Origin of the sequence: Microcoleus sp. BM001215392, assembly GCF_036700185.1 — a bacterium.
Lineage (GTDB): Bacteria > Cyanobacteriota > Cyanobacteriia > Cyanobacteriales > Microcoleaceae > Microcoleus.
In genome coordinates this window covers 1-55,835 of sequence record NZ_JAUBOJ010000004.1, presented here as the reverse complement: position 1 = coordinate 55,835, position 55,835 = coordinate 1, and the positions used below count along the sequence as shown (strand labels likewise).

44 protein-coding genes and 1 pseudogene are annotated in these 55,835 nt (G+C 46.8%); 15 read left to right on the top strand and 30 right to left on the bottom strand.

Features of this window, described 5'->3' with window-relative positions; translation table 11 throughout:
- Positions 1 to 246 precede the first annotated feature (246 nt).
- Positions 247 to 4,833 carry a glutamate synthase large subunit gene (gene gltB, locus QT974_RS01075; RefSeq protein WP_333466693.1) on the bottom strand — a complete coding sequence of 1,529 codons (4,587 nt, stop codon included), beginning with the start codon at positions 4,831 to 4,833 and terminating at the stop codon, positions 247 to 249.
- 500 nt (positions 4,834 to 5,333) lie between these two features.
- Between gltB and QT974_RS01070 the strand changes: the two genes are divergently transcribed.
- The 4 genes from QT974_RS01070 to QT974_RS01055 all read left to right on the top strand — a co-directional run bounded on the left by QT974_RS01070 (position 5,334) and on the right by QT974_RS01055 (position 7,706).
- The gene (locus QT974_RS01070) at positions 5,334 to 5,753 is read left to right on the top strand and encodes a phosphomannose isomerase type II C-terminal cupin domain (RefSeq protein WP_333466692.1); all 420 of its coding nucleotides are present in this window, start codon (positions 5,334 to 5,336) and stop codon (positions 5,751 to 5,753) included.
- Between the two features lie 88 nt (positions 5,754 to 5,841).
- On the top strand, positions 5,842 to 6,168 hold the full coding sequence (locus QT974_RS01065; protein ID WP_333466691.1) for a HesB/IscA family protein: 327 nt from the start codon (positions 5,842 to 5,844) through the stop codon (positions 6,166 to 6,168).
- A gap of 11 nt (positions 6,169 to 6,179) precedes the next feature.
- A complete protein-coding gene (locus QT974_RS01060) occupies positions 6,180 to 6,746 on the top strand; it encodes a Uma2 family endonuclease (protein ID WP_333466695.1) in 567 nt (188 codons plus the stop codon).
- Positions 6,747 to 6,860: 114 nt separating this feature from the next.
- Entirely contained in the window at positions 6,861 to 7,706 is an 846-nt protein-coding gene (locus tag QT974_RS01055; protein ID WP_333466690.1) for a class I SAM-dependent methyltransferase, read from the top strand.
- A 128-nt stretch (positions 7,707 to 7,834) separates the two neighbouring features.
- Here the strand turns inward: QT974_RS01055 and QT974_RS01050 are convergent, their stop codons facing one another.
- The 7 genes from QT974_RS01050 to QT974_RS01015 all read right to left on the bottom strand — a co-directional run bounded on the left by QT974_RS01050 (position 7,835) and on the right by QT974_RS01015 (position 14,682).
- Complete coding sequence (locus tag QT974_RS01050) at positions 7,835 to 8,833, bottom strand: glycosyltransferase family 2 protein (protein WP_333466689.1); 999 nt, start codon at positions 8,831 to 8,833, stop codon at positions 7,835 to 7,837.
- A gap of 297 nt (positions 8,834 to 9,130) precedes the next feature.
- Positions 9,131 to 10,345, bottom strand: coding sequence for a response regulator (locus QT974_RS01045; RefSeq protein WP_333466688.1), 1,215 nt, complete (start codon positions 10,343 to 10,345; stop codon positions 9,131 to 9,133).
- Between the two features lie 386 nt (positions 10,346 to 10,731).
- Positions 10,732 to 10,962, bottom strand: a complete 231-nt coding sequence (yidD, locus tag QT974_RS01040) for a membrane protein insertion efficiency factor YidD (RefSeq protein WP_333466687.1) — start codon at positions 10,960 to 10,962, stop codon at positions 10,732 to 10,734.
- A gap of 10 nt (positions 10,963 to 10,972) precedes the next feature.
- The gene (locus tag QT974_RS01035; protein ID WP_442933139.1) at positions 10,973 to 11,677 is read right to left on the bottom strand and encodes an NADPH-dependent F420 reductase; all 705 of its coding nucleotides are present in this window, start codon (positions 11,675 to 11,677) and stop codon (positions 10,973 to 10,975) included.
- Positions 11,632 to 12,570, bottom strand: coding sequence for a tRNA pseudouridine(55) synthase TruB (truB, locus tag QT974_RS01030; RefSeq protein WP_333466685.1), 939 nt, complete (start codon positions 12,568 to 12,570; stop codon positions 11,632 to 11,634). The genes QT974_RS01035 and truB overlap by 46 nt, the downstream gene beginning before the upstream one ends.
- A gap of 578 nt (positions 12,571 to 13,148) precedes the next feature.
- Complete coding sequence (locus QT974_RS01025; RefSeq protein ID WP_333466684.1) at positions 13,149 to 13,892, bottom strand: calcium-binding protein; 744 nt, start codon at positions 13,890 to 13,892, stop codon at positions 13,149 to 13,151.
- A 583-nt stretch (positions 13,893 to 14,475) separates the two neighbouring features.
- Positions 14,476 to 14,682, bottom strand: coding sequence for a hypothetical protein (locus QT974_RS01015; protein ID WP_333466683.1), 207 nt, complete (start codon positions 14,680 to 14,682; stop codon positions 14,476 to 14,478).
- A 200-nt stretch (positions 14,683 to 14,882) separates the two neighbouring features.
- Between QT974_RS01015 and QT974_RS01010 the strand changes: the two genes are divergently transcribed.
- Together QT974_RS01010 and QT974_RS34695 are read left to right on the top strand one after the other, a co-directional pair.
- Positions 14,883 to 15,362, top strand: a complete 480-nt coding sequence (locus QT974_RS01010) for a hypothetical protein (RefSeq protein WP_333466682.1) — start codon at positions 14,883 to 14,885, stop codon at positions 15,360 to 15,362.
- A gap of 57 nt (positions 15,363 to 15,419) precedes the next feature.
- Positions 15,420 to 15,620, top strand: coding sequence for a transposase (locus tag QT974_RS34695; protein WP_442933138.1), 201 nt, complete (start codon positions 15,420 to 15,422; stop codon positions 15,618 to 15,620).
- Between the two features lie 86 nt (positions 15,621 to 15,706).
- Here the strand turns inward: QT974_RS34695 and arsM are convergent, their stop codons facing one another.
- Together arsM and QT974_RS01000 are read right to left on the bottom strand one after the other, a co-directional pair.
- Complete coding sequence (gene arsM, locus QT974_RS01005; protein WP_333466681.1) at positions 15,707 to 16,675, bottom strand: arsenosugar biosynthesis arsenite methyltransferase ArsM; 969 nt, start codon at positions 16,673 to 16,675, stop codon at positions 15,707 to 15,709.
- 101 nt (positions 16,676 to 16,776) lie between these two features.
- Positions 16,777 to 18,381 carry a hypothetical protein gene (locus QT974_RS01000; protein WP_333466680.1) on the bottom strand — a complete coding sequence of 535 codons (1,605 nt, stop codon included), beginning with the start codon at positions 18,379 to 18,381 and terminating at the stop codon, positions 16,777 to 16,779.
- A 639-nt stretch (positions 18,382 to 19,020) separates the two neighbouring features.
- Between QT974_RS01000 and psaA the strand changes: the two genes are divergently transcribed.
- The 3 genes from psaA to QT974_RS00985 all read left to right on the top strand — a co-directional run bounded on the left by psaA (position 19,021) and on the right by QT974_RS00985 (position 26,542).
- Positions 19,021 to 21,315 (top strand): photosystem I core protein PsaA, encoded by a 2,295-nt coding sequence (psaA, locus tag QT974_RS00995; protein ID WP_333466679.1) that lies wholly within the window; start codon positions 19,021 to 19,023, stop codon positions 21,313 to 21,315.
- Between the two features lie 108 nt (positions 21,316 to 21,423).
- Complete coding sequence (psaB, locus tag QT974_RS00990) at positions 21,424 to 23,652, top strand: photosystem I core protein PsaB (RefSeq protein WP_333466678.1); 2,229 nt, start codon at positions 21,424 to 21,426, stop codon at positions 23,650 to 23,652.
- A 772-nt stretch (positions 23,653 to 24,424) separates the two neighbouring features.
- Entirely contained in the window at positions 24,425 to 26,542 is a 2,118-nt protein-coding gene (locus QT974_RS00985) for an NACHT domain-containing protein (protein ID WP_333466677.1), read from the top strand.
- A gap of 130 nt (positions 26,543 to 26,672) precedes the next feature.
- Here the strand turns inward: QT974_RS00985 and QT974_RS00980 are convergent, their stop codons facing one another.
- The 4 genes from QT974_RS00980 to QT974_RS00965 all read right to left on the bottom strand — a co-directional run bounded on the left by QT974_RS00980 (position 26,673) and on the right by QT974_RS00965 (position 27,867).
- Positions 26,673 to 26,867, bottom strand: a complete 195-nt coding sequence (locus QT974_RS00980) for a hypothetical protein (RefSeq protein ID WP_293190080.1) — start codon at positions 26,865 to 26,867, stop codon at positions 26,673 to 26,675.
- Between the two features lie 150 nt (positions 26,868 to 27,017).
- The gene (locus QT974_RS00975; protein WP_236506337.1) at positions 27,018 to 27,212 is read right to left on the bottom strand and encodes a hypothetical protein; all 195 of its coding nucleotides are present in this window, start codon (positions 27,210 to 27,212) and stop codon (positions 27,018 to 27,020) included.
- 154 nt (positions 27,213 to 27,366) lie between these two features.
- Positions 27,367 to 27,579 (bottom strand): helix-turn-helix domain-containing protein, encoded by a 213-nt coding sequence (locus QT974_RS00970; protein ID WP_333466676.1) that lies wholly within the window; start codon positions 27,577 to 27,579, stop codon positions 27,367 to 27,369.
- Between the two features lie 75 nt (positions 27,580 to 27,654).
- Positions 27,655 to 27,867, bottom strand: a complete 213-nt coding sequence (locus QT974_RS00965) for a helix-turn-helix domain-containing protein (RefSeq protein WP_106332166.1) — start codon at positions 27,865 to 27,867, stop codon at positions 27,655 to 27,657.
- A gap of 127 nt (positions 27,868 to 27,994) precedes the next feature.
- Between QT974_RS00965 and QT974_RS00960 the strand changes: the two genes are divergently transcribed.
- Both QT974_RS00960 and QT974_RS00955 read left to right on the top strand, forming a co-directional pair.
- Positions 27,995 to 28,465 carry a hypothetical protein gene (locus QT974_RS00960; protein WP_333466675.1) on the top strand — a complete coding sequence of 157 codons (471 nt, stop codon included), beginning with the start codon at positions 27,995 to 27,997 and terminating at the stop codon, positions 28,463 to 28,465.
- A 62-nt stretch (positions 28,466 to 28,527) separates the two neighbouring features.
- A pseudogene (locus tag QT974_RS00955) lies at positions 28,528 to 28,746 on the top strand (type II toxin-antitoxin system HicB family antitoxin).
- On the opposite strand, the gene QT974_RS00950 reads toward QT974_RS00955, so the two are convergent.
- From QT974_RS00950 to QT974_RS00905, 10 genes are all read right to left on the bottom strand, one after another.
- Complete coding sequence (locus QT974_RS00950; RefSeq protein WP_333466674.1) at positions 28,743 to 28,949, bottom strand: hypothetical protein; 207 nt, start codon at positions 28,947 to 28,949, stop codon at positions 28,743 to 28,745. The pseudogene QT974_RS00955 and the gene QT974_RS00950 overlap by 4 nt on opposite strands.
- A 216-nt stretch (positions 28,950 to 29,165) precedes the next feature.
- Complete coding sequence (locus QT974_RS00945; RefSeq protein WP_333466673.1) at positions 29,166 to 30,488, bottom strand: CO2 hydration protein; 1,323 nt, start codon at positions 30,486 to 30,488, stop codon at positions 29,166 to 29,168.
- Positions 30,489 to 30,590: 102 nt separating this feature from the next.
- Positions 30,591 to 31,184, bottom strand: a complete 594-nt coding sequence (locus QT974_RS00940) for a CDP-alcohol phosphatidyltransferase family protein (RefSeq protein ID WP_333466672.1) — start codon at positions 31,182 to 31,184, stop codon at positions 30,591 to 30,593.
- Positions 31,185 to 31,283: 99 nt separating this feature from the next.
- Positions 31,284 to 32,813 carry an NADH-quinone oxidoreductase subunit M gene (locus QT974_RS00935; protein ID WP_333466671.1) on the bottom strand — a complete coding sequence of 510 codons (1,530 nt, stop codon included), beginning with the start codon at positions 32,811 to 32,813 and terminating at the stop codon, positions 31,284 to 31,286.
- Between the two features lie 106 nt (positions 32,814 to 32,919).
- Entirely contained in the window at positions 32,920 to 33,639 is a 720-nt protein-coding gene (locus tag QT974_RS00930) for a carbonic anhydrase (protein WP_333466670.1), read from the bottom strand.
- A gap of 107 nt (positions 33,640 to 33,746) precedes the next feature.
- Positions 33,747 to 35,606, bottom strand: a complete 1,860-nt coding sequence (locus QT974_RS00925) for an NAD(P)H-quinone oxidoreductase subunit F (RefSeq protein ID WP_333466669.1) — start codon at positions 35,604 to 35,606, stop codon at positions 33,747 to 33,749.
- A gap of 513 nt (positions 35,607 to 36,119) precedes the next feature.
- A complete protein-coding gene (locus tag QT974_RS00920) occupies positions 36,120 to 37,082 on the bottom strand; it encodes a glycosyltransferase (RefSeq protein WP_333466668.1) in 963 nt (320 codons plus the stop codon).
- A gap of 370 nt (positions 37,083 to 37,452) precedes the next feature.
- Positions 37,453 to 38,160: a L,D-transpeptidase family protein gene (locus QT974_RS00915; protein WP_333466667.1), complete on the bottom strand. Its 708-nt coding sequence runs from the start codon at positions 38,158 to 38,160 to the stop codon at positions 37,453 to 37,455.
- 424 nt (positions 38,161 to 38,584) lie between these two features.
- Positions 38,585 to 39,700, bottom strand: coding sequence for a phospho-N-acetylmuramoyl-pentapeptide-transferase (gene mraY / locus QT974_RS00910; RefSeq protein WP_333466666.1), 1,116 nt, complete (start codon positions 39,698 to 39,700; stop codon positions 38,585 to 38,587).
- Positions 39,701 to 39,986: 286 nt separating this feature from the next.
- The gene (locus QT974_RS00905; RefSeq protein ID WP_293135461.1) at positions 39,987 to 40,226 is read right to left on the bottom strand and encodes a DUF3134 domain-containing protein; all 240 of its coding nucleotides are present in this window, start codon (positions 40,224 to 40,226) and stop codon (positions 39,987 to 39,989) included.
- Between the two features lie 390 nt (positions 40,227 to 40,616).
- On the opposite strand from QT974_RS00905, the gene QT974_RS00900 reads away from it, so the two are divergent.
- Together QT974_RS00900 and QT974_RS00895 are read left to right on the top strand one after the other, a co-directional pair.
- Positions 40,617 to 42,296, top strand: a complete 1,680-nt coding sequence (locus QT974_RS00900) for a glycosyltransferase family 4 protein (RefSeq protein WP_333466665.1) — start codon at positions 40,617 to 40,619, stop codon at positions 42,294 to 42,296.
- Positions 42,297 to 42,376: 80 nt separating this feature from the next.
- Entirely contained in the window at positions 42,377 to 42,961 is a 585-nt protein-coding gene (locus tag QT974_RS00895; RefSeq protein WP_333466664.1) for a PAP/fibrillin family protein, read from the top strand.
- 292 nt (positions 42,962 to 43,253) lie between these two features.
- On the opposite strand, the gene QT974_RS00890 is transcribed toward QT974_RS00895, so the two are convergent.
- Positions 43,254 to 45,458: a transglycosylase SLT domain-containing protein gene (locus QT974_RS00890; RefSeq protein WP_333466663.1), complete on the bottom strand. Its 2,205-nt coding sequence runs from the start codon at positions 45,456 to 45,458 to the stop codon at positions 43,254 to 43,256.
- Positions 45,459 to 45,647: 189 nt separating this feature from the next.
- Here QT974_RS00890 and QT974_RS00885 point away from each other — a divergent pair, with 189 nt between their 5' ends.
- Complete coding sequence (locus QT974_RS00885; RefSeq protein WP_333466662.1) at positions 45,648 to 47,126, top strand: leucyl aminopeptidase; 1,479 nt, start codon at positions 45,648 to 45,650, stop codon at positions 47,124 to 47,126.
- Positions 47,127 to 47,682: 556 nt separating this feature from the next.
- Entirely contained in the window at positions 47,683 to 49,920 is a 2,238-nt protein-coding gene (locus QT974_RS00880) for a PAS domain-containing sensor histidine kinase (protein ID WP_333466661.1), read from the top strand.
- A 193-nt stretch (positions 49,921 to 50,113) separates the two neighbouring features.
- On the opposite strand, the gene cydB is transcribed toward QT974_RS00880, so the two are convergent.
- The 5 genes from cydB to QT974_RS00855 all read right to left on the bottom strand — a co-directional run bounded on the left by cydB (position 50,114) and on the right by QT974_RS00855 (position 55,601).
- Positions 50,114 to 51,127: a cytochrome d ubiquinol oxidase subunit II gene (cydB, locus tag QT974_RS00875; protein WP_333466660.1), complete on the bottom strand. Its 1,014-nt coding sequence runs from the start codon at positions 51,125 to 51,127 to the stop codon at positions 50,114 to 50,116.
- A gap of 8 nt (positions 51,128 to 51,135) precedes the next feature.
- Positions 51,136 to 52,578 (bottom strand): cytochrome ubiquinol oxidase subunit I, encoded by a 1,443-nt coding sequence (locus QT974_RS00870; RefSeq protein WP_333466694.1) that lies wholly within the window; start codon positions 52,576 to 52,578, stop codon positions 51,136 to 51,138.
- Between the two features lie 527 nt (positions 52,579 to 53,105).
- On the bottom strand, positions 53,106 to 53,579 hold the full coding sequence (locus QT974_RS00865; protein WP_333466659.1) for a hypothetical protein: 474 nt from the start codon (positions 53,577 to 53,579) through the stop codon (positions 53,106 to 53,108).
- A complete protein-coding gene (locus QT974_RS00860; RefSeq protein ID WP_333466658.1) occupies positions 53,554 to 54,759 on the bottom strand; it encodes an urease accessory protein UreH domain-containing protein in 1,206 nt (401 codons plus the stop codon). Before QT974_RS00860 ends, QT974_RS00865 begins: the two co-directional genes overlap by 26 nt.
- Positions 54,760 to 54,959: 200 nt before the next feature.
- A complete protein-coding gene (locus tag QT974_RS00855; protein ID WP_333466657.1) occupies positions 54,960 to 55,601 on the bottom strand; it encodes a hypothetical protein in 642 nt (213 codons plus the stop codon).
- Positions 55,602 to 55,835: the final 234 nt, after the last annotated feature.

Below are 55,835 nucleotides of genomic sequence, written 5' to 3'. Positions count from 1 at the left end.
AAATGTCGCTTTTAGGCAAAGTCTAGATCCCCCTAAATCCCCCTTAAGAAGGGGGACTTTGAAAGAACGTTCTTGTCCCTCCGTTAAGAAGGGGGACGAAAGAGAATACTTCTTGTCCCTCCGTTAAGAAGGGGGACGCAAGAATATTTCTTGTCCCCCCCTTATTAAGGGGGGCTAGGGGGGATCTAGACTTCGCTACAAACAAGAGAAACTCTTGCTACATGAGTAGAATTCTAGCGCAGAACCCTAACTGCCGCCAATCCGGGCGACATCGCGAGCATTTTCCTCAAAAGCCGCCGTCAGCGCATCATCACCGCTTAAACCCGCAGCGATCGCCCTTTCGATTGCCTGCAACACCCGCTTATAATCCATCGGCATCACCTTCACAAACACTGGCAACATCGCATCCCAATTTGCCAAAACCTTTGATGCTTTCGCACTTCCAGTCAAATCAAAATGAGTCTGAATCAACTGCCGCAAATCGGCAATTTCCTCAGCATCCTCCAACTTTTCCAAACCTACCATTGACATATTGCAGCGAGTTGCAAAATCCCCCGCCTCATCCAAAATGTAAGCAACACCGCCACTCATTCCCGCTGCAAAATTGCGCCCGGTGGCACCCAAAACTACAACTTTGCCGCCAGTCATGTACTCGCAACCGTGATCGCCGACACCTTCGACTACTGCGTTAACGCCGGAGTTGCGCACCCCGAAACGTTCGCCGGCCAGCCCTCGGATGAAAACCTCGCCAGATGTCGCTCCGTAAAGCACTACGTTGCCGACGATCGCATTTTCTTCTGCGACAAAGGTGGAAGCTAGCGACGGGTACAGCACGATTTTGCCACCGCTGAGCCCCTTGCCCAAATAGTCGTTGGCTTCGCCTTCGAGCTCTAGGGTGACTCCTTTGGGTACGAATGCCCCAAAGCTTTGCCCAGCGCTACCTTGGAAGTGCAGGTGCACGGTATTATCGGGTAAACCTTCCCAGTGGCGTTTGGTGATTTCGTTGCCGAGAATTGTGCCGACAACGCGGTTGACATTGGTAATTGGCAAAGTCGCTTTGACTGGTGTGCCGTTTTCGATCGCACTTTTGCACAAATCCAGCAGTACACTAAGGTCGATCGACTTTTCCAAACCGTGATCCTGCGCCATCTGACAGTAGCGCCCGACATCCTCCCCAACTTCCGGCTGATACAGGATGTTCGAGAAGTCCAAACCCTTAGCCTTCCAGTGTTCCACCGCTTGTTGCGCTTCCAAAACATCGGTGCGCCCAACCATTTCATTCAGCGTGCGAAAGCCCAACTGCGCCATGATTTCGCGGACTTCTTGGGCGATGAATGTCATAAAGTTTACTGTGTGATCGGGATCTCCGGTAAAGTTTTTCCGCAACAGGGGATCTTGGGTGGCAACGCCGACGGGGCAAGTGTTTTGGTGGCAAACGCGCATCATGATGCAGCCCAAAGTCACCAGCGGCGCGGTGGCAAATCCGAATTCCTCAGCGCCAAGCAGTGCAGCAATTGCTACATCGCGGCCGGTTTTGAGTTGTCCGTCGGTTTCCACCGCAATTCGGCTGCGGAGATTGTTGAGTACCAGGGTTTGGTGAGTTTCGGCCAATCCCAACTCCCAAGGTAATCCGCAGTGTTTGATCGAAGTTTGGGGTGATGCGCCTGTACCGCCGTCGTAGCCGGAGATCAGCACCACATCGGCGTGGGCTTTAGCAACACCTGCTGCGATCGTCCCAACTCCCACTTCCGACACCAATTTGACGCTAATCCGTGCTTCCCGGTTGGCATTTTTCAAGTCGTGAATCAATTCGGCCAAATCTTCGATCGAATAAATGTCGTGGTGAGGCGGAGGCGAAATCAAGCCGACACCGGGAGTTGAGTGCCGGACTTTGGCAATCCACGGGTATACTTTTTTACCGGGTAACTGTCCGCCTTCTCCGGGTTTTGCCCCTTGCGCCATCTTGATTTGGAGTTCCTTGGCTTGGGAAAGGTACAAGCTGGTAACGCCGAAACGCCCGGAAGCAACTTGTTTGATCGCACTGTTTTTCGAGTCACCGCGATCGTTTGTCCAAGTATAGCGATCGGGATCTTCGCCACCTTCGCCAGTGTTCGATTTGCCACCGATGCGGTTCATGGCGACGGCTAGAGATTCGTGGGCTTCTTGGGAAATCGAACCATAACTCATCGCCCCAGTTTTGAAGCGTTTGATAATAGATTCGATCGGCTCAACTTCCTCAATCGGAATCGATTCCCGCTGCTTAAATTCCAGCAAACCGCGCAGGGTAAAATGCTGTTGACTTTGTTCGTTAACCAGCCCGGAATACTGTTTGAAAAGCGGGTAACTGCCTTCGCGCACCGCTTGTTGCAGGGCGTGAATGGTTTGCGGGCTGAACAAGTGGGCTTCGCCTTCCTTGCGCCATTGATATTCGCCGCCGACATCGAGGGTGTGTCCGCTGGATGGGCGATCGGGGAATGCGTGAGTATGACGTAAAATCGCTTCTTGGGCGATAATTTCGAGGTCAACTCCGGCAATTCGCGATGCTGTCCAAGTGAAGTATTTATCGACTACGGATTTGTTTAAGCCGATCGCCTCAAATATCTGGGCACCACGGTAACTTTGAATGGTGGAAATCCCAATTTTCGACGCAACCTTGGTCACGCCTTTGGTTGCGGCTTTGACGTAGTTTTTGCAAGCTGTCTTGGTATCAACATTTACCAGCAAACCTTCGCGGATCGAATCTGCGATCGTCTCAAAAGCTAAATACGGATTGATCGCACCGCAACCGTAGCCGATTAAAGTCGCAAAGTGATGCACTTCGCGCGGTTCGCCAGATTCGAGCACCAGTCCCGCCCGCGTCCGCGTACCTTGGCGGATCAAGTGGTGGTGGAGACCAGCAACTGCTAGCAATGCGGGAATTGGAGCGTTTTCGGCATCGATTCCCCGATCGCACAAAATGAGAATATTTACCCCAGAGGCGATCGCACTGTCGGCTGCTGCGAACACATCTTCTAAGGCTTGTTCCAAACCTTTCACTCCTGTTTTCGGGTCAAACAAGATCGGTATGGTAATCGACTTGAAATTACCTTGGGCAACGTGTTTGAGTTTAGCCAATTCTTCATTGCTGAGAATTGGCGTTTTCAGTTCAATTAAATGACAACTTTCCGGTTCCGGCTTGAGCAAATTGCGTTCAGAACCAATTGTCGTTTCCGCAGAAGTAACAATTTCTTCGCGGATCGAATCAATGGGCGGATTCGTAACTTGGGCAAACAGTTGTTGGAAGTATTCATAAAGTAGCTTTTGGCGATTGGAAAGCACAGCCAGCGGCGTGTCTGCACCCATCGCTCCGACAGCTTCCACACCATCTTTTGCCATCGGTGCTAACAGCAACCGCAGCTCTTCAAAGGTGTAGCCAAAAGCCATTTGACGCTGGATTAATGTTTCAGGATTGGATTCTGTCAAATCCTTAGCATCTGGCAGTTTGGCAATCTCGACCATATGCTGGTCAATCCACTCGCGATACGGATGTTCGGAGGCGATTTGATGTTTGATTTCCTCGTCCGAAATGATCCGGCCTTCGGCTGTATTTACCAGAAACATCCGGCCTGGTTGCAAACGGCCTTTTGAGAGAATTCGTTCCGGTGCGATCGGCAAAACTCCCGCTTCCGATGCCATAATTACCAAGTCGTCCTTGGTGACGCAGTAGCGGGAAGGACGCAAACCATTGCGATCGAGCACAGCGCCGATCGATGTTCCGTCAGTAAAGGCGATCGAAGCCGGGCCATCCCAAGGTTCCATCAAGCAGGAATGGTATTCGTAGAAAGCCTTTTTCTCGTCACTCATCGACTCGTGGGCTGTCCAAGGTTCAGGAATCATCATCATTACAGCGTGCGGTAAAGAACGCCCAGCCAAATAAAGCAATTCCAAAGCATTGTCAAAAATAGTTGAGTCACTACCATCGACATTGATTAAATTCGGGATTTTCTTTAAATCATCGCCGAATAGTTCCGACTCGAACATCGATTGCCGCGCGTTCATCCAATTGATGTTGCCGCGCATGGTGTTAATTTCGCCGTTGTGGGCGATGTAGCGGTAAGGGTGCGATCGTTCCCAACTTGGAAAAGTATTCGTGCTGAAGCGCGAGTGAACCAGCGCTAAAGCGCTTTCCATGTCAGGGTCGTGGAGGTCGGGATAATAGTCTCCCACTTGTACGGGCATCAACATTCCCTTGTAGACGATCGTCCGGCACGACAGAGTGGAATTATACCAGTAGGGGTCTACATTCGTCCTGCGGATGGCATTGTGGGCGCGTTTGCGGATCACGTAAAGTTTTCGCTCAAAACCCGCCTCGTCCATACCTGCGGGACGGGCTAGGAACACTTGCTGCATCAAGGGTTCGCTAGCTTTGGCGGTATCGCCCAGGGATGAGTTATCAGTGGGAACTTCGCGCCAACCGAGCACGGGACATCCTTCTTCCGCAGCGATTTCGGCAAAAATGCGTTGCCCATTTTCCCGTTGAGTCCGATCGCGCGACGAATAAATTGCCCCAACTCCGTACTCGCCAGCTTCTGGAAGTGCGATATTTAAAGCTGCGGCTGCTTTCTTAAGAAATTTGTGGGGTACCTGCATCAAAATGCCCGCCCCGTCTCCGGTGTTGGGTTCGCAGCCGCAGGCGCCGCGGTGGTCGAGGTTCAGCAGGATTGTCAAAGCCTGTTCGACGATTTCGTGTGATTTGTTACCCTTGATGTGTACAATAAAGCCGACTCCGCAAGCGTCGTGCTCGAACTGCGGATCGTATAGGCCTTGTTTTGCTGGCAGTCCGTTGCTGTTCATTTTGATATATTCCTAAAAGTGACGGAGAGATTGCGATCGATACAGTCCCAAGCTTTTTATTGTACCTAATCTGTATTTTCTAATCATGTCAACTCATGTTTTAGTGATTAATCATTACTCATTAGTCATCAGCCATTAGTCAGAACAAAAATTCTCTCCCTCTTTACCCGCTCCCGAAGCCTGATAGCCCGCTCCCGGACTGTCGCCCTCTCCCACCCCGCTTCACTCCCGTTAAGCTTATTTAAAGCACAGGCCTTTGAGAATGAAGATTTGATGTAGATTTTGCCGATCGAGCGAATCACGGATGACAACTACTGCGATCGTTTTGCTATGGTGGTCAAGGTGGGTCGATCCAGATTTCGCAGGTAAAAGTGCAAAAGTCTACAGTCCGCTAACCGGTTCGCGCGATCGAACTGCGGTTTTCAGGATAAATTAGCTAATACCAAACCCAAAGTCGTTTAACACAGGATTCAGCAAGCAATCCCCAAGGAGTGAAAATCATGGTTCAAATTCAAGAAATTTCTCAACTATCTACTCTGCACGCACCTGCTGCATCCAACGAAATAACCGCTACAGAATCGCGGCCTTGGGGCTCGTTTACGACCCTAGAAGAAGGCCCAGGATATAAAATCAAGCGAATCGAAGTTAATCCCGGACATCGCCTCAGCCTGCAAATGCACCACCACCGCAGCGAACACTGGATCGTAGTTTCTGGTACTGCAAAAGTTACTTGCGGTGAAACCGAACAAGTTTTGTTTACAAATCAGTCTACCTACGTTCCACAGTGCATCAATCACCGTCTGGAAAATCCAGGAGTTATCCCGCTGGTTTTAATTGAAGTACAGAATGGCGAATATCTCGGAGAAGATGATATTGTGCGCTTCCAAGACGATTATGCCCGTACAGAAAAGGCTAAGTAACTCACTCGTAAGGTGCGCAATGCGTACCCTACATTTCCAGTAAGGTGCGCATTGCGCACCCTACATTTCCAATTACAAATTACCAATAATGATTCATCTGAGTAAAACCGCAGCCCTAGAAATAAACCGTCTCAAATCCAAGCATTCTCATCCCAATGCTTTGTTTCGTCTGGGCGTGGAATCGAGCGGCTGTTCCGGTTTGTCCTATACAATGGCATTTGACGATGCGCCCGTCCCAGAAGACACTCTCTGCGAGTCCGAGGGAGTTCAAGTTGCGATCGACCCCCAGCACATAAAATATCTCAATGAGCTCACCTTAGATTATTCAGAAGACTTGATGGGCGGAGGTTTCCGCTTCCACAACCCCAATGCAGCCCAAAGCTGTAGCTGCGGTAACTCATTTTCTGCGAGGTAACAATCAATATGATGACACTCAAAGACTTAGAAAAAGTCCAAAAAACCTTCAAAGAAGCCGGTCAAGATTACCAACTTGAACTAGAAAGCGGGAGGATTATCATTGTGGGGCCGTCAGATATTGTATCTAGCGAAATAGGTGTAATTTTCAGTTGGCTGCTCGCCAATTGGGTTTATCCCCGCCGTTTAGGTCGAGTTTTTGACTCCGCCGGTGGCTTTATTTTACCTGATGCGAACCTCACAGCACCCGATGTTTCCTTTGTGCGCGCGGGCCGGATCAGGCAAAGTCCCCGTTATTTCGGAGAATTAGTCCCCGACTTGGTAGTAGAAATTAAATCACAGAGCGATCGTATTAAACCGCTCGAAAAAAAGATTCTCAATTTTATCCAACTCGGCGCACAAGTAGGCATTTTGATCGACCCGGATCAAGAAACTGTAACAGTTTACCGTCCCGAAGGCGAACCAATTGTGCTGGGTAATGGAGATATTTTGACGGTATCCGAACTTTTTCCTGGTTGGGAATTGCCCATTAATGAACTTTGGCCGCCAATTTTTACTGAAGCTGAAACTGAAGTATAATCTCGAATTTGAATATAAGTAGTTTGAACGAACCGCGAAGACGCAAAGGACGCGTTCGGCGAAGCCGTTCCCGAAGGGTAGGAAGATAAGAGAAGAGAAAAGGAAGATTTCAGAATGGTAAAAGAATCAGAAAAAAACCACAATTGGTCTAACGAATATATCGCCACCTACAGTTACGAACAGCGAAAAAACTGGTACAGTGAAATCGCAGGTTTCTACAACAAAACTAGACCGCGCTATCCTCAAAAACTAATTAATCGCGTTATCGAATTAGCCGAACTTCCCTCAAACGCCAACATTCTTGAAATCGGCTGCGGCCCCGGAATAGCCACTGTTCCGTTTGCAGAATTAGGTTTTGCAATGCTTTGTCTCGAACCCAGTCAGCCAGCTTGTCAGCTAGCGCTACAAAACTGTGCAACTTATCCATCTGTAGAGATTAAAAATAAAACTTTGGAAGAGTGGGAATTAGAATCTGATAAATTTAATGCTGTACTCGCCGCGACTTCTTTTCATTGGGTGTCACCGGATATTCGCTATCACAAAACGGCCGCTGCATTAAAAGATAAAGGTTCATTGATTTTGCTGTGGAATGCCGGAGTTTTGCCCCAGGATGAAGTTTACCAAGTTTTGGATGAAGTTTATCAAAATCAAGCTCCGTCTCTAGCAGAATATCATGCCAAAGAAAGAGCAAATCAAGCAGAAACTCTCAAAGAAATCGGACAAGATATCATCGACTCTGGGCTGTACGAAGATTTAATTTACGAACAGTTAGTTTGTCAAATTACCTACAGCATAGAAGATTATCTAGCACTTCTGCAAACTTACTCCAAGTACATAGCGCTCAATGATAAAAAAAGAACATCATTGTTGGTAAATTTGCGGGAAGCCCTCCAAAAAAACTGCGGAAATAACATCAAAACTTCCTATCTTTCAGCCTTTCACCTTGCCAAAAAACTTTAGCACTTTTTCTCTTCTCTTCCTTCGTGTCCTTTGCGCCTTCGCGGTTCGTTAAAAAAAACCTTATTTACCAATGCTAGAAGGTTTGTAGTGAGGAATGCAAGTCCTCTAAGAAGGACTTGCATTCCTCACTACAAACCAGTTTTATTGTGGCTGGTGAGAATTGTCCACTGCATTAACTGCTGCCATTCGGGAGATTGAGTTAATAAATCTGCATCCAATTCATCGCCCGCATCCTGCGAAAATTCGGTAAAACACTCCGCCCAATTAATTACTGTTTCCACAGGCAAATAAGGCGTATAATTCCAAGAACGCTGCAAAAACTCTGCCATCTCAGCAAAATGACCGGTGCGGTGCAAATACCAAGCAATCCAAACAAAGGTACTGTACTTGATTTGCTTTTCCAACAAACGTATTTTATCGGGCAATTCGGGGCGGGAAAAAAAAGTTTCCGTGACGGCTGCGAGGGATTTAGCCTGCGGTAAACCTTTGTACATGGCGCTTTGTTCGTGCTGGCGGTAGCAAACTGTTACTTGTCGCAACCACTCTGTTTCGCATCCCATTAAGGCTAAACGCAGCGCTAAATCTGTATCTTCCGCCGGGGGAAATCGAGGGTCGAATCCGCCTGCTCGCTCTAGCCAATGGCGGCGAAATACCATCGCACTCGGTAAGACTGGTTTCCACCGCAGCCACATTTCTAAGTCTAATTTAGGAATGTTTTCCCATGGTTTGACATCTTTGATCGGTTGACCTATACTGTTAACTTGACGCCAGCCGCTGTGGACTATTCCTAGATTTGGTTGCGCTGCAAATACAGCCATTTGTGCTGATATTTTGTCGGGTAAAAAGTAGTCATCTGCATCGAGAAAAGCGATGAATTCTCCTCTGGCTAGCTCGATGCCGCGATTTCGGGCAATAGAAACTCCTTGATTTTGTTGGTAAATGTAGCGCAGGCGATCGCCATATTGTTCTAAAATTAATCTGGTATCGTCTCGCGAACCGTCGTCTACTACAATAATTTCCCAGTCAGTATAGGTTTGGTGCAGCACGCTATCTACGGCTTGCCCGATGTAAGCCGCGCAGTTGTAAGCGGGAATTACCACGCTTACCTGCGGAGTTCGATCGCTCATAATTAATAATATCTAGTCCGATGGATTATACCATTTTTGATTGTAAATTTGAAATTAAAAAATTAAATACTTGGGAGTGACTGATGACGATCGATAAAATATTTATAGGCTGCACCATCCGACGCTGCGCCACAACGGGTACCAGCCCCGACGCCAGACCGTCAATTCCAAAATTTTAGATTAAGTTCGACAACCCGATTCACTGCGCTGCAAGTAAATCATAAATCTCAAGTCGAATATGGAGAATCGACGCTGCGCACCCAATCTACAGCGATGCTGTTTGAGCGTAATTTTGATTTAAGAATTGGCTAGGCTAAGTTGCTGCGAATTGAGTAAATCATGGCGGGGAGTTGTCAGAGGGTTGCGATCGCCTTTTACCTTCAAATACTTGTCAACTACTTGCAAAACTTCTTGCGGTTTTGCAGGCTTGGTCAAAAAATCCGAAGCACCTGTAAGTTTTGCTCGCGTGCGGTCAATTATACTATCTTGACCGGTCAAAAATACGATCGGAGTTTCCCGAAAAGTCGATGTTTTTCGCAAAAAATTGCACAAAGCAAAGCCGCTTGTCTTCGGCATCACCACGTCCATAAAAATTAAAGCAGGTCTTTGGTTGGAGAGAATGCCCACTCCTTGCATCGGGTCTTGAATTTTTAGGACTCGATACCCTGCCGGTAATAAAATTTGTTCTAAAAATTCGCATACTGTCGGACTGTCATCGATACAGGCAATCAAAGGCCGCACTGGCCCAATCATCGCCGAAGCAAGGCGCCACTGTTCTATAGGCGAGGGCAAGTCTGGTACTGTTCGGAAATTTACTAAACCCTGCTTCATGTAATTAACTAAAGCCCGAGTTGCCACTGTCACGCACTGTTTTTTCTTGAACGCAATATCCCAAAGAGTATTTTCGCCGTTAAATACGTTAGCTAAAGCGATCAAAGAATTAGAACTAAATCGATTTTCCTGCAACTGTGCCGACGCTTTTAACAGAGGTGCTTGTTCTGGTTCTACCAACCACAAACCCATTGCTTTCCACTTCTGCCAAATTTGTTCTGTAGAAAACAGAATTTGCTCTAATTCTGTTAAAGACAGCAGTAAAGAAGATGTGATTTTAGAAAAATATTTTTCCGACGGACGCCACTCCCGGCGCAAGCCAGATTGACCGATCAAAGCAAAGAACACTTCGGAAACGCCGCTGTGGACGATCGCCTTAGCTTGTTCCAAACTCATTTCGCTGGCTGCTACTCCTTGCTGAAGCAGTTGATACTCCCACAGTTCTCCAGCATCCATGTCTCTGAGATCGACTTGAAAGTTGCGACAGTGTTGCCCGATCCCCCTATACCAGCGCCTCGCCCTGTGGGCGCCTCCTGTGGCGTAAACCAAACAACCCTGGAAAAAGTAAAGTTGCCACTGTTGTTCGCCTTGCTCTAAAATCAATTTCCCTGTTGCTTGTTTCTGGCTCAGCACTGCCAGAGTATGGGACAACATTTTGTACCCGATTGCGGTAGCAGACATATCAACTCGCATCCCCTGTCCTCCCGTTTTTCCTATTATATAACTGCTGAGTTGTGGAATAAAACAGTAATATTACGGAATTTAGGTCAAAAATAACAATTAACTCTGGGAGTTTAACCCCCTCAGGTACTGATTCCCCTCAAGAGTTTTAGCCATAAAGATGCAAGGCCTATTTGCACGCATTTACTAATCTATAAAATCCAGAATCTAACTAATATACCAACTCCCAAGAGCGTGAGGAGCTTCTTCACTGCTGAATCAGGGGTCGATTGCAACTTCCTTCTGCCTGTTTGCTGAATCCTGAATTTCACCCTCCCACATAGGCAAAAAGCTAGCCCAAAGGCAGCCAAAGCAAGGCTTTGACTGCCTTTTTGTTAGTGTTGTAACTAATGCTCTGGGCTATCTTTGGGCGGTAGGGGATCGTAACCCCCAGGATGAAAAGGATGACACCGCAAAATCCGCTTAACTGCCATTGAACCGCCGCGGGCCGCCCCAAATCTTTCTATGGCTTCGATCGCGTATTGCGAACAAGTTGGTTGAAATCTACAGGCGTTAGGTAAATAAGGAGAAATCCCCATTTTGTAGCCTCGAATTAATCCGATCAGTAATATTTTCACAATTTTGACCTCAGCGCTTAATTAGATTAATCGCAAAATCTTGTCCCCTACCGCTGAAAGCTAAGTGAATCCACAGCATCCCCAGCGGTTCCAGCAATCGAGCTTGCTTGAGTTCCCCGGCATCTACAACTTCAAATCCGATGTCTTCGGCAAGATTGGTGACAATTTTCTTGGCATCTGCATCGTCTCCGCAAATAAAAGCAGTTGCTGTTTGCGAACCGAATTGCAAATTTTCAAAACAGCTCGCACCAATGTTGTTAAAAGCTTTCACAACTTGCGCCCCGATCGCCCATTTGGCAATTTCTTCGGCGGCCGAAGTTGTGTATCCGATTGTCAGCCCAGCAGCAAGTCCAGCGGGTGTCATCTCGATCGGGTTTGTCGCATCTATAATAATTTTGCCAGTCAAATCTCCCGCAGCGGCTAACGCCTCTTTCGTGCCATTCCAAGGCGTAGCTAAAATCAAAACTTGACCGTGACTTGCAGCTTCCCCAACGCTAGCCGCTCGCGCATTGCCTCCTGTAGCTTCTACAGCAGACTGCACTTTTGCACTCTGCGGAGCTCTGACGCCAAATACAATCGAATGACCTTTTTTGGTTAAAATACGTCCGAGAGTTCCGCCAACATTTCCCGCGCCAATTATACCTATTTTCATTTTTACCTCTTGGATAGCTAAAACACAATTTGAGGAGACAAGATCGTACTTGTTTCTGAGCAAGCTACTTGACCGATCCCTAACAAGTTACCGTCAGGGTCGTACACTTGCAATGGAGACGGAGGTTGGGGTATGGGATTTTTGAGGGAATTATCCTGAGTTTCCTCGGCTGCTATTGCTGTTTCGGGAATGGGGAGGCGCTGTCCTTGAAACCAGCGTTTGGTGTATTCAGGAGAAAGGACGATCGCCCCCAAGTGTCCCAAAACCGCCGATGGCAAAATTGGGGTGAATGTATTGTGCTGCAATTGCAGTTCTAATTCTGCAAAAGTGAGACTTTGGTCGATCGAGAAACCGCTGCTTTCGGTGCGAGTCAAACAAGCCAAAGTACCGCCTGCATTTAAGAGTGCGCCCAAGTCCCGGGCGATCGCCCGAATGTAAGTACCGGCCCCACAGGCGATCGACAAATCCAATTCGGGAAAATCCCCAGGCCGCCAATCCAAAATTTCCAGCCTAAATACCTCAACATTCCTAGCAGCAACTTCCACAGTTTCGCCTTTTCTAGCTAACTCATAAAGCCGTTTTCCTGCCACCTGAACCGCACTAAAACTCGGCGGAAATTGCGCAATTTTTCCGATAAAATTCGGCAGCGCAGCTTGCACTTTTTCTAAAGTCAACTCCGGCACCGGTTGACAATGCAGAATTTCTCCTTCTAAATCGTCCGTAGCGGTAGTTAAGCCAAACCGAATCGTACCTCGGTAAGCTTTGTGGTGTTGGAGGAATTGCAGCAGCCTGGTTGCTTTGCCTAGGGCGATCGGCAAAACGCCTGTCACTGCCGGATCTAGGGTTCCTCCGTGTCCGACTCGCTTCAGTTTCAGCAGTCGGCGCACTCGCCCCACGCAGTCGTGAGATGTCATGCCGGCTGGTTTGTTCAGATTCAGAAAACCGTCAATAGTCATTAGAAATAAAAAGGAAGGAAGAAGTCATCAGTCATCAGTCATCAGTCATTTTACCCGCTCGCGAAGTCGAAGGGTAGTCATCAGTCATTAGCGTTATCCAGAACTCCGTCGAAGGATCGTCAGCGTTGCCGCGTATCTCGGCTAGAGCTCGATAACCGCGACTTGTGAGCCTCCGGGAGCGGGTGCACCTGCAAGAAAATATATCTGTAGGGGGCTCTGGCATGACCTCCGGGAATATGAGATTATAACTAATAATTTATATGCGGTCATGCCAGAACCCTGTTCAAAAACCAGATGCACCCCGGGAACCCCAGCAGCTCGTTGGCTCCTTAGTCTAATCATCCGTCATTAGTCATCAGAAAGAAGGAATTTCGGCAACGGATTTAACGGATAGAAGTCAGATGGAAGTTTGGTTTACGTCGCACTGTACGAGATGCAAAAGGATATAACGAAGAAGTTAGAAGCAAGCTCAAAAATTTTGAGCTTGCTTTATTACGGGCAAAAACAAAATCGTCGATGAGTTGAAAAAATCAAAATTTACAACTTAAAATTTACAACTCAAAATTACCGATTTTCTATTAAAAAATAAAGTCCGCCCGAGGGATAGAAGCAACTCCAAATACAGTAGCCAGAGTTTCCTTATTGCTTGTAAGCTGAATAATTGTACTAGGCGAAGTTCCGGCGCCAGCGGAAAAGGTGAGTTGGTCAAATGTGAGGTTGGCACTCAAACGAATTTTATCGTTCCCAGCCACAAAATCTGTAATCAGAACCTTGTCTGTCGAAGGCCCGATCGTAAAAGTATCATTTCCCAGACCACCAGTTAAAGTATCTCGGCCGCGATCGCCCGACAAACAATCATCACCGATCCCACCAAACAGCGAGTCATCGCCGGCACCACCAAACAGCGTGTCATTGCCCGCGCCACCCAACAAAGTATCGCTGTCTTGGTTGCCAAACAGCAAATCATTACCATCATCGCCACTTACCGAGTCAGCATCTTTGCCGCCGTAGAGAGTATCGTCGCCCGCGTTGCCGAAAACGCTGTCGCGGCCGGCATTACCAAACACAAAATCATTGCCGTCGCCGCCTAGTATTGAGTCGTCGCCGTCCCCGCCGTAGAGGCTATCGTTTCCCCCCAAGCCGAAAATGCTGTCAGCGCCTCCCAAACCGAATATCAAGTCAGCGCCCGCAGTACCGCTGAGGGAGTCGGGGCCGCTGGTGCCGTTCCTGCCACCGATAGCTCCTCCGGGACTGGTACCGCCGCTCCCGGGGGTTGGGGTTGGGGTGGTGATGGTGATCCTAGCTGGTACTGCTGGTGGCATGATTTTGAACAGTGGTAGAAATTTGCCATTCTAACTTAGCTTAAAATCGGAATTTATAAAATGTCTTGAATATCTATTCGTGTAATCGTCAGCCTCAAGCCCATAAATATTTCATATTTTTTGCAGTCCCAGCAAGAGTGATTTTTATACCTTTGTCCGTTGACTTATTTGAGACTTCTGTGCTGTGGGCATGATATTTCACAAAAAAGTTCTCAAGAGGTTTTACAATAATTTATTATGACTCTTCACCCCGCGACTGGTCATCGATTCCAGAAATGACGGCCTCCGTAGCACGAACCTCCTTTCCCAAAGGAAACCCATATATGAAAATGCGCGACGAACTGGGAGTGTTGTCTCAAGATGCTGACTTTATCCTTTATCACCTTGTTTCGAGCCGACTGCGGTCAAAATGCTTGATCGCCAGGGCAATTAGCATTAATTAGCGTGATGTGATGCAATTTGCCGAGGGATTGACTGACCGACAAGCAGCAGAAGGGGTGCATCTCAATGCAAGCGAATATATCCGTAGGGGCGAAGCATGACCTCCGTAAATAGGAGATTATAACTAATAACTTATATGCGGTCATGCTTCTTCAGGCTTCCAAAACCAGATGCACCCAGCAGAAGCGGTGAGAAGTCCTATAGATTGGAAATATGCTTTGGGGCTAGAAATTACTGATAGTCGTGCGTGATTATTCAGTTTTAAGTGAAGGTCGAAGTCGGTTAATTGCTGCGGTACGTGAAAGTCAATTACTCGATCGAATGCTAGCACATTTTCAAGATAAGGCATGGCTCAAAGCCTGGTCCAAAGCCAGAACTGACTCCACCCCTGTCATCGGAGCTATTCGCAAAATGAACCGCCTAAAATGCGTTGGAAAAACTTTATGTCATGCTTTAAATCAGCTAGCCACTGTAGCCGATGAATGGTTATTAACAGTATTTGATCGCGATTTGTCTGAGCGTTAGGGAACGAAATTTCAGCAAGATCGCGTGCGGAAATCTGAAGCCGAAAAACAAAGCTTGGCATTAACTATTGGCGATGATGGTCATCACTTATTGTCAGCTTTGTATGACCCGTTAAGTCCTGAATGGTTACGTCAGCTCAAAGCGGTAGAAATTTTACGCTGTGTCTGGATACAGCAAGATGGGTGGTCGGGAGGCAAAGTTTATTGGCGAGAAACTGATAATTTACCGCCCCACAAGCAGTTAATTACTTCCGCTTACGATACCGAGGCTCGCAATCGGACAAAAAGAGATACTAATTGGACAGGTTATACAGTACATCTTACAGAAACTTGCGATCGAGATTTACCTCATTTAATTACCAATGTGGAAACGACACCCACCACCACTGGAGATGTCGAAATGACTCAGCTCATTCATCAAGCTCCTTCCGATCAACATCTGTTACCACAAGAACATATTGTCGATACTGCTTATGTTGATGCTCAACACTTGCTCAGAGCGTGAGACAGAATTAGGTATTCATACCCTGGATTTTAAGCAACGTTATGCCGGCTCGGGCTGGTGTTGAAAGTTCGCTGTCTCAAGGAATTCGTGTTTTTGGTTTACGCGCGGGCTCGTTACATGGGTCTTGCCAAAACTCGCCTACAACATATTGTGACTGCTGCGGCGATGAATCTGTCAAGGATGTGGGCATTTTGGCGTAACATTCCGATTGGCTTGACCCGTGCCTCTGGTTTTTCCGCTCTTTTTACCCCTGCCTGATCATAGTTTTTTTCCATGATTATGAGATGTTTGGTTTCACCCTTTTTTAATTCGCCAACAGTCTCTTTAAACCGCCGTTTTTTCTCCTAACAGCAACCGCCGCCGTTATAGTGCCAAGTCGAATCAGTAATCAACACCTTGTCCGGCATTAATCCCCCCAAATTTCCAGCCGTTTTATCGCACACCGCCGCCGGAACTCCCCGCTGCAAAACGTGACCAGCCCCGTCATCAAACCACTCTTCAGAACCCGCATAAATCGCCGTCTTGCCAGTAAAAATGCAAGCACCATCCAGGGGGATGTCCACTTTAAAAGACACTGTATCGAGGCTTTCTAACAGCAAATCCCCATCCAATTTGTAATTGTGTTTGTCCAGCAGCCGGTAAGGACGGCGCGCCCGGACTTCCACTTGCCCAAATCCCACGTCTACAAGGTGTTGAACGTATTCTGCGTAGGTCAGAGCCCCCGACAAACACAAGGCGCGCAGGCGTTGGTCTTCCTTCAAATGCTGCGGAATTGGTCGAGTTGCGATCGGATCGCTCATCAACAACCTGCCCCCTGGCTTCAACACGCGATAAGTCTCTTTTAATGCCTTAGCTAAATCCGCAGGTTCAAAGATATTAAACAAGCAATTTTGTGCGACAACATCGACAGAAGCATCCGGTACCGGCAACGCGAAAGCATCGCCTTCTATAATTTCGACAAAACTTGCATCAAACCATTCATTTTCGTTGGCGGCAATTTGCAAGTTGCGTGCGGCAGCTTCTCGCATTGCTGCAACCGGATCGACGGCAATTACTGCTCCTTTATGTCTAGAAAAATAAGCAAATTGCAGCGCTTCCAAACCGCCGCCGACGCCGACATATAGCACGACTGGATTGCCGATAAGTTCGGCGGCGTGAACGGTGGTGCCGCAGCCGTAGTTCATTTCTTGCATTTGTTCGGGAATTTTTAATCCTGGCAGTTGCAAGGGACTGCTTTGGACGCAGCACAGTCCGATTTGGGGGGTTTCGGCAACGTCGCTATAAAATTTGGCTGCTGTTTCGAGATAGGTCATTTTCGTTTTTCCTGTGTTTTTTGACCGCAGATGTAGGCGAATTTATGCAGGTGTAGGCGAACCCTTGCCGAAGGGTAGGCTGATGAATTCAGAAATTGTTTTTAGGTTTCAAATTCGACTTTTTGTTCTGATTTGGGGGTGTTTTCTGGTTCTGAAACTGTTGTTTCTGGAATGGCTAATTCGGCGCTTTTGGGCGTGACAACCGAGGGCGCTGGTGCTACCAGATTGGGAGATGCTTCTGGTATCGCAGGAGCGACTACTTTAGGTACAGGAGCTTTGTCTGTTATTTCTGGCAGGGTTGGCGGTAGTGAAGGATTAGCCGGTTCGGTAACTTGATTCAAAAAGTTGCGGAACCGATTGTAGTATCCTTTATATTCCTGTTTTTCTGTTTGGTTCGATTGTGTTGGTTTCGGTTCTATTATTTTAACGGGTACAACAAGTTTGGGGGTTTCTAACTGTGGGGTTGCTGTCGGTGTCGGTTCTATGACTGGAACTAATTCCACAACTTTGGGGGTTTCTAGCTGTGGGGTTGGTGTCGGGGTTGGTGTCGGTTCTACAAGTTTCGGTGCTTCGAGTTGGGGGGTTGCTGTCGGTGTCGGTTCTATGACTGGAAGGGGAGCAACTTTTGGCTCTAACCTGGGCTCGGTAGCTGGGGTTTCTGGAACCGCTGGTGAGGGTTCGGCTATTGGTGTTTTTTCTAATCCAGGTGTCAGCGCCGGTGTCGGTTCGAGTGTTGGGCTTGGTGCGGGTTCGGGCTTGGGCGGTTGGTACGTACGATCGACTGTACCGCGAGCATCTGCTACGCTGAGCTCACCTCGCACTAATTTTGAAAGAGTGTCTTGCCGCTGCGGTTCGTAATTTACCAGTCTGACTGTATTATTAAAGGCGTTTTTGACGGTATTTCCCTGTTCGTCGATTAACTCTAGCTGTACCCAGTTTTTCCCTGGTTTGAATCCTTTAAGATATATAGGTTGCCATTGGTCGATCGCAAAGCTTTGACCGTTGACTGTGGCTCGAATTTTCCAATCCAGGATCTCATCTTGGGAATTTTTTTGCGCTACTTGGTGTAAAGGCGCATTTGTCAAGTAAAAATCCAGCAGGATGGGTTCTGCCCCGTAGCTGCCTTGCGGGCTGTTGTATGTTAATAAGGGCAATGTGCGATCGGGATTGTTGTCTTGTGTTTTTGTAAAAACGTGAAAGGTGGTTTGGGCGTATGCACCTTCGTTTTTAAAGCTTTCTTGCCAAGGACGAGCAGCAAATACTCGCAGGGTATGGGTTCCGGGTTCTAAGTCAGAGAGAGTTAAAGTCTGGTTGATATCGTAAACTGCTGCATAAGGTTGGTTGTCTAATAAAACTTGCAGGTGGGGCCCCAAACCCAAGTTTGCCTCTTTGAATAGGGGCAAGTCCTTAACTTGGAACTTAACCGATACATTTATATCCTGAAGCACTTCGTCAGGTAATGGAAACAAAATACTTATTTGAGGCTGGTAGATTTCTACAGCCTGACGCAGTTGTTGAATGGCTTCTGGGGGTGAAACCTCTGTTATTCTGTTTACCTCGGCGGTAGCTGAGCCGCTCTTGTTTCCTGATTGGGGCTTTTCGGGAGTGCCCGCGCCACAACTTGCTACACCTACAATCAATACTGCTGCTGCGAACAATGCCACCAGCCTGCTTGCAACCGTTCTCTGCCAATTAATGCCAATCACGCAACTATACTCCTAGAAGCCTTCTCATAGGGAACTATAGCCCAAAACTGAATTTAGTATTGGCGATTTGCCTCTGCCTGAATTCGCACCCCTGTGCCCAGGATTCAGACGGAGCACCCAACCAATCCGATCCCACTAATAACTGCCACAGCCGTTTTCTTAAACATTTCTCTATAAATGAGTATTCCTCAATTACCATATCTTTGAGTTTTGTAAACTTAATGGCAATACCCCTTGACTTTTTAGAGGCTATGTGGAAATTAAAGCGATTATTGCATCAAGAATTGAGGGTTTTTTAAGTATTGTTAACAAGCGATTAATACTTCTCTAGCAGGCTTATAATTCATGAAACTCCCTCAAAAGGAGCAGCCGCATCAAACCCAAATCAAGGTGGCGATCGGCTGCGGATCTGGCGAGAAGAGTTGGCAGTACCCAGGGACATTGTTAGCGACACTGGGGAACTGGCTTCTTGACAAAGAAGCAAAATGCTTGGGGAGACGATCCACCTGCGTGTAACTCTCGAAAGAGTGAAATGCAAGCTGTTTCGGGGAACCGAGAATCCCCCGCCTAATTAAGCGTGGGGAGTGTCAGATACATTATTCAGTTCTCGTTCCTTGTCTTACCGAGAGGAGAGTCTTCATGACCATTAGTCCTCCAGAGCGAGAGGTAAAAGTTAGAGTAGTAGTCGATAAAGATCCGGTTCCAACTTCTTTCGAGAAGTGGTCTAAACCAGGTCATTTCGATCGCACTCTAGCTAAGGGGCCAAAAACCACCACTTGGATTTGGAACCTCCACGCTAACGCTCACGACTTCGACAGTCATACAAGTGACTTAGAAGACGTTTCGCGCAAAATCTTTAGCGCTCACTTCGGCCACTTGGCAGTAATCTTCGTTTGGTTGAGCGGCGCATATTTCCACGGCGCTAAATTCTCCAACTACGAAGCTTGGCTGACAGATCCTACAGCCATCAAGCCCAGCGCTCAAGTGGTTTGGCCGATTTTTGGTCAAGAAATTTTAAATGCAGATGTAGGCGGCGGCTTTCACGGGATTCAGATCACCTCTGGTCTGTTTCAACTGTGGCGCTCCAACGGCATCACTAACTCATACCAGCTATATTGCACTGCGATCGGCGCCTTGGTAATGGCAGCATTGATGCTATTTGCCGGTTGGTTCCACTATCACGTCCGCGCTCCGAAACTGGAATGGTTCCAGAACGTGGAATCGATGATGAACCACCACTTGGCAGGTTTGCTCGGCTGCGGATGCTTGGGCTTTGCAGGACAACAAATTCACGTTGCTCTGCCGATCAATGCTTGCATGGACGCGATCGATGCAGGCTCACCGTTGACAGTCGGCGGTAAGCTGATCAAAACAGTTACCGACATCCCTCTGCCACACGAGTGGATTTTGACGCCGGGCTTGATGGCTGACATCTACCCGAGCTTCGCAAAAGGTTTAACCCCCTTCTTCACCCTCAACTGGGGCGCATACTCAGACTTCCTGACCTTCAAAGGCGGTCTGAACCCCACCACAGGCGGTTTGTGGCTGACCGATACAGCTCACCACCACTTAGCTTTGGCAGTGCTGTTTATCGTTGCCGGTCATATGTACCGCACGAACTGGGGCATTGGTCACAGCATGAAGGAAATCCTAGAGAACCACAAAGGCCCCTTCACTGGAGAAGGCCACAAAGGACTCTACGAAATCCTGACAAATTCCTGGCACGCACAACTAGCCATTAACTTGGCAATGCTGGGTTCTGTGAGCATCATCGTGGCTCAACATATGTACGCGATGCCTCCGTATCCGTACATCGCGACCGACTACCCGACTCAGCTATCCCTGTTCACCCACCACATGTGGATTGGCGGATTCCTGATTGTTGGCGGAGCGGCTCACGCAGCAATCTTCATGGTGCGGGACTACAATCCCTCAGGAAATGTCAACAACTTGTTGGATCGCGTCATCCGTCATCGGGATGCGATTATTTCCCACCTCAACTGGGTTTGCATATTCTTAGGCTTCCACAGCTTCGGTTTGTACGTTCACAACGATACAATGCGGGCTTTCGGTCGTCCTCAAGATTTGTTCTCAGATACTGGTATCCAATTGCGTCCGATATTTGCCCAATGGGTGCAAAATATCCACGCCTTGGCTCCTGGTAGCACAGCACCTAATGCTGCCGAAATCGTCAGCCATGCTTTTGGTGGCGGTGCAGTAGCAGTCGGTGGCAAAATAGCGATGATGCCGATCGAGTTGGGTACGGCGGATTTCATGGTCCACCACATCCACGCTTTCACCATTCACGTTACAGTCCTGATTCTTTTGAAAGGCGTGTTGTTTGCACGCAGTTCTCGCTTGGTTCCTGACAAAGGCAACTTGGGCTTCCGGTTCCCTTGCGACGGCCCAGGCCGTGGCGGCACCTGCCAAGTTTCTGGTTGGGATCACGTTTTCCTCGGCTTGTTCTGGATGTACAACTGCATCTCGATCGTGATTTTCCACTTTAGCTGGAAAATGCAGTCGGACGTGTGGGGAACAGTATCGCCAGACGGCACAATCTCTCACATCACCGGTGGTAATTTCGCACAAAGTGCGATCACGATCAACGGCTGGTTGCGGGACTTCCTGTGGGCGCAAGCTTCTCAGGTAATTCAGTCCTACGGTTCGGCACTGTCGGCCTACGGTCTGATGTTCCTAGCGGGACACTTTGTGTTCGCCTTCAGCTTGATGTTCCTGTTCAGCGGCCGCGGCTACTGGCAAGAACTGATTGAGTCCATTGTTTGGGCTCACAACAAGCTCAAGGTAGCTCCCTCGATTCAGCCTCGCGCTCTGAGCATTATTCAGGGTCGGGCTGTGGGTGTAGCTCACTACCTCCTAGGAGGAATTGTCACTACGTGGGCATTCTTCCTAGCACGAATCATTTCGGTAGGGTAAACTACCTTTAGGTTTTGGATTCAGGATTTGGGATCGATCTCAAACCCAGAATCCAAACCTCGGAACCGAACCTCTTCAACGTTCAGGATTCAGGATTAATCAAGGCTTATGGCAACGAAATTTCCAAAATTTAGCCAAGACCTTGCCCAAGACCCGACCACACGGCGGATCTGGTACGGGATTGCCACAGCGCACGACTTTGAAAGCCACGATGGCATGACCGAAGAAAATCTTTACCAAAAGATTTTTGCTTCTCACTTCGGCCACCTAGCAATCATTTTCTTGTGGACTTCGGGCAGCCTGTTCCACGTAGCATGGCAAGGTAACTTTGAACAGTGGATTAAAGACCCCCTAAACGTCCGCCCGATCGCTCACGCGATTTGGGACCCGCAATTCGGCGCTCCAGCAGTAGAAGCTTTCACTCAAGGTGGCGCTTCTAACCCAGTAGACATCTCTTACTCAGGTGTTTACCACTGGTGGTTTACCCAAGGGATTCGGACGAACGCTGACCTGTATCAAGGAGCTATCTTCTTGCTACTGCTGGCTTCAGTCTTCCTGTTCGCAGGTTGGCTCCACCTCCAGCCGAAGTACCGCCCGAGCTTGTCTTGGTTCAAAAACGCTGAATCTCGCCTCAACCACCACTTGGCTGGTTTGTTCGGTGTCAGCTCTTTGGCTTGGACTGGTCACATGGTTCACGTTGCTATCCCCGAATCTCGCGGACAGCACGTAGGTTGGGAAAACTTCCTGTCTACCCCGCCTCACCCAGCAGGTTTGGCTCCGTTCTTCACTGGTAACTGGGGCGTATACGCCGAGAACCCAGATGCAGCGGGCCATGTCTTCGGTACTTCCGAAGGCGCTGGAACAGCAATTCTGACTTTCTTGGGTGGCTTCCACCCTCAAACAGAATCCCTGTGGCTCACAGACATTGCTCACCACCACTTGGCGATCGCAGTTCTGTTTATCGTTGCCGGTCATATGTACCGGACTAACTTCGGTATCGGTCACAGCATCAAAGAGATGTTGGATTCAAAAGCTGGTTTGGTAGGCGGCAAGAGTGAAGGTCAGTTCAACCTGCCTCACCAAGGCCTTTACGAAACCTACAACAACTCGCTGCACTTCCAACTGGCATTTCACCTCGCTGCTTTAGGTGTAATCACCTCCTTGGTCGCTCAGCATATGTACGCGATGCCTCCTTACGCTTTCATAGCGCAGGATCACACGACAATGGCTGCGTTGTACACGCACCACCAATACATTGCTGGTTTCATCATGGTCGGCGCTTTCGCCCACGGAGCTATCTTCTTGGTGCGGGACTACGATCCTGAATCCAATAAAGGCAACGTGCTCGATCGCGTGTTGCAGCACAAAGAAGCGATTATCTCTCACTTGAGCTGGGTGTCGCTGTTCTTGGGCTTCCACACTCTCGGCTTGTACGTTCACAACGACGTAGTAGTCGCTTTCGGAACTCCTGAAAAGCAAATCTTGATTGAACCAGTGTTCGCACAGTTCATCCAAGCTGCTCACGGGAAGGCTCTGTACGGCATGGACGTACTACTTTCTAACCCAGACAGCATTGCTGCTACAGCTTGGCCAAACTACGGCAACGTATGGCTCCCAGGCTGGTTGGAAGGAATCAACAGCAGTACAAATTCTCTGTTCTTGGCGATCGGACCTGGCGATTTCTTGGTTCACCACGCGATCGCACTCGGCTTGCACACCACCACCTTGATCTTGGTCAAAGGCGCTCTGGATGCACGCGGTTCTAAGCTGATGCCGGACAAAAAAGACTTCGGTTATGCTTTCCCTTGCGACGGCCCCGGCCGTGGCGGTACCTGCGATGTCTCTGCTTGGGACGCCATGTACCTGTCTGTCTTCTGGATGTTGAACACCCTAGCTTGGGTAACGTTCTACTGGCACTGGAAGCACCTAGGCATCTGGCAAGGTAACGTGGCTCAGTTCAATGAGTCTTCTACCTACCTGATGGGCTGGTTCCGCGATTACCTCTGGCTGTACTCTTCTCAGTTGATCAACGGTTACAACCCGTACGGTACTAACAACTTGTCAGTCTGGGCCTGGATGTTCTTATTCGGACACCTCGTTTGGGCAACTGGTTTCATGTTCCTGATCTCTTGGAGAGGTTACTGGCAAGAATTGATCGAGACTTTGGTTTGGGCTCACGAGCGCACTCCTCTGGCGAACTTGGTTCGCTGGAAAGACAAGCCAGTTGCTCTTTCTATCGTCCAAGGTCGTTTGGTTGGCTTAGTTCACTTTACCGTGGGCAACGTCCTCACTTACGCGGCCTTTGTAATTGCCTCGACAGCCGGGAAATTCGGGTAATTCTGAACTCTGGTTTCTAGGTAATTAAATTAAATCCCCTGCCTTCTGGCGGGGGATTTTTTTTTGGTATGTGTTGGTTAAGGTATTCCAAACTTAAATTACATATTTTGAGCGCTGCTCAGAGCATCGCCCCACAACAGCATAATTATTTGTTTACAGGCAATTTAAATACTAATTATGTTAATTGTTGAGATTGAAAAGTATTTTTTATGGCGAAGTTAGCGCCACAAACAATTGCTACTATCTTGAATCTACAACAGCGGCTTGGGGCAGGAATTGATGAAGCTAAAAAGCTATAATTTTCCATCTTTGAGCAGTACGCCAAGATCAAAGCAACTGCTACGGTATTGGAACAATTGCCAAAGGCTACAGAAAGATTCAAAAAATTTTATTCTCGCTTTTACACGCTGCTGCGCATTTCTCGATCGCAACGCACAACTTCTTTTGCTATGCTAAATTTTCATTCCTCAAACCATCGAGCAAGCAGAAGCAGCCGCAGATGCAGTCAAAGCCACTATCGGCGAAGCGAAAATAGATTTTAACCTGCTATGAGTCAAACACCCGAACTCCTCCAGAAATTATTGAACAGACTGCGAGAAATCTCTGAGGTGTCTGCCAAAGGGTTGACGCTTTAACTCTCTGTTTAGACAAACTAATTGCTATTAGCAACAGTCCGATTAATGTTTACCGCCGGGAAAATTTGAGCGATATGCTGATTTTGTCAAGCAAGAGTTGTATGTAGACTTATCCTCAACGTCTCATTAATACTCCCATGAGAGAAATCGAATCATTTGTTGCAACTTGTCTTACCGAAATCGCCCTCCCAATTTTTCAGTCACTCTGGGGAACAGATGGTAAGTTTGTCGGTTTTATGGGAAAAATGCTAGATGAGAACACTCAGCAGCTAATTTACACTGCATCGGGAGAATACGGCAGACGTTACTTAAATCGTCACAGCATTCTCAAAGGCTTGGGAATGCCCGAGGCTATGCCATTAGAATCAGTTTATACTGCTGTACAATTTTTGGATGAGCAACAAATCCACAGTTTTGAATCTGTCCCAAATTTACAGAAAGCTTACCGCCAAGCTCAAAAGCGAAATTTTCAGTACCCAGATTGCCAGAAGCAAGCAGGACTACAAATTGCTAATCAGAACCAATATTTGATGGTTTTAGGGCAGCCCGGAGCGGGGAAATCTACATTTTTGCGTCAAATGGGACTCGAAGCATTGAAGGGCAAAAGAGGCGGATATCAGCACGATAGTCTGCCAATTTTTATCGAACTTAAAAACTTGACATCTAGCGAAATAGAGATAGAAAAAGTTATTATCGAAGAGTTTAAATGTTGTGGATTTCCTGCTTCTGAGCAATTTATTGCTAAGGCATTAGAGCAGGGAAAAATGTTAATTTTACTGGATGGATTGGATGAGTTACCGACAGTCAAAAAAAATGAGGTGATGAGTCAAATTGATAATTTTGTGGATCGCTATCACAAAAATCGCTTTATTTTATCAGGTCGCACAGCCGCTTACCCAAACAATTTTAAACAATTTATCAATGTAAAAATTGCCGATTATGATGATAGTCAAATTCAGCAATTTATCGCTAACTGGTTTGAGTCCGAGGTCGCTCGACAACCGGAAATCGGTCAAAAATGTTGGGAGTTATTGCAAAAACCCGAATATGCAGCAGCTAAAGAGTTAGCCCGCACACCATTATTGCTAAGTTTCTTGTGTTTGACTTATCACCGATCGCAAAACCTTCCAAATAATCGCAGTCTTCTCTACAAACAGGCTTTGCGGATATTCTGGGAAGGATGGGAAACGTGCAAGGGGATTCTGCCCGATGAGCTCGATCGAGGACTGAGCGCGAAGTTACAGGAGAATTGGTTGCCCGAAATTGCTTATACTGGTTTTGACACTGATAAGCTGTTTTTTTCGCGGCCGGAACTCATCGAGCCAATCAAAACTTTTTTAGCAAGTAATTTGAATGTACCCAAGCGTTTAGACGGTGAGGCGCTGCTGAATGCGATCGCAGTTCAACAGCGGATTTTGGTAGAACGAGCCGAAAATTTGTACTCTTTTTCGCATCTGACGCTTCAGGAATATCTCGCGGCTGAATATATTGCCGATCGTAATTTAATCCAGCAGTTAGTTACCTGTCATCTTTCCGATTCACGCTGGCGAGAGGTTTTTTTGTTGGTGGCGGGGTTGGTACGTTCCAAAAACGGGGCTGATGACTTGCTGCTGTTAATGGAAAAAGAAGCTCAAAAGTACATTAACACGCCGAAGTTACAAAGGCTATTGCAATGGGCTGATGCAGCGACTAATGGTTCGGAAGGTGATTTTAAGCCGGTGGGTAAACGTGCTGCGGCGATCGCCAACGCCTGCGCCCACACCAGGGCCAACGCCAATGTCACCGCTAACGGCTGCGCCATCGCCAACGCTTACGGCATCGTCAACCCCATCGCCAGGGCGATCGCCCATACCAACGCCTACCCCTACGCCTACGCCAACCTATGCGCCTACGCCAAGGTATACGCGATCGCCCTGGCTGAAGAACTTAAAAAAATTCAAATATTTAAGGAGGTGAAATGGACTCAACTGATTGCTCAACTGAAAAAACTCCAGAAGCAATTACCTGACGCTCAGCAACCTCAACAAATACAGTTAGCATTTACTCCTCGCCTTTTACATACCTGGTGTAACGCACTCCATCTCGATCCAGAAATAGTCAAATTATCTGAGGAAGAAGCAAAGGCGCTGGGAGATTATTTATCTGCGAATCATCTGATCCTCGAATGCAAAGAAGCAGCAGTGAGAATATCAGCAAAAACCTGGGAAGAAATAGAATCGCGGATGTTGCTAGTTCCAGATAATTCTACCATTTGAGATTCTCGATTTTAGATTGGGAACGATCGCAAATCCGGGCGATCTATATCTTCGATCGGCGGTTGAAACCGCTTCTTGTCGAACGAAGTCTGCCTCCGCAGACTAAGAAATGGAGAGGTTTTTTTCAGCTTCAAATCTCGCCATTGACCTGCATTTGATGTACTTTATCGGCTAATTCTTGCAGGCGCTTTTCGTCCAACTCGTCGATCGCCAGCATCCCGACATAGATGATTTCCTTCAGCGTTAGTCTGGTTGCTAGCGCCTTTTTCTGCACTATATCCTTGATAATTGGGCTGACTCCGATCGCGGTACTGGCTCTAGTCACAAAACTAACGGGAGATTAACAACTTCGATTAAATATTAGCACCTTTAAGCTGAGTTTTTAGCTGCGATGCAAAGTGCTTCAGCGCGTCTTGACAAGACGAAGCACAAGGTTGATACTAGAGGTGTGGAAAGGCCGATCGCTCTCATGCCCTCAAATCTCGCCATTCACCTGCATCTGATGCACCTTGTCCGCCAACTCTTGGCGACTTTCCTTATCGAGTGCATCAATTGCCAGCATTCCCAAATACACGACTTCCTTCTGGGTGAGTCTGGTCGCTTGGGCTTGTTTTTGAATGACTTCCTTAATCACGGAACTGACCGCGATCGCAGTATTAGTTTTTGCCACGAAGAATAATCAACTATGAATAACTTTCCTTGATGTTAGCATCCTCGGTTAGATTAATTGCGATAATGTTTGACAATTTACAGTTAATCATGCTATAGTCTAGAAAATACAAAAAAGCGATCGCCCCCCGTCTAGACAACTAAGGCCGATCGGCCTACTCTTCCAAAACCTCAACCAAATCCTCAATCATCACATCAAAAGTTCGAGCTAACCTCCGCAGGCAAGTAAAGTCAACCATTGCCATTTCAGGACGACGAGCATAGCTTCTGACAGTGCTATAAATTACCCCAGAGCGATCGGATACTTCCTTAAGCGTCCAGCCCTTCTGGGCCGCTAGTTCCCGAATTTTTAGCCTGACTAAACCCATGCTTGACAGTTGATGCAATTCTAAGGTTGACTCACCATCATGTCAGAAAATCAGTCCAAATCGTGGTCGATCAGCCTACTCCTCCAAAACCTCAACCAAATCCTCAATCATCACATCAAAAGTCCGAGCTAATTTCCGCAACAAAGTAAAGTCCACCGTTGTCAGCCCTGGACAACGAGCATAATGCTTGACAGTGTTGTACACCACGCCAGAACGTTCTGAAACTTCTTTAAATGTCCAGCCTTTCTCGGCGGCTAGTTCTCTGACTTTAATTCTTACTAAACCCATGCTTGACAATGGGTGCTATAACACCTTACAATAAATTTATCTAAAAAGCCGATCGCCCCCGGTCTCGACAACTAAAAGGCGATCGTCTTCAAAACTTAAATAGACAGTTACTAGCTGTCTACCAGCCATGATATCAGAAACTCCGACAAAATCGCGGACGATCGCAGAATCCAAGATAATTCACAAATCTCCCATCCTGCATCCGCTGGCGAGATTTGTCACCGAAGAAACAGTCGCACTCCTGTTCAATATCGCAGTAGACGAGATTTATCGCATCGAATGCTGTCGGTATATGGTTTACGTGCACGCAAAAGGCATCAGCCGGTTTGTCAGCTACGCCGATTTTCCACCTATTTTAGAAGTAAAGCCGATCGCCCTGCAAGATTTTGGCAGATGGTACAAACGCTGGAAAAGCAAGCTAGCACCGGCATTTTGGACTAAATTCTACACGCGCAAGTTTAAACAGGCTGTGTCAGTTGACAGCTTGCTGGAGTGGGGAATGTTGGTAGCTAAACTTAAATCGGCAATTTCTGGGGCGGCGCTACAACAGCTACGAGATGTTTATGCCACAGAAAAAGATTTGATGGAAAAATTTTAAAGGGCGATCGTACCGACGAAGAACTGCGAGAATGAAGAAAGGAAAAATTAAAATAAATGCCGATGAATCAATATAGTACGATCGTCCAATGGTCTGACGAGGATCAACTTTTCCTCGTGACGATTCCAGAGTTTGCCGATCGCGTTGTCAAGCCCTGTACCCACGGAAAAACCCGCTCATAACCCATCCAACATGGCGAAGAAGTGCTCGAAATGTATCTCGAAGCTTGGGTGGAACAAAGTGAACCCATCCCTGCACCCAGCATTCTTCAAATCGCCTAAAATACTTCATCCTCGATTCCCAGCCACCATTCGCCCAGATTCATTAAAGCTTGCTGAATGTCGGCAAGTTCTGTCATATATTCTTCACTCGAAATCTCCGATCGCCTTTCTTGCAGTTTTTTCAGCCGCAGTTGCACCAACAGCCACGGTTTTGAAATGCCGTCCGTTGCTTCGATATATTTGGCTACGTCTTTGCTATTCATGGTTATTTGTTATTTGTTATTTGTTATTTGTTATTTGTTATTTGTTATTTGTTGGTAAGCGAACTTGTATTATAGCACTTTTGAAACTGCTTAAAAAAACTCTAATTTTTCCCAGTCGGTTTCAACCGACTTTAGCTTTGAGCCAGGGGTTTCAACCCCTGGCGGACTAACGAACTGGCGGACTTTTCTACTAAAATCCCCGCCCCCAAACATCGTTCACCTGTAATCAGAAGTCTGAATGTTTTTTAACTTCGCCGCATATTTCATGCCGTATTCCGGGCGACAGAAGCGATCGATCTGAGACTCGAAAAACGCCCTATTTGCCTTCAAATGTTTCGGATTTGGGTCATCCAAAGGATACAACAGCGCCGTCCGCAAAGCTTGAATAACCGCCGAAGTAACGCAGTACATCGATCGCTGGAACGTCACCCCAATCTGATTCAGGATATCATCTTCGCCGCGGCAGCGCTGTTTGTAGAAATCCATCAAATAAGGCGGCAGGAAGTGCAGCATATCTTGGGCTAGCAACGTCGGCGGGATGCCGGCAGTTCCTACAGGGAATTTGTCTGCATACAAAATACCGTAGTGGAAGTCTTTTTGGTCGTCTGGAACTTCCCGGGCTTGGGCGTTGTAAGATTTGGTTCCCCGGAACGGCGAAGTGCGGTAAAATACCGATTCTACGTATGGTAGCGCTGCCTCGTAGAGCCAAGTGAAACCTTTTGATTTCGGGATGATTTCGTAGGTTTCGCCGTCGATGAGAACGTGGTGGTAAATCGGACGACCTGCGATCGCAAATATACCATTTACCAGGAAATCCATCGCCTGGGGGACTGTGGTAACTTTGCCTTCGTCGTATAAGTCCGAAACTTCAAAAAACACGGGTGCCATTACTTCCCAGAATAAACCGAGATTGCTGTAATAAGACATCTGGCGGCACTGTTCCAAAAACATTTCGGGAAATGCTTTGTGCAGGGCCAGCATGAACGGGTCTTTTTTGAAGTAAGCTTTAATAGCGCGATCGGCATTAGCTTTGTATTCGTCGCTGTCGAGATACGGATCGAACTGATTTACAGGGACGTACATCCCCCGGTGCCACAGCATCGACCTCATGCACTCTTCGGCAAATTCCATGTTAATGCGATCGTGCCACAAATGGTGAAACAAACGCGGCTTTTTGCCAGTTTCCCCATTTTCCATGAACTCCAAAAGTTCTGGGTGTGCGCTTCCAGTCCCCCGCCAGAGTCGCAAATCTGCACCGTCGCCTGAATAGTGATTTTGCAAGTCTAAATACTCCTGGGGTAAGAAGTATTTAAAGAAGGGAAGCGGGTTTAAAAATACCCGTTCCGCGATGTAAAGTAAATCCCGCCAATAGAAATCCATCGGCACCGCGTAGGCCTTCCAAATCGCGATGATTTGCATCAAATTTTCCGGCGTATCTGGAATCATCGCGCCGCCAGCTTCCAGTCTGTGAATGACTTCCGCAAATTCGTGTTTGGAAGGAGGCAGTTTAGTTGCTGGTTTAGTAGGGGTTTGTACCATTTTCTGTTTCTCCTAATGAATAGCAATATTATTTGGACAATTTGAACCCTGAATTCTTATTTTTCTGTCCCGTAAAAGCTGCCTTTTGTTCTCAACTCGACTTTAGTCGTTACTGAGGGAATCAAAAATCAATTTTTGACGCAACCGCAGAGCATGAAAGATACTCAAAACATCATGCTTCCACTCTGGCAATACCAGTGTCATAGCAATCTCTTCTACAGTATGAATGATGCCAGAAATAATAGCTAGCCACAGGGGAATTCCAGCATAGTTAAAGCCGAAAAGAGCAAGAGTAGCAATGAACAGAGTTATTCCCCAAAATTTAGCGGAGTAGGTGTGGTAGCTGGCTGGTTTACCATATTTTAGCAAATTAACAATCCACCATGCCAACTGTACAAAAACTACAGCCAGCAGCGGGAATCGAAAGGCTATTACCAAATCTCTATGCACCAGCCACCCACTGGCAAATACACAGATATAGAAGCAGACATCAGCCCAACTATCCGCTTGACGTAATTGTGCGTTACTCACGCCAATGTGTCTGGCAATAACGCCATCGAATATATCTGATAAAAACCCAATTATGTAACCGATGATGAACCAAAAACTAATTGTGCCATCCACAGCATCCCATAGCAGGAATGGCGCGATTGCAGCACGAATGGCTACAAGAATACCAGGAATATATTTCATCATCGGTGTTGATAGTTGACAGTTGACAGTTGGCAGTTGGCAGTTGGCGAACAAATGACTGCTGACGGCAGGACTGATGACGGCAGGACTGCTGACTAATAACTAATGACTAATGACGGCAGGACTGATGACTGATGACTGCTGACTGACAGCTACTTCAGAATATCTGCCACTTGCCAGAGTTGCTGCTACCGCATTGGTAGTAGATTCGCTCCACTTCAGCAGCCATATCGGTTGCACTCCCAAGAAGAAAATGATCGCCGCTAAAACTAGGGCTGGCATATTTTCGGCAAACTTAACTGCTGGGTAATAAGCCGTGGCGTTGTCCAACTTGCCAAAACAGGTGCGGTTGAGCAGAATTACAAAGTAAACTGCTGTTAAGCCGGAGGCTAAAATGCACAGTAAAGTCGGAATTGGAAATGTTGAAAAACTGCCTTGGAATACTAAAAATTCGGCGATAAAACCGACTAAACCGGGAATGCCGGCGCTGGCCATGCCGCCTAAAACTAACAGCGAACTTGCCGTGGGTAAACCGCGCATCGGATTCATCAAGCCGTTGAGTACGTCCAAATCCCGCGTGCCGGCTTTGGTTTCGATGATGCCTACGAGATAAAACAGCAAAGCTAAAATTAAGCCGTGGCTTACCATTTGTCCGACGGCGCCGATTAAGGCGAGTTTGGTGCCGGCGGCGCAGGCGACGAGGATGTAGCCCATATGCCCGATCGAACTATAGGCTACCATGCGCTTGATATCTTTTTGGGCGATCGCGCTCAAAGCACCGTACATCACGCTCACCGTACCAATTATCGCTAAACCCGGAGCGACAATCCGCCAAGTTTCGGGGAACATCTGCAAACCAAACCGGATTAAACCGTAAGTTCCCAACTTCGCCAACACGCCTCCCAACAGAATTGCAGTTGCTGGCGAAGCTTCGACGTAGGCATCCGGGAGCCAAGTATGCAGGGGAACTAAAGGAATTTTTATTCCCAAGCCAAGCAGCACAATTGTTAGCAGGATTAATTGCGTTTTCAAGGGCAAGTCTTGAGTAGTAATCGCACTGTAATCGAAGTTTAAAGAGCCGCTCAGCCAAGCTACACCCAAAAATCCCGCTAAAACTAAAAGTCCCGAAACTGCTGTGTAAATCAGAAACTTCATCGCAGCGTATTCGCGCTGCCTGCCGCCCCAAATCGCAATTAACAGGTAAAAAGGAATTAATTCTAGCTCGTAAAACAAAACGAACAGCAGCAAGTTTTGAGACATCAAAGCTCCCGCTACCCCGGCATTTATCAGCAATATCAAAGAGTAGTAAAGCTGGGGGCGAGCAATGTTTTCTCCAGTGCCGTTGATTACTAATAGCGTCAGGAATCCGGTTAAAACTAACAGTGGCAAAGACAAGCCGTCAATGCCTAGGTTGTAGCTCAAACCCAATTGCGGAATCCAAGCCAAATATTCTTGGAATTGCAGGCTGGAATTGGTCGTGTCAAATTGAGTCAGCAGCAAGATATTCAACAGGAAAACGGCAGCAGCGAAGGCGGAGGCTACTGAGCGCACTCGCATCGCATTCATTTTTCCGGGCAAGAACCCGACTACCGCAGCGCCCAACGCGGGCAACCAGAGCAAGGCACTAAGCATAATGTGTGAACAGTGAAGAGTAAAGAATCATTTTTCTATGCTTTTGTGATTAATAATTTGAGGATGAGATGTTAAGTTTTACCCCAATTATTAATCACAAATTTCATCAGGACTCAATCAAAATATTGACTGCACCAGTGTCTAAATCGTAATATCCACCAACAACCTTCAGCTTATTCTCCTCAATTAACTTAGAGATTACTGGAGATGCTTTCAACCTTTTAGCTTGCAGCACAACATTGGCTTTTGAGGCATTTTCTAGACGGTCGCCCGCTTGATTTTTTGAGCTTTCTACAGCAGGCTTAATTGCTTCGAGCAAACTGCCAATTTGACCGGGAACTTGAGCGCCTTTGATGGTTGCATCTACCGCACCGCACCTTTTATGCCCGATTACGACAAGCACTTTTGCTCCCAACACCAGCGTGCCAAATTCCAGGCTGCCAATTTCTTCTGGAGTAGCCACATTTCCGGCTACCCGACAGACAAATAAATCCCCCAATCCCTGATCGAAGATAATCTCAGAAGGAAAACGGGAATCTGCACAGCCGAGAACAGCAGCAAATGGTTTTTGAGCTTTGGCAACTTCGGCAAGGCGGGGGAAGTTTTGGTTCGGACTTTGGCGTTTTCTGTCAACAAACCGCTTGTTCCCCTCCATTAATTTTGCCAAAGCTGCATCGGGACTCATGTCATTTTGAGCAATTGCTGGTTCGGGTGCAGCCACATCAGCACCTGCTCGTGCTGCTAGTATTCCTGTACCTATTGCTCCTGCGACAAATTTGATGGAGTTGCGCCGGGAAAGATTTACTTGTCTGTGATTGTCTTTCATGTATGATGCTGCTTTGTTGGATCGAGTTTAAAATCTTTATTCAAGACTTCATTTATTTAAGATTTTAGGTTGAAAGTGTCACCTAAAATCTTCAACGTTATATCTCTTTACCCGCCCACAATCAGCGAGAGGCGAGCCAACAGAGGCCAGCTTACTAGCAGTCCTAAAAGTGCAACTCCGAACAGAATAGTCAGGGCATAAAATTGAGTTTGACCGCTAACGTTGTACTTGAGGCTCTGCCCGCTAAAAACTGTGGCAAAGCCGACTAAGTTTGCAAATCCGTCAACAATATTGCGATCGAACCAGGAGATGATTTGGGAAACCAGACCGACTGCAAATATCACTGTAACGCGGTAAAGTTGAGCGGTGTAAAAGTCGTAGGCAAAGAAGTCTTGCACGGCTTGAGAACCAATTCGCACTGGTTTTTCCCACTTCTGGTTCAGGTAAACAAATGCTCCGGCACCGATGCCGATCGCGCTTGACAAAACTAGCAGTCCGGCGGCAGTATAATTCAAAGTTGCTAAAGGCAACAATTGCCACGCGGCGAGCAAGTGCGGGACGTGCAAGGTAAATCCCATTAACACAGTCATCGGCAAGATAAAAGGCCACGAAACTTCCGGGGAACGTTCGGTCATTTGCTTGGGTTTGCCGCCGAAGACTAAACCGAAAACGCGAACTAAGCCAAAAGCAGTGACGCCGTTGACAAACAGCACTACTACTAACAGTGAAGGATGAGTTTTAGCAAGCGCGCCCGCTAATTCTGATAAAGCCCAGAAGCAACCGAAGGGCGGTAGTCCAATCACTCCCGCTGCTCCGACCAGAAACGATATTCCCGATATCGGGCGTTTCGCCCACAAACCGCCCAGAGAGCGGACATCCTGAGTGATGCTGTTCCAAACTACCGAACCGATGCTCATCACCAACAAACCCATTGCCAAGCTGTAGGCAAAGATTAATGTCAAAGCTGTCTGGATTTGTCCGGTACCGACGGCGATAAATACTAAGCCCATGTAAGAGCTAACTATATACGAAAGCGTGCGCTTGATGTCGATTTGGGCGATCGCAATTAAGGAAGCACCCACCGCCGTAGCAGCACCAACAATAATAGTTGTCTTCAGCCCCACGGGCGACAAAGCAATCACCGGCTGCAATTTAATCAAAATCCAGGCGCCGGTTTCCACAACCACCGTGTTCCGCAAAATCGTTGCCGGCAAGGGGCCTTCCATCGCCTCATCCAGCCACAGGTGCAAGGGAAACTGAGCGCATTTGCCCATCGGGCCGGCAATCAAAGTTAAACTCAACAGCGTCGCCACTGTGGGGTCAATGTTTGCAGTCTTAGCCCACACGGCCAACTCGTCAAAATTCCAAGTTCCCGCCAGCGGCAGAATTGCAACTACTCCCATCAGCAGGAACAAGTCTCCTACCCGCTTAGTCAAGAAAGCGTCGCGGGCGCCCGTCACCACCAAAGACTGATTGAACCACAGCCCGATTAGCAGGTAAGTTCCCAGAGTCAGGACTTCCAGAATCATGTAGCTGAAAAACAGAGAGTTGGACAACACCAAGCCGCACATCCCCGCTTCAAACAGCCCCATCAGGGAAAAGAACCTAGCCCAACCCCAGTCCATCTCCATGTAACCGACTGCATAAATCTGCGCCAGAAAATTCAGTCCGGTAATCAAAACTGTCGCCCCGACTGTGACAGCAGAGATGTCTACAGGAATGGTTAAGTCTAAACCTGCTACGTTCAGCCAAGGAATTAACTGGTGTTGTGCCGGTTGGTTCCAGATAGCTGTCAGGGCGATGACGCCGTGGACGAAAGCGAAGAAAGTTAAGATGGCGTTTACATAACCGGAGGGTCTAGGCCCCGTGCGGCGAGTTACTGCTGGAAACCACAGTATCGACAGAAATGCGCCGATAAGTGGATAGCAAGGTATAAACCAAACGGTCTGGAGTAGGATTTGAGCCATTGGCACTACCTGTAATTGTTACAAAAATTTAAAAATCTGAGAATAATCTCGATCGCTAGGCTGAGGGCATTTGGCAGAAGTCAAGAAATTTTATGACCTGCCTGCGAGTATCTTGTCGTTTTCCAGCCAAGCGCTTCAGAGTAGTCTTATTAATTTTATATTAAGGATTACATTAAATTTTCATATTTCCTGATTCAGCATACTTATATACAGATAAACTGTACTTATAAAATGTCAAGCTGGGACTATGAGTATTAGTGCTGGGAAGCAGTCAGAAGTTCTGACTATCTACCACACAAGATTTGTCAATCCTACTTTTGATAGATTAGAACTGGCGGACGGGTAGCTATAAACAGGTTTTTTGACAAAAATCCTGGTAGGAGACCATAGATTAGGTAAATAACCCGGTTTTTTTGGTCAAGAGTGCATCTAGGCAATGTAGTATATCGGCTGCGGCGATTGAAAAATGCTGCCCGTGGCTAGTGCTGGCAGAAACCAGATTAAAGTCAAATATTAAAGTCGCTCAATTTCCCTAGCTAGTTCTGGAAGTTGGGCTTGTCGCTGTCCGATCGCCCTTGCCCTGACATTTATCAGACCGATCGGCGTATGGAACAAATCTACCAGATCCGATCGGGCGATCGCGCATTTGGCGGCAGCAACCGGTAATTCTTTTAACAGCCATCTAGCCAGCCGGTACAAATATTCCGCTGTGGTGAATTCTCGCATCAAATCGACACCGTGGAGTTCGTGCAAATATTTATTCGACTCACCGTAGCGATGCCATTGACTTTGCAACTGTTTTATTGTAGAACGGTGGCGGTGTCGGGCGATCGCGTTTTCGGCAAAATAGATTTTATAGGATGTTTCCCGCAAAATCCGCCAGCACAAATCCGCATCGCCGCCGCTCGTAAGGTACGGGCGAAACAAACCGACTCGTGCTAAAATCTGCCTGCGCACAGCTAAGTTTGCCGTTTGACCGTAGGGACAAAAAGGGTGAGCGAGAGTATGTTTTTGAGATAAAGTATTTTCGCGGGCGGCGTGTTGTTCTAAGAGAGTATTACCGGGGAGGGCGAGGATTTCTCCGCAGGTAATTCCGATGGATAAGTCGGCGAAGGGTTTAACTAAATTTTCCAACCATTGAGGTTCGGGGCGACAGTCTGCGTCGGTAAAGGCGATGATTTCGCCTGTTGAGGCGCGAATTCCTTTGTTTCTGGCTGCGTAGGAACTTTGAATCTTATTTTCGGTGAGATTGCGAATGGTGATTTGATTGAATCCCTCTTGCTTGGGGGATTTGGCTGCTGCTTGAAGGATAGTTGAAGTGCGATCGCGACTTTTGTTGTCTACTAAGAGATATTCTACTCTGTTTGTTGGGTAAGTTTGCGATCGCAAACACTCGATCAAATCCGGCAAATCCGTCTCGCCGTTGTAAACAGGTACCACAACCGAAACAATCGGTAAAAACTCCGCACTGTTCATTAATCCTCTCTGCGGGTTGTTGAGTCAATCAGGACTAAAGTCCGAACCAGTTTGTAGTGAGGACTTCAGTCCTATCTCTTCAGTTTGTAGTGAGGACTTCAGTCCTCTCTTACCAGTTTGTAGTAAAGACTTCAGTCCTCTCTGCTGGTTGTTGAGTCGATCGGGAATTGCATTCCTTGCTACTACCATTGAGAAAAAAGCTTGCTACAATAGAATTGTTGGGCGGAGTGAAACGGAGGGTTGTTTCGTTCACTCAATTTGTCAGGTGCGTCGCTAGCGAGATAGGGCATAAAATTTAGGGATTGCTCGTAGCGACACACCCGGCTCGACTAATGTTGCAGGATTTTGAAAAAATGGTATACGAAGCTAGTTATGGAATAATTTCTACTTTTGTACCTTTTTGTACAAACTGATACAACTCATCAACATCCTGATTCTCCAGCGAAACGCAGCCCAAAGTCCAGTTCGATCGCTCTTTGACAATTTTCTTTGAATTAGCAGGCACACCGTGAATGCCAACCTCGCTGCCCACACTATCGTACCATTTGATTGTACCTGCTTGCTTGGCTTTGATATGTTTTCGCCAAGATTGTTTACTGGGATAATCCAGCCACAGAAATTTCGACCAAGCTGCGTGAGGATAAAGGTCTTTTATGCTAAAAATTCCTTCCGGCGTCCGCGAATCGCCTGCTTTTAGTTTATCGCCTGCGGGATTGCTCCCAAATACAACAGGATAAGATTTGACTGGCTGTTTGTTGTCATAGACAGTCAGCCTGTATTTTGATTTTTCAACCAGAATAGAAATTCTAGTTTTGTCTAACTTATCCGGTTCGCCTAAAAATTGTGCTAGGGGTTTGCCGTAGTTGAATAAATTATCTGATGGAAATTGGGTATGTAAAACATTTAAATCGTCAGCAGGACAATTAGTGAAGCAGAAGACATCTAAAATGTAGGGAATGGGAACAGCATAACCCAGTCTCACAAGTTTCCAGTATAAAAAAAAGCTACCTGTTAGCAATAGAATGCTGGCAGATAAAGCAATTATCCAAATATTGCCCGGTCTTTTTTTGAGTTCCATTGCATTAACTGGGGAGAGCAATTTTCAAAATTATAACTTATGAGCTTGGCACTGGCTCTTCGGCCAGTTCCACAACAGAATGAAGTATTAGTGGCACAGGCCGAAGAGCCTGTGATTTAGCTAGATTTAATAGGGTGCATCTGGTTTTTGAAGCCGGGCGAAGCATGACCGCATATAAGTTATTAGTTATAATCTCATATTCACAGCGGTCATGCTTCGCCCCGGAGCGATATATTTTCCAAACCGAGATGCACCCGATTTAATATTAGTGGCACAAGCCGAAGAGCCTGTGTTTTTTTTTTTACAAATAAGATGCCCGTTCCACAACTGCATTGAGTTCCTGTGGAACGGGCATCTTATTTGTTTTTTAACATGGCAGAAAACATCAGCTACATATGCTGTAAAGTCTGTTACTAATCTGGTATTAACTGTTGCCAGTCAACATCAAAATCATTAACACTAGCACCCCATTAGTTAAATAAAATATCCCAACCACCTGAGTTTCCAGCCAGCCACAGAGTTCTAAATGATGGTGCAGCGGAGCCATTCTTAACAGACGCTTGCCGATGCCATCGGGGCCTTTTGTAGCTTTGTAATAACTTACCTGAGCAATTACTGACAGAGTTTCTACAAAGAAAATACCGCTGATTATTAATAATATCCAAAGGCTATTTGTTAATAAAGCTACCGCAGCCAAGGCACCGCCCAAAGCTAACGCACCTGTATCGCCCATAAATACGCGGGCTGGATTGCGGTTGTGAGCTAAGAAACCAAGACAACTGCCGCTGGCGCAGGCGCAAAAAATCATTAATTCTGGCGAAGTTGAGGCTACAGATGCGCCTAGTCCTAAAAGTGCGATCGCACCTAAACCTCCCATCAACCCGTCAACGCCGTCGGTTATATTAGTAGCATTGCTTTCAGCAACCAATACAAAACCCGCTAGCGGCCAAAACAGCAAACCTAAAGGCAATACCCAGCCGAAAGGCAAAGCAATGCTGGTAGAAATACCTGGTTCCCGGAACATCAGCCACAGACAAAATACAGTTGCAAAACCTACTTGCAAAGCCAATTTCATCCGAGGTGAAATACCTTTATTCGACTGGCGGCGCAGAATTTGCCAGTCGTCGATCCAGCCGATGAAACCGTAAGCTAAAGTTAAGGCCGATACAGCAACAACATCTGGGTTAAATCCCGACCAAAACACTGCAACTGCGACTCCTACCGGCACAAAAAATATGCCTCCCATTGTCGGGGTTCCCGCTTTTTTCAAGTGGGCTTGGGGGCCGTCTTCACGAATTATTTGTCCTGCTTTGAGTTTTTGGAGAACGGGGATTACTATATATCCCAAACCCCCTGCAACTAGAGCACAAACAACTAGCGGCATAAATAGCGATGTCGGCGAATTCAAAAATCTGCCCGCTGCTACATCTAAACCGATCGCTACAATCGCCAGCCCCAAACCCAGCAGCAGGAATAAATTCCTGCCCGTAAGTTTGAAAGGCATAGTAAAAGAGACTTTCTCATCCACAAAATTATCCATATCACTCCTCAACACACACCATTTGAGCGCAAGCAATTAACAATTTGGAATAGGGTGCGATACAGGAGACTGCAAAATCTCTTAGTTTGTCTTCCCTGTTTCCGGTTGATTCCTTTACCCGCAAAAAACGGGTACTACCCCCAGACTTAAGTCGCAGACGAGCTTCAAATTTTAGATTCTTGTCTGCTGGGTGCTTCAGGTAACGCCCGAGTTGGGGTTCCCAGATTCACTGCGCTGCAATTTAAGCTAAAATCGAAAAAAGGAAAATAGACTGAGCTGTTTAAGCTTATTCCTCGCCTACACCCGCATCATCTTCTGCTTCTTCTTCTAAGTCATCGTAAGGACTGTCGTCAACTGCCATTAATTCAGAAATTTCTTCTTCGTGCAGGTAGTCGGGTTCTTGAACATCCCTTGCTAACAGGCGATTGTTAGATTCCAACCAGTCTAAAAGAGATGATTGCTGCTTTAATGGAATTACGTCCGCAGGCAAGTGGCGAGGGATTTGGCGCAGAGATGGGTTGTACATGATTCTCGGTTTCTAAACAGAAAGACGCGATCGAGTAGAGGTAATGTCTTGCCGGCTGACTGCTCTATCGATAGAGCGCTTGCAGCCCGGGCATTTAGCAGGGCTAGGGCATTATACCACAGGCACTGTTTGGTTCCGGATCGGATAGGATGGCAGACTGAGCGAGGAACTCGCCCAATCATGGGCCTCAGGATAACATTAAAATCCGTTTTGGCCAATCCTTTTTTAGCAGTAAGTATTGCAGTTTCAGACGATCGCATTCAAGATATCCCTGGATACAGGGGGTTGTCCCCAGCAGCACGCTGACAACAGTCTCCTAGTTTTTCCTTAAAGCCCTATGCGCAAAGCTTTCTGCCGAATTAAGTCAACTCTCGAACAATAAATGTCAGGATGGATACAACGGCAGCGGTTTTATACAACAAAGAGGGTTACGACACAGGAGGAAAAAAACTTCTGGGGCGTCACTCAGCCGGAGAAGGATTTCTCAAAAGCTTGGTGCAACACGGCCAGGCTGACGGACTATACTGTTTTGCAGACAGCGCAGCAACGTTTCAGGAGTTTTGTTCGCGCATTCAACCGTGGCTGCAACAACCTCGGAAAGTCCTCTGGATTCCCGCGGAACGACCGGATTTGCTATCTCAACCAGGCACAATTTATCGGCCCGACCCCTCCCTTGCTAATCTGGCTTGGGGGCGCAGATTTGTCGATCAGCGGGCTTACAGCGTTTGTGGTGTTACCCATACGATCGGCACAAAATACGTGATGGGGGCGATCGGCGAATTGATATCTGCACCCATGCAGCCTTGGGATGCCCTGATCTGCACCTCTAACGCCGTCAAAACAGCCGTAGAAGGAGTTATGACCGAGTGGTCTGAGTATTTAGCGCAGCGCAACGGCGGTAAACCGGAAATTTTGGTCAAATTGCCCGTTATTCCCCTAGGAGTGGATTGCAGCGCGTTTCCGCAGGGTGCCGAAGCAATCAAGGCGGGCGATCGACAGCGCCGCGAACTCGGCATTTCTCCCGACGATATTGTCGTGTTATTTGTCGGTCGATTAACTTTTTCGGCAAAGGCTCATCCGGTACCAATGTACCTCGCTCTGGAACGGGCGGCCCAACAGACAAAAACCAAAATCCACTTAATTCAAGCCGGTTGGATCGAAGATCCTAGAGAAGAACCCGACTTTAAAAATAGCGCTAAAATCTTTTGTCCCTCGGTGAATGCTATTTTTTTAGATGGCAGACAGCCAGAAATTAGAATTAATATTTGGTCGGCTGCTGACATTTTTATTTCGCTTTCCGACAACATTCAAGAAACCTTCGGACTAACGCCCATTGAAGCCATGGCGAACGGATTGCCGGCGATTGTCTCTGATTGGAACGGATATAAAGAATCTGTACGCCACGAAATCGACGGTTTTCGCATTCCCACAGTCATCCCGCCGCCGTCTGCTTGTTTGGATTTAGCGATAAATTATCTCGACGGTAGTTTGAATTGGCCGACTTATATGGGTCACACTTCCCTAGCTACAGCAGTTGATATTGAGGCTTGCACCCGCGCTTTGTGTGTATTAATTGAAAACCCCGAATTGAGAAAGCAGATGGGGGAAAATGCCAGACAAAGGGCGAGGGAGATTTATGATTGGAAAGTAGTAATTGCGGCTTACGAACAGTTGTGGCGGGAATTAGCAGAAATTCGGGTTTCGGCGCCGGAGTCTGCTCCTTTGAAACCAGGGAAACCGCCTTATCCACTGGGCGACGATCCGTTTCGGGTTTTGGGTCACTATTCAACTCAAGCTTTAAGCAATGAAATGATGCTGAGGCTCAGTGCGATCGCCACACCACAAATTTTAAAACAATTGCAAACTATTTGGTTTACTAGCTTCGGTGGAGACAGGAGAATATCTGTTAAGATTCAGATGGAGATATTACGGGCGATCGAGCAACAGGGTGCTGTCAGCGTCGGGGTAGTTCTCAGCCGTTATGCCGCCAACGAGCAAGAATCAGCATCTCTCTATCGGACGCTGCTATATCTGGTGAAATTTGGTATTTTAGTGATTGGTAATAGGTAATTAGTTCAACAAGACGGGCGCGGTTGAAACCGCAACTACACAAACTTTCGTCAGCCCAGGCCGACTGAAAAATCAAAAAAATGCTTAAAAAATCACGACTATTAGAAATAATTGCTGGTAAGAATCGCGGTTTGCTGGCCACTCCGGGCGACAAACAAGCGATTTTAAGCGCGATCGCCCAATTGGAAGATTACAACCCCACATCTCGTCCTGTGGAAGCCGCAGAGCTGCTAAATGGCGATTGGCGGTTATTGTATACCACCAGCGGCGGACTCCTGAGCTTAGACGGTTTTCCCTTGTTGAAATTGGGGCAAATTTATCAATCCATCCGGGTCAAAGAATCTAAAGTATACAACATTGCCGAAGTTTACGGCTTGCCTTATTTAGAAGGAATTGTCAGCGTGGCTGCGAAATTTGAAGCGATTTCGGAACGGCGAGTCCAGGTGAAGTTTGAGCGATCGATCTTGGGTTTGAGCAAATTGATCGGCTATGAATCTCCGGCAAAATTTATTAATGAAATTGAGTCAGGTAAAAAGTTTGCTGCTGTAGATTTCCGGCTGGAGCCTCGGGAACAGCAGGGATGGCTGGATATTACTTATTTGGATGCCGATTTGCGGATCGGGCGCGGGAATGAAGGAAGTGTTTTTGTATTGACAAAACAGTGATTTTGTGGTGTTGGAGTACAATAACTAACGATCGCACGTGCGTCCTGGCGTCCTCCGCCAAAGTGCATTTTGCAGGCTGAAGTCCAAATTCTCGAACCGTTTTTGTGATGGTAATCGATCGGACATGAGATCGATCGGGATTGCTGACGGGGTGAGGGCCCGACAACAACCCAGATGTGTAAAGAGTTGAGGCTGTTTAAGCCGGAAAAAATGCTGCCGGCGGAGTTTGACAGAAAATAACTGTGATACCAGCTTGCAAAAACAATGCCGTTGGTATTACTACAAACCAGATTTACTGCGGCTTAGCTTTTTTCTGAGAATTCGCATAATGCTCGCTCATTAACTGATTGACTTCTGGATTGTAAATCCGCAAATAATTCCAGTAATTCTCAAACACAGATTTGACATATCCTTTGGTTTCAGGAAACGGAATTTTTTCCGCAAAAGCATCGGGATCGCTAAAGCTAAACCTCTTCAACCAATCTGCTACTGCATTGGGCCCGGCATTGTAGCTCGCCACAGCTAACATCGAGTTATTCTTGTATTCGTCGTGAGTGTGATCCAAATACCAAGTTCCGAGTTTAATATTGTCGTCCACATTCTCCAGCGAATATTTTTTGAGGTTAATTTTTTGGGCTACCCAACTAGCAGTTTCTGGCATTACCTGCATTAAACCTGTAGCGCCAACTGCTGATTTAATCCCGGGCATAAATCTCGATTCTTGCCGGATCAATGCTGTTACTAATATTTGGTTTATTTTGTTTTCTTGGGAGCCTTTGGTAATGTTTTCTAAGTAAGGAAAAGGATAAAGTGCTTGCCAGTAAGCAGGCTGCTGTCTGAGAGCGAGGTATTGAGTTCTATCATCGGGTTTGTCGCGCTGGCGCAAACTTCCAACCATCCACAAACCGTCTAAATTGTCTCCGACTCCAATTCGCATTAAACCGTCGGTAAACTGTTCGGCAATACTTGGTTCGACGCGGTTGATAAATTCTGTTTGCCACAGATTCCAAGCATCTCTATCTTGACCTAATTGATAAAGTTCTTTCAATGCAGGAGATCCGGCGATTAGTTCGGGGCGCCCTCGGGGCCGCACTACGTTGGGAGACAAATCTCTGACTGTGGTAAAGTCCCCTACTGGCCAGCCGAGAAGTACGGCCGACCGCCATGCGAAATATGATTCTGGATAGCGTAAAATAGTGTACTCAAATGCAGTCTGGGCGTCTTGTTTGCGACCGAGTTGAAGAGCCCATTTCCCGACCCAAAATGCTGCTTCTGGTGCTTGTTCGCTGTCGGGATTGTTGGTGGTTAGTTCTCTGGCCCACTGCCAAGCTGATTTGAAATCTCCGGCTTTGGCATACTGCTGGGCGATCGCCCAACGCAGTTCGCCAGATTTATCAGAATTATTGTATTTTGTCAATAGCAATTTGCGAGTTTCTGAAGCAGATTGACCGCTGCCTGCTTTGTCTAGCAGTTGGGATTTATCTAGCAAAGCTTCGGGGGCATAGTTGGGAAAACTGCTGATGGCGCGATCGAGATAAACCATCGCATCCTTGGGATCGCTGACCCGCGACAGCCGAATTAATCCCAAACCTGTGTCTTCGGAATCGGGAAACTCTCGCACTAATTCTTGATAGGCAATTCTCGATTCCGGGATTTTGCCGTCGAGCCACAAACCGCGAGCTTTGCGGTAAAGATTTTTCGGGGTGCGGGGAGCTTTCCCGTAAGCAATAGCTCCTTTGCCATAATCCTGTTTTTCCCAATAGCCAAAGGCTATATCTTCCCAATCTTGGGGTTTCAAAGCAGCGCTGTTTTGCTGCACCAGTTGTTCTAATACGGTGCCGTAATCTTTGAGATAATGACCGTATTTAGCTACTAGCAGCATCAATTCCGGCTGATTGGGATTTTGTTTTAACTTGTTGAGGGCAATTTCTACACTGCGCGGATGAGCGGGAAATTCGGTAACTGCTTGCTTCCAATATTCCGGTTTTGACTTTCCTAAAACAGATAAAGCTTCGGCTGCTACTGGGTCGCTGGGATAGTTTTTTAGCAGTTCCTGCCATGCTTTTTCTGCTTTGCCTTTGTCGCCGCTCAATTGATAAGCTTGCGCGCGTTTGAGGGCAATCTGAGAGGCTAAAATTGGATATTCTGTTTCTAAATTGTCCAATAATGTTAATGCTTTAGCGGCGTTTCCTTGCTGGATTAAATCGCTAGCTAGCAGGTAGCGGGCGCGGCTTTGAGGGGAGACTTGTTGCTGGTCATTGGAATTCCTAGATCGATCGCCCGCAAGTTCAACCAATTTCGCGGCTCTATCGCTCGGTGAGAGCGACACTAGCATCTTGACCGACGATTCGGAATTCGCTGCATCCGGTGGTAGCTGAGCCTTCTGGAAGGGGGGCAAACCCATCCATTTCGCCGCCGCCAGCCCTGAGCCGATCGCGATTACGCAAACTGAAACGCCAATTAAAACATAAACTCGGGTTTTGCGTCGCTTTAGCATGGGAAAATTTAAGAAAATAACAATAAACAACCGATCGCCAGCAGACTTGGCTGATATAGTACCAGAATTTATTTTGATATGGAGCAGAGAATTTGTGCGACCGATATATTTACGTCATCCAAGGAAAAACCACAAACCACCAACGACAAAGTACAATCAAAAATCTAAAATCTAACTGTAAATCAAAACATGGAATTTCTAGTCACCGATACACCCCGCTCCGCTTGGACGGGAGACGCCCTGGTAATTGGTTTATTTGAGGAGGCTATAGAACTCACAGGCGAGCTAGCACAATTAGATGAAAAGTTGGCGGGCACGTTGAAAGAGCTGCTAATGGAAGTAGATTTTCAGGGTAAAGCGGGCACGAGCGCGATCGCCCGCGTCGGCGGCAACAATCCGATTCGCAAAATTGCGATCGTCGGTTTGGGCAAAACAGAAGACTTAAAATTAGACACAGTGCGACAAGCTGCGGGTGTGGGCGCCAAGTTAGCCAAAAAAGAGAAATGCAAAACCCTAGGAATTAGCTTCCCGGTGTGGCAAAATCAACCGGATGTCACGGCCAGCGCCATCGCCGAAGGTGTAGAACTCTCCCTAAATCAAGACAACCGTTTCAAATCGGAGCCCGACGATAAAAGCCCCCAAGTAGAACAAATTCATTTGCTCGGTTTTGCTGGTACCGAAAGCGCGATCGCCCGCGCGCGCCAAATCACAGCCGGAGTCATTTTAGCACGGGAATTAGTCGCAGCGCCGGCAAATTATGTCACCCCGATTACCATGGCAGAAACTGCTAAAAAACTCGCTATTGAATGCGATTTAGAATTAGAAATATTGGAGCAAGAAGACTGCGAAAAACTCGGAATGGGAGCATTTCTCGGCGTCGCCAGAGCATCCGATTTGCCACCTAAATTCATCCACCTGACATACAAACCCGCAGGCACGCCGCGCCGCAAAATTGCAATTGTCGGCAAAGGATTGACCTTTGATTCCGGCGGTTTGAACATCAAAGCAACGGGCAGCGGTATTGAAATGATGAAAATAGATATGGGCGGCGCGGCGGCTACTTTGGGAGCGGCTTTGGCGATCGGTCACATCAAACCAGATGTAGAAGTTCACTTTATCAGCGCCGTCACCGAAAACATGATTAGCGGCCGCGCCATGCGCCCGGGAGATATCCTCACAGCTTCTAACGGCAAAACAATTGAAGTTAACAATACCGACGCCGAAGGCCGTTTGACCTTGGCTGACGCTTTGGTATTTGCTGATAAATTGGGCCTGGACGCAATTGTCGATTTAGCAACTCTGACCGGCGCCTGCGTCATTGCTTTAGGAGAAGATATTGCCGGCTTGTGGAGTCCAGATGATAGCACCGCCGCCGAAATCGTCGCCGCCTCAGAAAAAGCTGGCGAAAAGTTTTGGCGGATGCCGATGGAAGAAAAGTATTTTGAAGGCTTAAAAGCATTGCACGCCGACATGAAAAATACTGGGCCGCGAGCAGGTGGTTCAATTACCGCGGCGCTATTTTTAAAGCAGTTTGTCAAGGATACTGCTTGGGCGCATTTAGATATTGCCGGCCCGGTTTGGAGCGACAAAGAAAACGGCTATAACGGCCCGGGAGCTACCGGGTTTGGAGTTCGGACTTTGGTGCAGTGGGTTCTAGGAGGCGCTTAATTAATTCTCGAATTAACTAGCGCCAAAATGAGACCGTAGCTGGCTTAAAATCCCGCTAGTTTATCTGTGAGCCTGGGTGAAAAACTTCGGGCTCGCAGCTTGGCTGATGTTAGATCAATTGCCAGTAATAAAAACTGTTGGATTGCTGCGAATCCGAGTCCTAATCCATCAGAGTGCTGTAGTCCTGACGGCTAACTAATCTGATTGTGGTGGTTGTCGGAGCGCAGGAAATTCTAGGATTTGAGACTTGAGATTTTAGATTCAACAGCTAGGGACTGTTTCAGGGCTGACCCGCAGGTATGAGAAACTTGGTTACTACAAATTTTTCCACGATTTATCATAAATATACCGAGAAACCCGGCCGGGTTTCTTTCAGGGCTGGCGAGCCCGGGCGAGAAACCTCTCTCAACCTACACAGTTTTGACAGTTACTGCAAAAATAGCTGTTTCATAAAAAATGAAAAAAGTATATAATTATGTAAACATTTCAATTACCCAAATCAAATAGTTGTATTTGATCTGATTTGCATTGGGACAGATAACTTTTTTTGAACTTTATGCAAGAACAATTAACAATTTTTTTTTCGACACTTCCTGTATCTTGGGCAATCAAATGCGGCGCGCTGGATGAGTTGCGACTGTACGCTGTTTTTGACTCAGTGACGGCACTGGTTTATGGATTTGTTGCCCTATCTTTGGTTTGGGCGACGCGCCAAAGTTCTTACCGCAAGATTGCGCTGCTGTTTGCTGTTGGTTTTTTGAGCTGCGGGGCTGCTCAATTGACGGCTGTTTGGACGATGACGCATTCGATTTATTGGCTGTCGTTAACTCTGAAAGCTGCAATTGCTTTGATTTCTTTGCTGTTAGTCGCCGCCGCCATGCCGCCAGCGCACAAATTACTTGCCGAATCTGGTTTGCATCTTACCAAAAATCTTTCACAAGAGCCGTTAAAACAACTAACAGAAAATCAGCAAAGCCAGGGTATCGAGACAGGAAAATTGCTACAGCTACCCATCGCCGAGGGAAATGCAGACACGATTGTCGATCGCACTTTAACTCTTAATTCGCTGGAAGGACAGTTAGAAAAAGAAATTGCGGAGCGGCTGCTAGTTGAGGAAAAGTTGCAACTGACTCAATTTGCGATCGACCGATCGGCAGATGCGGTATTTTGGATCGGCTCGGATGGTAAATTTTTGTACGTCAACGACGCCGCTTGCTCTTCCTTAGGATATTCTGTCACAGAATTGCTGGCTCTGAGCGTACACGACATCAATCCAGATTTTCCAGAAACTGCTTGGAATTTGCACTGGACAGTCTTGAAAAGGTGCGGTTCAGTTAATATAGAAGTTCACCACCTGACTAAGTACGGTAGAATTTTTCCGGTGGAAATTACGATCGACCACTTGCAATTTAACGGCAAAGAATATCAGTGCGCCTTTGCTCGCGACATTAGCGAGCGCAAGCGAATTGAAGCAGCTTTGCGAGAAAGGGAACAAGAATTTAGATCGTTAGTTTCTAACATTCCCGGCGCCGTTTACCGGTGCAGTGCTGCGGGGCGATCGATCGTAACCTTTATCAGCAGCGGCATAGAAGCTATTTCCGGTTATCCCGCAGCTAATTTTACGCTCCAACCGGTGCAGGCTTTTGGGAGCATTGTTCATCCTGATGACGCCCAAGAGATCGATAAAATTGTCGCTAGGGCGATCGAGACAAAACAACCTTACACGCTCGAATATCGGCTGATTCACAGTGACGGAAACCTGCGGTGGGTTGCAGAAAAAGGTCAAGCAATTTTCAACACCGCAGGTAAAGTTTTATCGCTCAACGGCGCCATTTTTGACATGACAGAGCGCAAAGCAGCCGAGGATGCTTTGCGGCTCTCCGAGGCGATCGCCAACAACAGAGCTCAGCAGCTAGAAATTGCTCTCAAAGAACTCCGAGAAACTCAAGCCCACCTAATTCATACCGAAAAAATGTCAAGTCTCGGTCAAATGGTAGCAGGAGTGGCTCACGAAATCAACAACCCAGTCAGTTTTATCTACGGCAATATTTCCTATGCCAGTCAATATATGAGAGACTTATTGCAGCTTGTGGAACTTTACCAAAAACACTATCCTCAGCCAACTGTAGAAGTTCAAGAATATATTGAAAACATCGATTTAGAATTTCTCAGAGAAGATTTAGGAAAAATTTTATCTTCTATGAAAATGGGAGCCGATCGCATTCGCGAAATTGTTCTGAGTTTGCGAAATTTCTCCCGTTTAGACAACTCCGCAAAACAGCCAGCCAACCTTCACGAAGGTATAGATAACACGCTGCTGATTTTGCACAACAAACTGAGAGCTAGAGCCGAATATCCTGAGATAAAAATTATCAAAAATTATGGTACGGTGCCGTTAATTGAATGTTATGCAGGTCAGCTAAATCAGGTATTTATGAACCTGCTGAGCAACAGTATTGATGCCTTGGAAGATGCTTGCAAGCAAAAAAAGCGATCGTCTCCGAGGGATTCGCAAACGGGCAGTGGCGACTGGGAACCAACTATTAGCATTCGCACAGAAACCCTTAACAAAAATAGTATTTGCATCTGGATTGCCGATAATGCGATCGGCATGACAGAAGACGTGCGGAGCCAATTATTTGATCCATTTTTCACCACCAAACCCATAGGAAAAGGCACAGGTTTGGGCTTAGCCATCAGCTATCGCATTATTGTGGAAAAACACGGTGGAGTCTTGATATGCCATTCGGTTTTGGGTGAGGGGACAGAATTTGCGATCGAACTTCCCTTATAAAAAATAAGTTTGTAATGAGGACTTTAGTCCTTCCAGGTTTGTAATGAGGACTTTAGTCCTTCCAGGTTTGTAGTGAGGACTTTAGTCCTTCCAGATTTGTAGTGAAGACTTTAGTCCTTCCAGGTTTGTAGTGAGGACTTTAGTCCTTCCATATTTATTTCATGAGGACTGAAGTCCTCACTACGAACCTATTTTATTCGCCGTGATATCCGCCAGCAACCTTACCCCGAAACACCACATAATTGTAGATATTGTAAAAAATCATAATCGGGATCAGAAAGCCAATGAACACAATCATAAATACCAGGGCGCTGGGCGCAGCAGCGGCTTGGTAAATCGTGAGTTGAGTGGGAATAATATAGGGAAACACAATCAATCCCAAGCCGATAAAACTGAGCAAAAAAATCAAAATCGTCCAGACAAACGGCGTCCGTTCTTCTTTGTTGGCTAGACTTTTAAGTAACATTCCCACAAACAGCACTCCCAGCAAAGGAATCGCTACAAACACATAAACCAGCGGTTTATCGAACAACCTCGCCCGCGTACTTTCGTAAAAAACCGGAGTGGCAATTGTAATTAAAACTGCTCCGATCAAAGTCGTCACCGCCGCAATTTTAGCAGTGCGATAGTGAGTTGTTTGCAATTCCCCGTCAGTCTTCATGATCAGATAAGTTGAACCGATCAAAACATAGCCTTGAACCAGTGTCAAAGCCACCAAGATCGATCGCCAATCCAGCCAATCCCAAGTAGTACCGACAAAATGACCAGCGTCATCAACAGCAATGCCTTCGAGCACTGCACCGAGAGCGAATCCTTGAGCTAAAGACGCCAAGAAACTGCCAGCACCAAAAGCGTAATTCCAGAATCTTTTCCGATTAGAGTGTTCCCGAAACTCAAACGCCACAGCCCGAAAGATCAACCCAAAAAGCATCATGCAAATCGGGATGTACAGAGCCGTCAAAATCGTACCGTAAGCCAGCGGAAAAGCACCAAACAGAGCGCCTCCCATCAACACCAGCCAAGTTTCGTTAGCATCCCAAACGTTGCCCAGACTCGTCATTAAAATGCCCCGGCGTTCCTCGTCGCTCGCAGTCAGAGACAAGATTCCGACTCCCAAGTCAAAACCATCTAACATGACATAGAGCAAGAGAAAAATGCCTAAAATTACGAACCAAACCTGCGGGAGAAAATGCTCCAAAGCTTGCATAAAATCTCCTATTGTTGTGCTTCTACAGGGCGTTGATCGGGAATGTGTTCTGCTGGTTGAGTTTCGATTGCAGGTTGATTGTCTAAACCTGGCACGGGCAGACTTAAATTAGGGCCTTGGCGGATAATTCTGCTGCCAAAATACATGGCACAAACAAACAAAAAGCTGTAGATAACCGCAAAGAAAGTCAGAGAAGTTAAAACATTGGTAGCGGGTATATTTGACACCGCATCAGCCGTGCGAATTTGCCCGTATAAAACCCACGGTTGTCTGCCGACACAGCGGACAATCCAACCCGATTCTACTGCAATATATCCCAGGGGAGCAGCTAATACCCAAGCGCGCATCAACCAAGGTTGACTGCCGATATTTTCAGCAGAAAGTTTGCCCCGTATCCACTGAATTATACTAAATAGCATCAATCCTACAAAGAAGAAGCCAATGCCGGACATGATGCGGAAACAATAGTAGATTAAACCTACCATCCGGGGTCTATCTTCTGGCTTCCATTCCTTTAAACCGAGGACTGGTTCTGAGAGTTTTTGTTTGAATTCCAGAACGTATCCTAAGCCATTGGGCACCTTAATTTCCCAATCATTTTTTTGGGCTTTTTCATTAGGCAAAGCTAGCAAAGTCCAATCAGCAGACTCTCCGGCTGCTGAGGTTTCCCATTTAGCTTCAATTGCTGCTAATTTAGTAGGTTGATAGTGATATACTTGTTCGGCACTCAAATGTCCGATGTATATCTGCAAAGGTGCAACGGCGATGGCTGTGGCGATCGCAATTTTTAACGATTTGGAAAAAAAGGCTTGATTGCGCTTATTGAGGATGTACCAAGCGCTAATACCGCCAATCACAAACAGTGAAGTTTCTAAAGTTGCAAAAAACATATGGAGAATGCTGTTTAATGCAAACGGGTTCATAATTGCTTGAAAGTAATCGCTGACAATAAACTTGCCATTAACCATTTCTCCGCCCGCCGGAGTTTGCAGCCAAGAGTTAGCGACTAAAATCCAAACTGTTGATAGATTAGCACCGAAAGCTACCATGATTGTAGCGAACAAATGAACCAGCGGATGAACGCGCTCCCAACCAAACAGCATAATTCCTAGAAAGCCGGCTTCTAGCATAAATGCCATGGAAGCTTCAAAGCCCAAAATGCTACCAAAAAAGTCACCAACAGCTTCAGAAAATGGTGCCCAATTCGTACCAAATTGAAATTCCATCGGAATTCCTGAAGCTACTCCAATACCGAAGTTTAGTACGTAGAGTTTAGACCAAAAACGAGCATGGTGGTAGTAGTCGGGATTTCGAGTTTTCAGCCACATTCCTTCAACAATTACCAGATAAATCCCCATTCCAGTAGTCAGAACTGGCCACAGCATATGGAATATGGCGGTTAGCGCAAATTGCATCCGCGATAGCGCCACCGTGTTAGATAAGATATCCATCATTATCTCCTTTGGTCAGTTCAATAGAGGTGAGTTTGCACAAGTTTCATAATTGACACTGACAATGTAACGCAGAAATTTACATAGTGCAGAATTAACTGAGTTATCTTTATTAAAAATTAAGATTTGAAGGAAGAAGCAAGTTCGGCAACGGATTGTGTAACGGATTGTGTAACGGATGTAACGGATTGAAGGAAGTCGGAAGAAGTTCGATGGAAGTCGGAAATACAATCAAGGGTTTTAGCAATTAAGCAGGTCATAACTGTGTTGGTAGTTGCTATAATAGTAGTACCATTTTTCACAAATCGTGCAACATAAAATTTTTTGGGTTTGTTTGTTTTCCCCGATGTGTAAAGTGCGTCGCCACTCCCCAAGTCGATTGAATTTAGGGATTGTGGAGAGCGACGCACCCTACAAATACTACAAATACAGTTGCATTTGCATTATTTTGAAAAATGGTATAATTTAGCGATCGCCTCCCAGTTGCTCATCAGCGATTAAACGCAACTGCAAACAGTATTTGTCAATTATCTAACGGTGACAGTGTAACTTAGTTCAAAGAATTTAAAATTAGCTCCTGCTTTGGCTGTGCCGCTCAATTCCAGTTCGTAAATGCCAGCTTTGGGAAACACGATATCAGCCCCGGGAATGCCTTGATATTTTTCGGCAGATATGGCTTTGAGAGACGGCTGGATCAGCGGCTTATCCCCCTTTTTGTGATTTTTGGGATAAACAGCTAATTTGCAATTGCACTGCTCTAACGGGATAATTTGACCGCCCTTGCGAGTCAGCGCAAACCAGACTTTTGCAGGCTCTCGGGCGCGGGGATTGTGGTTTGGTTCCAGGTGAAAAGTAGCGGCTACATCTCCGGAAACTTCGACTTGGTGGGCGAAAACTGCGATCGAGTTAAATTGCGGCGCTGTCGGGATTGTGGCTTGGACTAGCAATCCACAAAAAACTAATAATCCCAAAATTTTACTTTTGTTTGACAGGCGAAACATAGAACTTCTCTAGTGATAAAATTGACCAAAATAAGCGCGATCGCACAAATAAGACACTCAAGGCAATTATTCCCAACAGCAGCGCCCGCCATTGATTAACCGCCGTCCATTCAAAACCGCCGAGATAGTGGGAACCGATGAGTATTGCGTGTAGGGCGCACAGCAAAAAAGCGGGTACTGTTAGCAAATGAATTTGCCGCCACCGCTTCCCTAAATAATTTTGAAGGCGATCGACACTGGTAACAGCCGCAGGTATCATCAACAGCAGCGACAGCATCCCAGCCACCATCGCTAACTGATGCTGCGGCACCATGAAAGACACAGCATCAAAATTCCACTTCACCGTATGATCTAGCAGGTGCAACGTGTGGGCGAGTGCGAGGACAAAGGCGCCCACACCCAAGGCGCGGCGGTAGCGCAGCAGTTGCGGCAAAAACTTGCTCGCCGGACGCGCCAACAGTGCTAGCATCAAGCACAACAGCGCTGCGTGGCCTGTAAAATCAACCATTTCGTCGGTGCGTAACAGGGTAAGAATCCCGATCGAAATTGTCACCCAACCACCCATCCGAAACAGTTGACTCCGCCTGTCTGCGCTCAATCGCCCAGCAAAAAAACCCACTCCCAGCATAGTTGGTAGCGTGCCCAATCCGAAGGCCAGCATCGTCGCCGCACCCAAAATCGGATTTCCCGTTTCCGCCGCCTTAATCTGCGCCGCGTACAGGAAACCGCAGGGAATCAAACCCCACAGCAAACCCAAAGCCACCGGTACCCACCAGGTTTTTTGGGCCGAAAGCTGGTTCATTGCTTGTCCGACTCGATCGTGCTTTATTGGGTGTAACAGCGGCAATCGCGGCAAAAAATCGGGTTTAATTTGCGCTACACCGAACCAAATCAGCATTGTACCTGTCAAAAGTGCGATCGCGCGCCGCAATTCACTACCAGTACCGGCCATTTGTCCGCCAGCAATTAACACCGAACCCAGCCCGCCAATTGCAGAACCGACCAAACCGTAAGCAGCAATTCTTCCCAAATTCAGCAGCAGGTGAAAGCGGAAATCAGCTAATTTATCGTTACGGGAACTAGACAGCGAAAACGCCACTGTCAGCGGGCCGCACATCCCCGCACAGTGACCGAAACTACCGAGAAATCCTAAAGTGCTAATTAGCAGGAGGTCTAGCATTTTGCTAATTTTTCCAAACAAACAACGTTAAGTATTTACTTTGGCAATTGCACCCTGGTTTCTTGACTTTTTATAAAAATTTATCTCGATCGAGCGATTTTGTCAAAACACAAGTTGTCAAATTTTTTCCCAATCTCACCCATATCAAAATTCGTTGTTCGCCAACAACTGTCAACTGTCAACTGTCAACTGTCAAGCGGTCAACTGTTAATACTGTTCGCTAAAATACCCAATATTTGATTAATCTGATTCAAAAAATACTCTACTAAATCTATTTTAATCGCCTGTCCGTCTAGCCTTAAAAATTTCCAAATTTCTCCGGTAGTCACAACTCCACAAATTCCAGATATCTGATTGCCTTCCCGTTCATTAAACAGTTGCGCTGCATACATTTCTGCTACACACTGACCCAAGCCTGCATTAATATTTTCCTTTTTGGCTTCCACAATCAAAATTATTGGCGCGCTAATAATCAGCAGTTCGGGCGATCGACTAATCAGAAAATCGCAACTGCCATTTAACCCCAAATCGCTGTCAACTGTAAAATCGACGCCGGAAAACAAACTGATGCGATCGGCAAAATGTCGGGTAAGTTCTAGCAAAATCGGCGCAATAATCATCTCCGATCGCGATTTCTCGGTATTGCTCGCCAGAGCAAAAGGAACGTTATAAAGTAAAGTTTCTGTTAAATAATTGCTGGGTTCCAAAGCAGGTATAGCAGAGAACAAATCTTGCCTCGGCGAAATCGTTAAATTCAAAGCCTTTTTGACGCTGGCTAAACTGAAGTCGCTGTAAGCCATACATTTTGCACCTTTAATTTCGGGACTTACCCGGAGTGTCATGGGGAGCATATCTTTGTTGTAAAAAGCATTTTTTCTTTGAGTGCTGTCCCGGCTTGCGTATTTTACAATACGCGAGCCGGAACAGCACTATAATAAATGCAAAACTGAGATTCTCCCAGTGTCATGTCACACTTCAATCAATTTGTGTGGTTCAGATAGCGAGTGAGTGGTAAAAAAAATGGGTGCATCTGGTTTTTGAAGCCTGAAGAAGCATGACCGCATATAAGTTATTAG

Bases quoted from the DNA above. Each gene is read 5' to 3' on its own strand.
- QT974_RS01050 (WP_333466689.1), bottom strand. From the start codon at position 8,833: ATGAGCGATCGAACTCCGCAGGTAAGCGTGGTAATTCCCGCTTACAAC.
- QT974_RS00860 (WP_333466658.1), bottom strand. From the start codon at position 54,759: ATGCTAGACCTCCTGCTAATTAGCACTTTAGGATTTCTCGGTAGTTTC.
- QT974_RS00950 (WP_333466674.1), bottom strand. From the start codon at position 28,949: ATGAATAGCAAAGACGTAGCCAAATATATCGAAGCAACGGACGGCATT.
- QT974_RS00940 (WP_333466672.1), bottom strand. From the start codon at position 31,184: ATGATGAAATATATTCCTGGTATTCTTGTAGCCATTCGTGCTGCAATC.
- QT974_RS00985 (WP_333466677.1), top strand. From the start codon at position 24,425: ATGAGAGAAATCGAATCATTTGTTGCAACTTGTCTTACCGAAATCGCC.
- mraY (WP_333466666.1), bottom strand. From the start codon at position 39,700: ATGGATAATTTTGTGGATGAGAAAGTCTCTTTTACTATGCCTTTCAAA.
- QT974_RS01025 (WP_333466684.1), bottom strand. From the start codon at position 13,892: ATGCCACCAGCAGTACCAGCTAGGATCACCATCACCACCCCAACCCCA.
- QT974_RS00960 (WP_333466675.1), top strand. From the start codon at position 27,995: ATGATATCAGAAACTCCGACAAAATCGCGGACGATCGCAGAATCCAAG.
- QT974_RS00925 (WP_333466669.1), bottom strand. From the start codon at position 35,606: ATGGCTCAAATCCTACTCCAGACCGTTTGGTTTATACCTTGCTATCCA.
- QT974_RS01015 (WP_333466683.1), bottom strand. From the start codon at position 14,682: ATGCCTTATCTTGAAAATGTGCTAGCATTCGATCGAGTAATTGACTTT.
- QT974_RS00970 (WP_333466676.1), bottom strand. From the start codon at position 27,579: ATGGGTTTAGTCAGGCTAAAAATTCGGGAACTAGCGGCCCAGAAGGGC.
- QT974_RS01045 (WP_333466688.1), bottom strand. From the start codon at position 10,345: ATGTCTGCTACCGCAATCGGGTACAAAATGTTGTCCCATACTCTGGCA.
- QT974_RS00855 (WP_333466657.1), bottom strand. From the start codon at position 55,601: ATGACACTCCGGGTAAGTCCCGAAATTAAAGGTGCAAAATGTATGGCT.
- QT974_RS00905 (WP_293135461.1), bottom strand. From the start codon at position 40,226: ATGTACAACCCATCTCTGCGCCAAATCCCTCGCCACTTGCCTGCGGAC.
- QT974_RS00865 (WP_333466659.1), bottom strand. From the start codon at position 53,579: ATGTTTCGCCTGTCAAACAAAAGTAAAATTTTGGGATTATTAGTTTTT.
- truB (WP_333466685.1), bottom strand. From the start codon at position 12,570: ATGACTATTGACGGTTTTCTGAATCTGAACAAACCAGCCGGCATGACA.
- QT974_RS00890 (WP_333466663.1), bottom strand. From the start codon at position 45,458: ATGCTAAAGCGACGCAAAACCCGAGTTTATGTTTTAATTGGCGTTTCA.
- QT974_RS00945 (WP_333466673.1), bottom strand. From the start codon at position 30,488: ATGGTACAAACCCCTACTAAACCAGCAACTAAACTGCCTCCTTCCAAA.
- QT974_RS01065 (WP_333466691.1), top strand. From the start codon at position 5,842: ATGATTCATCTGAGTAAAACCGCAGCCCTAGAAATAAACCGTCTCAAA.
- arsM (WP_333466681.1), bottom strand. From the start codon at position 16,675: ATGACCTATCTCGAAACAGCAGCCAAATTTTATAGCGACGTTGCCGAA.
- QT974_RS00880 (WP_333466661.1), top strand. From the start codon at position 47,683: ATGCAAGAACAATTAACAATTTTTTTTTCGACACTTCCTGTATCTTGG.
- QT974_RS01055 (WP_333466690.1), top strand. From the start codon at position 6,861: ATGGTAAAAGAATCAGAAAAAAACCACAATTGGTCTAACGAATATATC.
- gltB (WP_333466693.1), bottom strand. From the start codon at position 4,833: ATGAACAGCAACGGACTGCCAGCAAAACAAGGCCTATACGATCCGCAG.
- QT974_RS00965 (WP_106332166.1), bottom strand. From the start codon at position 27,867: ATGGGTTTAGTAAGAATTAAAGTCAGAGAACTAGCCGCCGAGAAAGGC.
- QT974_RS01070 (WP_333466692.1), top strand. From the start codon at position 5,334: ATGGTTCAAATTCAAGAAATTTCTCAACTATCTACTCTGCACGCACCT.
- cydB (WP_333466660.1), bottom strand. From the start codon at position 51,127: ATGCAAGCTTTGGAGCATTTTCTCCCGCAGGTTTGGTTCGTAATTTTA.
- QT974_RS00920 (WP_333466668.1), bottom strand. From the start codon at position 37,082: ATGAACAGTGCGGAGTTTTTACCGATTGTTTCGGTTGTGGTACCTGTT.
- QT974_RS00885 (WP_333466662.1), top strand. From the start codon at position 45,648: ATGGAATTTCTAGTCACCGATACACCCCGCTCCGCTTGGACGGGAGAC.
- QT974_RS00915 (WP_333466667.1), bottom strand. From the start codon at position 38,160: ATGGAACTCAAAAAAAGACCGGGCAATATTTGGATAATTGCTTTATCT.
- QT974_RS00895 (WP_333466664.1), top strand. From the start codon at position 42,377: ATGCTTAAAAAATCACGACTATTAGAAATAATTGCTGGTAAGAATCGC.
- psaB (WP_333466678.1), top strand. From the start codon at position 21,424: ATGGCAACGAAATTTCCAAAATTTAGCCAAGACCTTGCCCAAGACCCG.
- psaA (WP_333466679.1), top strand. From the start codon at position 19,021: ATGACCATTAGTCCTCCAGAGCGAGAGGTAAAAGTTAGAGTAGTAGTC.
- QT974_RS00900 (WP_333466665.1), top strand. From the start codon at position 40,617: ATGGATACAACGGCAGCGGTTTTATACAACAAAGAGGGTTACGACACA.
- QT974_RS00930 (WP_333466670.1), bottom strand. From the start codon at position 33,639: ATGAAAGACAATCACAGACAAGTAAATCTTTCCCGGCGCAACTCCATC.
- QT974_RS01060 (WP_333466695.1), top strand. From the start codon at position 6,180: ATGACACTCAAAGACTTAGAAAAAGTCCAAAAAACCTTCAAAGAAGCC.
- QT974_RS00935 (WP_333466671.1), bottom strand. From the start codon at position 32,813: ATGCTTAGTGCCTTGCTCTGGTTGCCCGCGTTGGGCGCTGCGGTAGTC.
- QT974_RS00870 (WP_333466694.1), bottom strand. From the start codon at position 52,578: ATGGATATCTTATCTAACACGGTGGCGCTATCGCGGATGCAATTTGCG.